This window comes from Micromonospora sp. NPDC050276 (genome assembly GCF_044459545.1).
In the GTDB taxonomy this organism is placed as follows: Bacteria; Actinomycetota; Actinomycetes; order Mycobacteriales; family Micromonosporaceae; genus Micromonospora.
Genome location: NZ_JBITJA010000008.1, coordinates 110312 through 167014, shown reverse-complemented (window position 1 = coordinate 167014; position 56703 = coordinate 110312). Strand labels below are relative to the sequence as shown.

The following is a 56703-nucleotide window of genomic DNA, read 5'->3' as shown; positions in this document are numbered from 1 at the left end:
GGTGCTGCTGCACGAGCTGGGCCACGCCCTCACCGCCCGCCGGTACGGCATCGGTGTGCGCGGGATCACGCTGGAGCTGCTCGGCGGCTACACGGAGATGGACCGGGACGCCCCGTCACCCCGCGTCGACCTGCTGGTCTCGCTGGCCGGCCCGGCGGTCTCCGCGGTGCTCGGCGTGCTCGCGGTCGCCGCCACGCTCGCCCTGCCCGAGCGGACCGTGGCCCACCAGCTCGCCTTCCAACTCGCGGTCAGCAACGTCATCGTGGCGGTGTTCAACAGCCTGCCCGGGCTGCCGCTCGACGGCGGCCGGGCGCTGCGCGCCGCGGTGTGGGGGTTGACCCGCGACCGGCACCTCGGCACCGAGGTCGCCGGCTGGGCCGGCCGCGTCGTCGCCGTCGGCACCGCCGCGCTGGTCCTACTGCTCACCCTCGGGCGGTACCTGGCGCCGCTGGCGCTGCCGCTGATGCTGCTGGTCGCCGTCACCCTCTGGCGGGGCGCCGGACAGTCGATCCGGGCCGCCCGGGTCAGCCGCCGGTTCCCGTTGATCGACCTCTCCCGGCTGGCCCGTCCGGCCTGGCCGGTGCCGACCGGTACGCCCCTGGCCGAAGCCCAGCGCCGCCGCGCCGAGGGCGGGCAGCCCGGCGCCGCGCTGCTGGTCACCGACTCCACCGGTCGACCGGTGGCACTGGTCGACCCGGCCGCCGCCGACGCGGTGCCGATCGAGCGCCGACCGTGGCTGGCGGTGGACGCCGTCGCCCGGTCGCTGGGCACACTTCCCACGTTGCCGGTCGGGTGGGACGGCGAGCGGGTGATGGAGGCCGTACAGACCCACCCGGGCGCGCAGTACGTGGTGACGTCAGGCGAAGATGTCGTCGGCATTCTGCACATCGGGGACCTGGCACAGCTCCTCGAACCCAACCGGAAGATGACACCGTGACCGCAACTCCCTCCACCGTCGCCGCCGACCCCGCCAACCCGGCGCTGACACCCGTGCACCGGGGGCCGTTCCGGCCCGGCGACCGGGTCCAGCTGACCGACCCCAAGGGGCGGATGCACACCGTGACGCTGGAGCCCGGCAAGGAGTTCCACACCCACCGCGGCATCCTGGCGCACGACGCGCTGATCGGGCTCCCCGACGGCAGCGTGGTGACCACCGCCGGTGGTGGCACTGCGTTCCTGGCCCTGCGGCCACTCCTGTCGGACTATGTGCTGTCCATGCCGCGCGGCGCCCAGGTGATCTACCCGAAGGACTCGGCGCAGATCGTCGCGATGGGCGACATCTTCCCCGGTGCGAAGGTGCTGGAGGCCGGCGCCGGCTCCGGCGCACTGAGCTGCTCCCTGCTGCGCGCGGTCGGCACCGAGGGCGAGCTGCACTCGTTCGAGCTGCGCGACGACTTCGCCCAGATCGCCAAGCGCAACGTCGAGGCGTTCTTCAACGGGCCGCACCCCTCGTGGAACCTGCACGTCGGTGACGTCGCCCAGTGCCAGGAGACCGGCTTCGACCGGATCATCCTGGACATGCTGACCCCCTGGGAGACCCTGGACATGGTCGAGCGGGCGCTGGTGCCCGGTGGCGTGTTCATCGGCTACGTCGCCACCACACCGCAGCTCTCCGAGCTGGTGGAGGCGCTGCGCGAGCGCGGCGGCTGGACCGAGCCGCGGGCCTGGGAGTCCCTGGTGCGCGACTGGCACGCCGAGGGCCTCGCCGTCCGTCCGGACCACCGGATGATCGCGCACACCGCGTTCCTGGTGTCCGCGCGCAAGCTGGCCCCGGGGGTCACCGCGCCGCCGCGCCGGCGCAAGCCCAGCAAGGGCACCGAGGCGTACGCGCAGCGCCGCCAGGACCTGCGCGAGGCGGAGGCGGCCCGGCAGGCCGCTGCCGCCCAGGCCGCAGGTGCGCAACCCGACGGTGCGGGGGAGATGGACAGGCCGTGACCATCGAGCTGGGCGTCGGCACCGCCGAGCAGGGGGAGGCGCTGGCATGAGCCGACCGGGCTACGGCGGAGACCTCCCTGCGGTCTTTCCCGACTGGTCGCCCTACCAGGACCTGGAGTCGGCGGCGCGGGCCTACCTGCGCGACCCGGACGTCGCCCTGGAGGCGCTCGGCGGCGTGTTGCGCGGCGCGTCGGTGCTCGGCTTCACCCTGGAACGCTTCGTCAACGAGGTCAACGGGGTGTGGCAGGAGGTGGTCGTCTGCGACGGCAGCCGGCTCATCCTCTGGCACGGCGAGGACGTACCGCCGGAGGAGGGCCCGCCCGGGTCGATGACCTCGTCGCTGCGGGTGGTGCCGGTCTCCACCGTGACCGAGGTGGGCTGCCGGCGACGGCTCAACCGTTCGGAGAGCGGCGAGATCCGGGTCGACAGCATCGACGTGTACCTGCTGCTCACCTCGTTGGACGAGGCCCCGCCGAGCGAGGAGATGGTCGGCACGCCCCGGCACGACGCGCTGCGGTTCGGCAAGACCCTCGACGACGGCGGAGCCGGGCAGATCGCCCGGTTGGAGGAGTTCGCCCGGCTGGTCGCCTCGGTGGTCGGCCGTCCGATGCTCTGAGGCGTACCCCCGCTGGGACCCGGCCGGGCCGCACGGCCCGGCCGGCCGGTCAGTCTTCCTCGGCCTCCGGGCCGGCGACCTCGACGCCGTCGCCGCGCACCACGTGGATGCACTCGCCCGGGCACTCCTTCGCGGAGTCGATCACCTCGAGGCGCAGGTGCGCGGGGACCTCGACCCGGCTGCCCGGCGCCATCAGCAGCTCACCGTCGACGCCCTTGACGTAGGCCAGGCCGTCGATGTCGAACTCGAACACCTCCGGCGCGTACTGCACGCAGAGCCCGTCGCCGGTGCAGAGATCCTGGTCCACCCAGACCTGCAACTCGTCGGTCGCGACCTCGGCCATCGGTGCACCCCCCATGTTCTCCCGTCCCACGCTCCGACGGTACCCGAACGCCAGTAACGGCCCATCAGGCCACCCTTGGCGATCAAGGTTCGGTGACGAGGGTGTTGCGTGGGACCGAATCGGCCTCATAGCGGCTAGTGTTAGGGCAGAACGTTCAAGCCCCCCGGGGAGGTGGGACGTGGCAGCACGTAGCGACGACGCGGACTCGCGCGCCGCACGGTGGGAGAAGGAAGCCCACGATCTCTCCACGCAGGTCGCGTTCCTGCAAGAGGAACTCGCCCTGGTGCGGCGCAAGTTGACCGAAAGCCCCCGACACGTCCGGCAGCTCGAAGAGCGGCTGGCGGCCACCCAGGCACAGTTGGCGCGGCTGACCGAGAACAACGACCGGCTGGTGAGCACCCTCAAGGAAGCTCGCACGCAGATCGTGACGCTCAAGGAGGAGATCGACCGCCTCGCGCAACCGCCGAGTGGGTACGGCGTCTTCCTCGCCAAGCACGACGATGGCACGGTGGACGTCTTCACCGGCGGCCGCAAACTGCGGGTCGCGGTCTCGCCCTCGCTCGACGTGGGTGACCTGCGGCGCGGCCAGGAGGTCCTGCTCAACGACGCGCTCAACATCGTCGACGCGTTCGGCTACGAGCGGGTCGGTGAGGTCGTGATGCTCAAGGAGATCCTGGAGGGGCCGAACGGCGGTCCGGGTGACCGGGCGCTGGTGGTCTCCCACTCCGACGAGGAACGCATCGTGCACCTCGCCGAGACGCTCATCGGCTCGGCGATCCGGGCCGGCGACTCGCTCATGATCGAGCCCCGCTCGGCGTACGCGTACGAGCGGATCCCGAAGAGCGAGGTCGAGGAGCTGGTCCTGGAGGAGGTGCCCGACGTCGACTACGGCGACATCGGTGGCCTCCAGTCGCAGATCGAGCAGATCCGCGACGCGGTGGAGTTGCCGTTCCTGCACGCGGACCTGTTCCGTGAGCACCAGCTCCGCCCGCCGAAGGGCATCCTGCTCTACGGTCCGCCCGGCTGCGGCAAGACGCTGATCGCCAAGGCGGTGGCCAACTCGCTGGCCAAGAAGATCGCCGAACGCCAGGGCAAGGAGAAGCACACCAGCTTCTTCCTCAACATCAAGGGCCCCGAGCTGCTCAACAAGTACGTCGGTGAGACCGAGCGGCACATCCGGCTGATCTTCCAGCGCGCCCGGGAGAAGGCCGGCGAGGGCACGCCGGTGATCGTGTTCTTCGACGAGATGGACTCGATCTTCCGGACCCGCGGCTCCGGTGTCTCCTCCGACGTGGAAAACACCATCGTCCCGCAGCTGCTCAGCGAGATCGACGGCGTGGAGGGGCTGGAGAACGTCATCGTCATCGGCGCCTCCAACCGGGAAGACATGATCGACCCGGCGATCCTGCGCCCCGGTCGCCTCGACGTGAAGATCAAGATCGAGCGACCGGACGCCGAGGCGGCCAAGGACATCTTCTCGAAGTACATCCTCTCCGGGCTGCCCCTGCACCCGGACGACCTGGCCGAGCACAGCAGCGACCCCCAGGCCACCGTCGCGGCGATGATCGATGCCGTGGTGCTGCGGATGTACTCGGAAACCGAGGAGAACCGGTTCCTCGAGGTCACCTACGCCAACGGTGACAAGGAAGTCCTCTACTTCAAGGACTTCAACTCCGGCGCGATGATCCAGAACATCGTCGACCGGAGCAAGAAGATGGCCATCAAGGAGTTCCTCACCTCGGGCCGCAAGGGGCTGCGCCTGCAGCACCTGCTCGACGCCTGCGTCGACGAGTTCCGGGAGAACGAAGACCTCCCCAACACCACCAACCCCGACGACTGGGCGCGCATCTCGGGCAAGAAGGGCGAGCGGATCGTCTACATCCGCACGCTCGTCTCCGGTGGCAAGGGCGCCGAGGCCGGCCGGTCCATCGAGACCGCCAGCAACACCGGCCAGTACCTCTGACCGTCCAGCGGCGGCACCGGATCTCCTCCGGTGCCGCCGCTGTGCGTGCCCCCGCACCCGGCCGCCGCACCGGCGGCACCTGACCTCCGGCCGTTCCGGCTAGACTGCGGCGACTTCGCTGATCTACCGAACGAGGACTCCCGTGCGTGCCGACGCCACCGTGCAAACGCCAGCAGTGCCAGGCAGCACCGAAGCTCACGATCCGGTAGCCGCCCCGACCGTGGCCCGGCGCCCCCCGATCGGCTTGCTGCTGGGCGTCCTGCTGGCCTGCTGGCTCGTGCCCCTCGCCGCGAACGCCGTACACGCCGCGTGGCTGCTGCCCCCGGTGGTCCTGCTCGGCACCGCCAGCCTGCTGCGCTCCGGCCGGAGCCTGCTCGACCGGCTGGTGCTCGCCCTGGCCCTGCTCGCCGGCCTCACCTGCGCCGTCGGGCTCCTCTTCACCATCTGGCCCTGGGGCCTGCACCCGGTGCCGGTCAGCGGCCTGGCGCTCACCGTCCTGACCGTGGCCGCCGCACTGTCCCGGCGCGCGCCCCGGCTGCCCCGCCCCGCCTGGTCCGACCTGGTCTCCCTCGCCGCCGCGGCCCTCGCCGCCAGCTACCTCGCCACCCCCTACCTGCGGGCCAGCAGCTTCGGCCAACGGCTCGGCCTCGTCATGGTCGGCGAGGACAACGGCCGCCACCCGGCCCTGGTCGACGTGATCGGCCGCCTCGGCGGATACCTCTTCCTCGACCCCGACACCGCCCGCGAGAACATCTTCTCCGGCCTCGTCCACTACCCGCAGGGCTGGCACCTCACCACCGCCCTGCTCGACGGTTTCCTGCGCAGCGCCGGCGACCCACCCACCGGGGCGCGGCTCATGGACCACTACGTGCTCTGGTGCCTGGCCACCTTCGGGCTGCTGCTGCTCGCGCTGATCTGGGCCGCCCAACACGTCGCCGGTCCCCTGCACCCACTGCGCCGTCTCGTCCTCACCATTGGCGTCACCGCGCTCGTCCTCGGCACCGAGCTACCCCGGCTGCTCGTCGCCGGCTACCCCAGCGAGACGTTCGGGCTCTGCCTCGCCGCGATCCTCATCGCCCTCATCGCCCGCCCCCTGCACCGGCTCCGCGAACAACTCATCCTCGTCGGGGCACTGCTGATCGGCATCGGCTTCAGCTACTACCTCTTCCTCTTCCCGACCGGCGCGATGGTGCTCTGCTGGCTCATCGCCGACCGGCGCCGGCTGCGCACCCGCCCCGGCACCGTCGCCATCGTCGCGGTCCTCACCGCCGTACTGGCCCCGCTGACCGCACTGCTGGGCATCCTCGTCGCCGGCCAGAGCGAAGCGCTCGCGGCACCCGGCGGCACACCACCGGTCGAGACCTACAACACCCTCCTCGGGCTCGGCGCAGTCGTCGTGGCCGCCGTCCTGGTCCGGACCAACCTCAGCGAAACCACCTGGCGGCGTTACCTCGTCGTCCTCGCCGCCGCCGCGCTCTTCTCCGCCAGCATGGCCGCCGTGAACCTCGCCAACGGCACCCAACCCGCCTACTACTTCGGCAAGACCGCCCACCTGGTCATCATCGTGCTCATGATCGGCACCGCCGCGCTCGCCCGACTGCTCCCCGTGCCGCCCGCCCCGAGCACCGAGACCGACCCGCGCCGCCGCCCCATCACCGGCGCGCTCCCCGCCGTCGCCACCGCCGCCCTCGTGACGCTCGCGATCCTCGCCGGCACCGGCCTGGTCGGGTGGACCGGCGGCTTCTTCCACCGCAACGGCGGCAACGGCACCTGGGCGAAGGACTGGGCCGACCGCGACGTACGAACCATCTCCCGGCCCGCGTCCGTCACCAACACCGCCTACCGCAACTACCCGGCGATCCCCGGCACCGTCACCCTGGTCGTCGACAAGCAGGGCCTGCACGGCTACCGGGAGTCGATCTTCCTGTCCGCGATGCAGGGCACCAGCGGCCAGACCGAACGCGGCATCTACTTCCAGATCTACGACGAGCCCGCCCGCACCGCCGAGATCCTGCGTCGGGTTCCCCGCCCGCTGCGCCTCATCGTGGCCGACCCGGCCGCCCAGCAGGCCATCGACGGGGCGCTCGCCGCGAACCCGGCCCTGCGCGACGGCCTGACCGTGGTGCCGCTCAAACCCACCACGCCCCGCTAGCCACGCCGCGCCGACCGGCAGGGTGGCGCGGTGCGCCATCGCGCAGACTAGTCTCGATGGTGTGAGCGGCGGGCACGCCGGCTCCGTGGGCGAGCGAAGCGAGTGGTCGCATGACGGTACGTCGGATCATGGGCACCGAGGTCGAGTACGGCATCTCCGTGCCCGGGCAGGCCGGAGCCAACCCGATGGTCACCTCATCGCAGGTGGTCAACGCCTACGGGGCCCGCCCGGAGCTCAACCGGGGCGGCCGGGCCCGTTGGGACTACGAGGAAGAGTCGCCGCTGCGCGACGCCCGCGGCTTCACCTACTCCGGCGCCGCGTACGACCCCGCCGAGGCCCTCGCCGACGAAGACCTCGGCCTGGCCAACGTGATACTCACCAACGGCGCACGGCTCTACGTCGACCACGCCCACCCCGAATACTCCACCCCGGAGGTCACCACCCCCCGCGACGTGGTCCGCTGGGACAAGGCCGGCGAGCGGGTGATGGCCGAGGCGTCCCGCCGCGCCGCCACCATCCCGGGCAGCCAGCCGATCCACCTCTACAAGAACAACACCGACAACAAGGGCGCCAGCTACGGCGCGCACGAAAACTATCTGATGCGCCGGCAGACGCCGTTCGCCGACATCGTGGCGTACCTGACGCCGTTCTTCGTCACCCGGCAGATCGTCTGCGGCGCCGGCCGCGTCGGCATCGGCCAGGACGGCGGACAGAGCGGCTTCCAGATCTCCCAGCGCGCCGACTTCTTCGAGGTCGAGGTGGGCCTGGAGACCACGCTCAAACGACCGATCATCAACACCCGCGACGAGCCGCACGCCGACGCCGACAAGTACCGCCGGCTGCACGTGATCATCGGTGACGCCAACCTCTCCGAGATCTCCACCTACCTCAAGGTCGGCACCACCGCCCTGATCCTCACCATGATCGAGGAGAAGGCGCTGGGCAGCGACCTCGGCATCGCCGACCCGGTCAGCGAGCTGCGCGCCGTCAGCCACGACCCCACCCTGACGCACCGCATGCGACTGCGCGACGGTCGCCGGCTCACCGCACTGGATCTGCAATGGGCCTACCTGGAGCGGGTCCGGTCCTTTGTCGACGACCGGTACGGCACCGACGCCGACGAGCAGACGCTCGACGTGCTCGACCGCTGGGAGAGCGTCCTGGACCGGCTGGGCCGGGACCCGATGCTCTGCGTCGACGAGTTGGACTGGGTGGCCAAGCTGCGGCTGCTGGAGGGCTATCGGGAGCGCGAGAAGCTCGGTTGGGGCTCGCACAAGCTCCAGCTGGTCGACCTCCAGTACTCCGACGTCCGGCCGGAGAAGGGCCTCTACCACCGTCTGGTCAGCCGTGGGGCGATGAAGACGCTGCTCACCGACGACGAGACCCGTACCGCGATGACCGAGCCCCCGGAGGACACCCGGGCCTACTTCCGCGGTCGCTGCCTGGCCCAGTACGCCTCCGAGGTGGTTGCCGCGAGCTGGGACTCGGTGATCTTCGACGTGGGTCGGGAGTCGCTGGTCCGGGTGCCGATGATGGAACCGGAGCGGGGCACTCGCGCACATGTCGGGGCCCTCTTCGACCGTTGCGCCAGCGCCAAGGACCTGCTGGAGACCCTGACCGGGGGCTGATCCCGGATTCGTCCGCCCGTCGTGCGCCGCGAGCCGGCGCGCGGCGGGCTTTTCGTCGCCCGCGCGAGGTAAGTTCATCGCAGACGATCGTGGAGGAGGCAGCAGTGGCCACTCATGACAGCGGCGGCCAGTCGCAGTCCGGCAAGTCCCGTCAGGGCGAGGAAATCGAGGACGTCACCACCGAGGCCAACCCCGAGGTGGCCGAGCGGCACGCCGAGATCACCGAGGACGTCGACGACCTCCTCGACGAGATCGACTCCGTCCTGGAAGAAAACGCAGAGGAATTTGTGAGGGGGTACGTCCAGAAAGGGGGGGAATGAGGTAAATGTCCGACTTGACGGACCGTCCGGACAAGGTGTGCCCGCAGTTCAAGCGAGTGCTGGCTAGGACGGAGTTCCACCGTGACCGCCGACGGGCGGACGGTCTCGCTTTCTACTGCAAAGCCTGTGCCGCTGTCCGGTCGGAGGCGAGCCGTAAGCGGGGCATCGTTCCGCAGCGGAAGCCGCCCGCGCCCGTCGGCGAAGGTCTCAAGTGGTGTCCGGACTGCGAGCAGATCAAGCCCCTGGATGACTTTCCCACCACCACGACAAAAGCCAGTGGCCGACACAGCTACTGCAAACCCTGCCATAATGCCCGCGGCAAAGAGACAGCGCAGCGGCTCTACGGCGGAACCCGCGAGTACCACCTGCGGCGGCGTTACGGCATCGGGGAGAAGGAGTTCCAAGAGCTCCTGGCCGAGCAGGGCGGGGTCTGCGCGATCTGTGGCGGTGCCGACCCGCAACATCTGGACCACGATCATCGCACCGGATGGGTGCGCGGGATACTCTGCTTCAACTGCAACGGTGGTCTTGGCCAGTTCCGTGACAGTCCCATGAGGCTGGCCAGGGCGATCACGTACCTGAGAGGAACCACGTGGCAGCGGGCTTTGATCCATCCGGGCGTCTACCAGATGTCTTCACCAACGCGGGGACGTCCTCCTTCACGACGTTTCTGAGTCGGGTGGCCCCCGAGATGCTGCCCGGTCGGCGGCCGCTGCCGCCGGGCATGGCCGCCGACCTGGCGCCGCACGCGACCACCATCGTGGCCATCGCGGCCGCCGAGGGTGTGGTGATGGCGGGCGACCGACGGGCCACCATGGGCAACCTGATCGCCCAGCGCGACATCGAGAAGGTGCACCCGGCCGACGCGCACTCGCTGGTGGGCATCGCGGGCACGGCCGGCATCGGGATCGAGCTGATGCGACTGTTCCAGGTCGAGCTGGAGCACTACGAGAAGATCGAGGGCGCGATGCTCTCGCTGGACGGCAAGGCCAACCGGTTGGCCTCGATGATCCGGGGCAACCTGGGGGCGGCCATGCAGGGGCTGGCCGTGGTACCGCTCTTCGCCGGGTTCGACCTGGCCGCCGCCGACCCGGCGCGGGCCGGTCGGATCTTCAGCTTCGACGTGACCGGTGGCCCGTACGAGGAGACCGGCTACGACGCGATCGGGTCCGGGTCGCTGTTCGCCAAGTCCGCGTTGAAGAAGCGGTTCCGTGCCGGGCTGTCGGTCGCCGACGCGACCCGGCTCGCGGTCGAGGCGCTGTACGACGCGGCCGACGACGACACCGCGACCGGTGGGCCCGACCTGACCCGGCGGATCTACCCGGTGGTGATGACCGCGACCGCCGAGGGCACCTACCGGCTCACCGACGCCGAGACGGCGACGATCGCCGAGGGCGTGGTCGCCGGCCGGATGGAGAACCCGGGCGGTTAGCTCCCGCGTCCACCCCCACCAGCCAGCAGTCGTCAGCACAGCGCCGTTAGGAGAACCGCCGCCGTGGCCATGCAGTTCTACGCCTCGCCCGAACAGATCATGCGCGACCGCTCCGAGTTGGCCCGTAAGGGCATCGCTCGGGGGCGCAGCGCGGTGGTCCTGAGCTACTCCGGCGGGGTGCTCTTCGTCGCGGAGAACCTCTCCAGCGCCCTGCACAAGGTCAGTGAAATCTACGACCGGATCGGTTTCGCCGCGGTCGGCCGGTACAACGAGTTCGAGAATCTCCGTCGGGCCGGCGTGCGGATGGCCGACCTGAACGGGCTCAGCTACGACCGCCGGGATGTCACCGGGCGGGCGCTGGCCAACGCGTTCGCGCAGACCCTTGGCGCGATCTTCACCGAGCAGTCGAAGCCGTTCGAGGTGGAGATCTGCGTGGCGGAGGTCGGGGCCACGGCCGCCGACGACGAGTTGTACCGGCTCACCTATGACGGCTCGGTCAACGACGAGCCGGGGCGGATGGCGATGGGTGGTCAGGCCGAGGCCATCACCGGTGTGCTGAAGTCCAACCATCGGCCGGACATGTCGCTCGGGGAGGCGGTCAAGGTCGCGGTGCAGGCGCTGAGCAGCGTCGGCGGGGAGGGCGGTGCGGCCCGGACGATCGCCGCGAACCAGCTTGAGGTGGCGGTGCTGGACCGTCAGCGGGTTGGCCGGACGTTCCGGCGGATCACCGGGGCCGCGTTGACCGCGTTGTTGGATGGGAAGGCGGCGCCGCCGGCGAGCGATGTGCCGGACACCCCGAGCGTGCCGACCGGGGAGGCGGGCAAGCCGACCAGCTCGGCGGGTTCGGCGGATCTGGAGGATCGGCCGGGGCAGGCCGACAACTGATCGGGTGACGAAAGCGTCGGGGACCGCGGCTGCGGTCCCCGACGCTTTTTCGTGTCGGTTGGGGTCAGCGGCGCGAAAGCAGCGGCCGGGCGAGCGCCCAGTAGCCGGCGGCGACCGCGTTGAACACGCCCATGCCGGGTGGCGAGTCGACGTTCGAGGGGGCGACCCGGGCGGTCATCAACTCGGCGATCACCCCGTCGGGCACGGTGCGTTCGGCCTGGAGTTGACGGCGGCGGGCGCCGACCCAGGACCGGTTGCGCCACAGCCAGCCCCAGCCGCGGGTCTTCTGCTTGGTCCAGCCGCCGGCGATCGCGGCGGCGAGCATGGCCACCTCGGTGAGCAGCAGCATCGGTGCGAGCACCACCAGCGTCCGGGTCTGGTACGCGGTGAGCAGCGTGACCAGCCGGTTGCGTTCGACCAGGTAGAGCTTCAGGTCGTTGCGGGAGAACTCGTAATGGTGGCGCACGACGGCGTCCGGGACGTACTCCAGGCGTAGGCCGCGTTGCCAGAGCCGCAGGCTGAGTTCGGTGTCCTCGTGGTAGGCGAAGTATTCGGCGGCGAAGCCGTCGAGTTCCTGCCACCGTTCGCGGCTGATCACGAAGCAGCAGCCGCTGAGCGACGGGACGCTGGTGCGGACGGCGTGTGCGGCGGCGGGTTCGCCGTTGCCGCCGGCCCAGGACAGTCCGGTGAAGTGCAGCGGGTTGCCGGAGGTGTTGATCAGCTCGGGGGTGTCGGCGAGCCGGATCGAGGCCATCGCGGCGCCGATGCCCGGTTCGGCCGCGACCGCCACGGTCTTGGCGAGGGCGTCGGGGGCGACGATGGCGTCGGAGTTGACGAAGGCGAGCCAGTCTCCGGTGGCTTCGGCGGCACCGACCCGGCAGCCGCCGGAGTAGCCGGTGTTCTGCTCGGGGCGGACGACCCGCACCTGGGGCAAGCCCTTGACGATGTCGATGCCGTCGCCGGTGCAGCCGTTGTCGACGACGACCAGGTCGATGTCGACGTCGGTGCTGGCCAGGATGGCCTGGGCGGCGTCGACCAGGTACGGCTCGGCGCCGTAGGCGAGCATTACCGCGGTCACCTGTGGGCGGGTCATCGGATGCCTCCGGATACGGCGGGGGTGACGGCGTCGGTGAGGGGCCGGGTGGGGGTGATGGGTCGGCGGAGGCCGCCGCGCAGCAGCACCGCCATGGTGGCGGCCACGATGACGGAGCCGACGGCGTACGCCAATTCGACCCGCAGGGTGACCGGGGCGGGGATCAGGGTCACGGCGACCAGCGCGGCGACGCCGACGGTCCAGGCGAGGGCTTGGGCGCGGTGTCGGTCGAGGGCGAGCAGGGCCTGGCCGAGCACCATCGCCCACAGGTAGGCGAGCGTGGCGGCGGCCAGCCAGGCGAAGTCGCCGTGGTCGAGGACGCCGGGGGCGTCGAAGAGTGTGCGGACCAGCCACGGGCCGACCAGCACGGCGCCGAGGGCCCCGGTGAGGCCGAGCGCGGTGACGATGCCGAGCGCGCGGCGCAGCAGGCTGTGGAAGCCGGCCTGGTCGCCGGTGGTGGCGGTGGTGGCCAGGCCGGGTAGCAGTGATGCCTGTAGTGAGCCGAAGACGAACAGGGGGATGCGGACCAGCACGAGGGCGGAGAGCAGGGCGCCGGCGGCCGCGGTGTCGGACGGGGCGAGCAGCTTGACGTTGATCACGCCGATGTTCACCACGACCTGGGAGAGCAGGCTGGAGGCGGTGAGGAGGCCGAGGCCGCGCAGGAGGGTGGCCCAGGCCACCGGTGGTCCGGCGCCGATGGCGCGCAGCACCGGCGGGAGGGTGAGCAGGACGCTGACCAGCGGGGCGGCGACGAACACGACGCCGTACCAGACGGGGGAGGTCACCCCGGTCAGCCCGAGCAGGGCGACCATGGCGATGCGTAGCCCGCCGTCGATGCCGAGTTGCGTGCCGTACCAGGGGAACAGTTGCAGGCCGGAGAGCACGCCACGGGTGGCGTAGGCGACGGCCATCGCGGCGAGCGCGCCGACGAGCACGGTGACCATGGTGCCGTCGCCGTCGAAGAGTTTGTCGGCGATCAGGTGCCGGCCGGCGGTGATCGCCAGCACCAGGACGGTCAGCACGGCGGCGGCGACCGCGACCCCGCGGGCCAGGACGGGCCCGGGTGGTAGGCCCTGGCTGTGCCGGGCGGCGACGACCCGGGCGACCTCCTGCTCGATCGGCATGAACACGCCGATGCCCAGGGTGAACACGATCGACCAGAGCACCGACAGGGAGTTGTAGTCGGCCTCGGTGAGGCTGTGGCCGGCGACGGCGAGGTGGACGTAGGAGGCGAGGCCGAGAAGACCCAGCCCGGCACCAACAGCGATGGTGCCGGGCGGGATCAGGCGCAGGAGGCGATGGATCACCGGCGAATGAGCGCCAGCGTCAGGACGGCGAACGCGCGACCGAGGTAGATCATCGCCCGGGCGGGGGAGTGGCTGGGCGTGCCGGCCATCCGCTTGCGCATGGCGACGGGCACTTGCCGGATGCGGTACCCGCGTCGGGCGGTGTGCACCAGGGTCTCCACCGTGTCGCCGAGGTACTCGGCCGGGTACCAGCCGGCGAACATCTCGATGACCCGCCGGTTGGCGGCCCGGAAGCCGGAGGTGGTGTCGGTGAGTTTGGTGCGGGCGACGCGGGACAGCACGGCGGAGAGCATCACCATCGCCCAGCGGCGGGGGCCGCGGACGTTGTAGTCACCCTCGCCGGCGAACCGGGCGCCGATCACCAGGTCGTTGTCGTCGAGCAGGTCGACGAGCTTCGGCACGTACCGGGGGTCGTGCTGCCCGTCGGCGTCGATCTGGATGGCGACGTCGTAGTCGTTGTCGCGGGCGTAGCGGTAGCCGAGACGCATGGCGCCGCCGACGCCGAGGTTGTACGGCAGTTTGGCGACGCGGGCGCCGGCGGCCGCGGCGACGGCCGCGGTGCGGTCGGTGGAGCCGTCGTCGACGACGAGGACGTCGACGCCGGGCAGCTCGCCGCGGACCTCTCCGACGACGTCGGCGATGGAGCCCGACTCGTTGAGGGCCGGGATGATGATCAAGGTGCGCTTGCCGTTAACCATCGTGGGACACCAGTTCGTCTCGGGCTGCCCGGTCCGCGTCGATCTGGGCACGCAGCAGGGCGAAGTCTTCGGCCAGGGTGCGGGTCTCTTCCTCCAGGGCGCTGACCTCCCAGCTCAGGTGCACGCACACGAGCAGCAGGAAGACGATGCCGAGGAAGAGCACCAGGCTGACACCGGAGGCGACGCCGAGGAGCCCAGCGACGTTGTCGAGCAGCCGGGGGAACAGGGACAGCGGGATCACGACGACCAGGACGGCGAGCCAGAGCATGCCGTACTTCTCGCGCAGCTGACGGCGGCGGAGCAGCTCGACGATGGTGCCGAGGAGCAGCAGGCCGGTCAGGCCGGTGACGAGGGTGAGCTTCATGCGACCTTCCACGGGGCGGGTGGAGTGGGGGAGTGGAACGCGTCAACCAGGGCGCTGTGCCAGTCCGGCAGCGGCGGCAGACCCACGGCTGCCCAGCGGCGGTGCCCTAGCACACTGTACGCAGGCCGGGGGGCGGGACGCGGATACCGGTCGCTGGTGGTGGGTCGGATTCGGTCGGGATCCAGTCCGGCCAGCGTGAACGCGGCGCGGGCCAGCCCGTACCAGGTTGTCTGACCGGCGCAGGTGCCGTGGTAGACGCCCGGCGGCGCGTTTCCGGTGAGCGCCGCGTCGGTCAGCGCGACCAGCCGCTCGGCGAGGGCGTATGACCAGGTGGGCTGGCCGTGTTGGTCGTCGACCACGTCGAGGTGTTCGCGCTCGGTGGCGAGCCGGAGCATGGTGGCCACGAAGTTCGGGCCGTGCGCGCCGTACAGCCAGGCGGTGCGGACGACGTACCCGGTGTCGGGCAGCAGCCGCGCGACGGCCTGTTCGCCGACCAGTTTGCCGCGGCCGTACGCGTTGACCGGCGCGGTGGGCGCGTCCTCCGGGTAGGGGCTGTGCGCGTTGCCGGCGAGGACGTAGTCGGTGGAGACCTGGATGAGCCGGGTGCCGTCGGTGGCGCACGCCGCGGCCAGGTTGGCCACCCCGTCGCCGTTGACGGCGGTCGCCGCGGCCTCGTCGGTCTCGGCGGCGTCGACGTTGGTCCACGCGGCGGCGTTGATCACCACGTCGTGCCCGGCGACGGCGGCCCGCACCGCCGTGCGGTCGGTGATGTCCAGGTCGGCGCGGGTGGCGGCGGTCACCTTGAGGTCGGGCCGGGTGCCCAGCACGGTGATCAGGTCCCGGCCGAGCATCCCGCCCGCGCCGGTGACGAGCAGCCGGGTCATGCCGTCGGCGCGGACTTGAGCGGTTCCCACCAGCTGCGGTTGTCCCGGTACCAGCGGACGGTGTCGGCGAGCCCACGGTCCAGGGTGATGCTGGGCTGGTAGCCGAGCTCTTCGCTGATCTTGGTGATGTCGAGCGAGTACCGGCGGTCGTGGCCCTTGCGGTCGGTGACCGGGACGACCCGGTCCCACCCGGCGTCGCAGGCGTCCAGGAGCAGGCCGGTGAGTTCCTTGTTGGTCAGCTCGGTGCCGCCGCCGATGTTGTAGACCTCGCCGGCGCGGCCCTTCTGCGCAACGAGCGCGATGCCACGGCAGTGGTCGTGCACGTGCAGCCAGTCACGGATGTTGCCGCCGTCGCCGTAGAGGGGGACGGTGCCGCCGTCGAGCAGGTTCGTGACGAACAGCGGGATGACCTTCTCGGGGAACTGGTACGGGCCGTAGTTGTTGGAGCAGCGGGTGACCACCACGTCCATGCCGTGGGTGCGGTGGTACGACAGGGCGAGCAGGTCGGAGCCGGCCTTCGACGCCGAGTACGGCGAGTTCGGGGCGAGGGGCCAGGTCTCGGTCCAGGAGCCCTCGTCGATCGAGCCGTAGACCTCGTCGGTGGAGACGTGCACGAACCGGTCGGTGCCGTGGCGCAGCGCCGCGTCGAGCAGTGTCTGGGTGCCCAGCACGTTGGTGGTGACGAACGGCGCGGCGCCGGCGATCGAGCGGTCGACGTGCGACTCGGCGGCGAAGTGCACGATCACGTCGTGCTCGGCGACGACCGTGTCGACCACGGCCGGGTCGCAGATGTCGCCCTGCACGAACCGCAGTCGCGGGTCGTCGCGGACGGGCTCGAGGTTGGCCAGGTTGCCCGAGTAGGTCAGCTTGTCGAGCACGGTCACGACGGCCGGCTCGAGCGGTGGCACGCCGTCGGCGCTGCCGAGGGGCTTGCCCAGCAGCAGGCGAACGTACTCCGACCCGATGAATCCGGCTCCGCCGGTGACGAGGATCCTCACGGGTCCGGAAGTATACGCGACATACGGCATAGCACCTCGGACGCGACCCCGCGCACGTTTCGTCTCGGTGCGGCTAGGCTTCCCCGGTGCGTGGAATCCTACTTGCCGGCGGCACCGGGTCGCGGCTCTGGCCGATCACCCGGGCGGTCTCGAAGCAGCTGATGCCGGTCTTCGACAAGCCGATGATCTACTATCCGCTCTCCACCCTGGTGATGGCCGGGGTTCGGGAGATCCTGGTGATCACGACTCCGGACGACCAGGACCAGTTCCGTCGACTGCTCGGCGACGGCAGCCAGTTCGGGCTTCGGCTGGAGTACGTCAGCCAGGAGCGCCCGGAGGGCATCGCGCAGGCGTTCATCCTCGGCGCGGACTTCATCGGCGACCAGGCGGTGGCGCTGGTCCTCGGCGACAACATCTTCCACGGCGTGGGTCTGGGCCGGCAGCTCGCCGACCACGGTGACCCGGTCGGTGGGCGGGTCTTCGCCTATCCGGTGGCCAACCCGCAGGAGTACGGCGTCGTCGACTTCGACGCCGACGGGCGGGTGCTCTCGATCGAGGAGAAGCCGGCCCGGCCGAAGTCCCGCTACGCGGTGCCCGGCCTCTACTTCTACGACAACCGGGTGGTGGACATCGCCCGCAAGCTGACCCCGAGCGCCCGCGGCGAGCTGGAGATCACGGCCGTCAACGAGGTCTACCGGGAGACCGGCGAGCTGTCGGTGACGGTGCTGGATCGGGGCACCGCCTGGCTGGACACCGGCACGTTCACCTCGATGATGCAGGCCGCCGAGTTCGTCCGGGTGGTCGAGGAGCGGCAGGGCCTCAAGATCGGCTGTGTCGAGGAGGTGGCCTGGCGGGCCGGCCTGATCGACGACGCGCAGCTGCGCGCGCTCGCCGAGCCGTTGACCAAGAGCGGTTACGGCGACTACCTGCTCGGGCTGCTGGCCGAGAAGGCCGACGGCGGCGGGAGCGCCTGGTGAAGATCCGGGAGCTGAGCATCGAGGGCGCCTGGGAGATCACCCCCCAGCAGCACGGTGACCCGCGCGGCATGTTCATGGAGTGGTACCGCTTCGACAAGCTCGCCGAGGCCGTGGGGCATCCGCTGCGGCTGGCCCAGGCCAACCTGTCGGTCTCCGCACGTGGCGTGGTGCGCGGCGTCCACTTCGCCGACGTCCCGCCCGGGCAGGCCAAGTACGTCACCTGTGTGCGCGGCGCCGTCCTCGACGTGATCGTGGACCTGCGGGTGGGTTCGCCCACCTTCGGTCGTTGGGAGGGCGTCCGACTGGACGACACCGACCGTCGGGCGGTCTACCTCAGCGAGGGGCTGGGCCACGGGTTCTGCGCGTTGACCGACGACGCGACGTTGAGCTATCTCTGCTCGACCACCTACAACCCGACCGGCGAGCACGCGGTGCACCCGCTGGACGAGGAGTTGGGCATCGAGTGGCCCGCCGAGGTGCCGCAGCTGTCCGCGCGCGACGACGCGGCTCCGACCCTCGCCCAGGCTCGCGAGCGGGGTCTGCTCCCGGCGTACGACAGCTGCCGGCGGTTCGTGGCGAGCCTCGGCCCGGACGGAATGTCGCACTCAACCGGTATGTGACCGCGCTCGGGGCACGACCTGTGGTCTGACAGTGACGAACCGGGCCTCCGGGCGGCTAATGTCACACCATGGAGCGGCGAATCTTCGGCCTCGAGACCGAGTACGGCGTCACCTGCACCTATCGTGGGCAGCGGCGGCTGTCCCCGGACGAGGTCGCGCGGTATCTGTTCCGTCGCGTGGTGTCCTGGGGCCGGTCGAGCAATGTCTTCCTGCGCAATGGGGCCCGGCTCTACCTGGACGTCGGGTCGCATCCGGAGTACGCGACACCGGAGTGCGACTCGGTGACCGATCTGGTCGCCCACGACCGGGCCGGCGAGCGGATTCTGGAGGGCCTGCTCGTCGACGCCGAGAAGCGGCTGCACGACGAGGGCATCGCGGGTGAGATCTACCTGTTCAAGAACAACACCGACTCGGCCGGCAACTCGTACGGGTGCCACGAGAACTACCTGGTCTCCCGACACGGCGAGTTCGGTCGGCTCGCCGACGTACTCATCCCGTTCCTGGTCACCCGGCAGTTGATCTGCGGGGCCGGCAAGGTCCTGCAAACCCCACGCGGCGCGGTCTACTGCCTCTCGCAGCGGGCCGAGCACATCTGGGAGGGCGTCTCGTCGGCGACCACCCGCAGCCGCCCGATCATCAACACCCGCGACGAGCCGCACGCCGACGCCGAGCGTTACCGGCGGCTGCACGTCATCGTCGGCGACTCCAACATGAACGAGGTCACCACGCTGCTCAAGGTCGGCACCGCCGACATCGTGCTACGGATGATCGAGGCCGGGGTGGTGATGCGTGACCTGTCCCTGGAGAACCCGATCCGGGCCATCCGGGAGGTGTCGCACGACATCACCGGTCGGCGCAAGGTGCGGCTGGCCAACGGTAAGGAGGTCAGCGCCCTCGACATCCAGCAGGAATACCTGGCCAAGGCCACCGAGTTCGTCGAGCGGCGCGGCGGCGACCAGGCCGCCAAGCGGGTCGTCGAGCTGTGGGGTCGGGTGCTCAACGCGGTGGAGACCGGGGACCTGGAGCCGGTCTCCCGGGAGATCGACTGGGTCAGCAAGCTACGGTTGATCGAGCGCTACCAGCGCAAGCACGACCTGCCGCTGTCGCACCCCCGGGTGGCGCAGATGGACCTGGCCTACCACGACGTACGCCGGGGTCGGGGCCTCTACGGGCTGCTGGAGCGCCGCGGCGACGTCGACCGGGTGGCCACCGACCCGGAGATCTTCGAGGCCAAGGAGACCCCGCCGCAGACCACTCGGGCCCGGCTGCGGGGCGAGTTCATCCGGCACGCCCAGGAGAAGCGCCGGGACTTCACCGTCGACTGGGTGCACCTGAAGCTCAACGACCAGGCGCAGCGCACCGTGCTCTGCAAGGACCCGTTCCGGGCGTACGACGAGCGGGTGGAGCGGCTGATCGCCAGCATGTGACCGGTGTGCCGACCCCGGCGGTGCTGTCCGCCGGCGGGGTCGGCCAGCCCGGCGCGCCGAGCGGCTAAGCTGGGCGCGCCATGACGACTTCTGGACCTTCCGACCGCTCCGAGCGCGGCACCGAGCGGCAGAACTGGGTCGAACGCCGGCGGGAGAAGATCCGCGCCGAGATCGACCGTAACCGGCGCGGTGAATACGCGGTGCCGACGTGGGTGCTGGCCCTGGCGCTGGTCCTCATCGTGGGCGGCTGGCTAGCCCTGATCTTCCTGGCCTAACCCCCACCCCGCCCCCACCCCCACCCCCACCCCCGCGTCGATCATGGAGTTGTGGTGGGGGAGGAAGGCCGCATATCGCCAGAAGCCGGGCACCACAACTCCATGATCCACGGGGCTGGGCTGATCCACGGGGCTGGGCTGATCCTCGGGGCCGGGTTAGGGGAGGAGGGTTACGGCGTGGCGGCCGGCGGCGGCTGCTGCTAGGAAGTAGGCGTGGTCGGCGTCCAGGCCACGGCCCATGGTGGACAGCGGCACGGTGCTGGCCCGCAGCGCGGCGTCGAGACCGTCGGTGAGCACCCGGACGATCCGGTGCCGGGCCGCCAGCGGCGCCAGCGCCGCGTGCACCTCGGCCGCGAGCGACGGCTCCAGGTCCTCGGGCACCACCAGGTCCGCCGGGGTGAGCGCCACCCGGCCGTACGCGGTGAGGCTGTGGTGTGACACGCCCCGGTGTCGGGGACGGGGGTCGGCGTCGGAGATGCGCAACGAGCCCACCGGCCGCCCGCCCAGCGTGGCGATCGCGTTGACCGCCTCACCGACGGCGACGCCGGAGAAGCCCCAACGGGTGCCGGTGCCCAGGTTGCCGGGACCCTGAGCCACGATGGCCAGGTCCGCGCCGAGCACGTACCGGGCCGCGAGCAGACCACCGTGCAGGGTGGTGGCCTCCAGGTCGCCGCCGAAGGACTGCCCGACGGTGATCGTGCCGGCCAGTTGGCCCCGCAGCCCGGCGAGGGTGCGGGAGAACCAGGCGGGCAGCGCGCCACCGTCGGTGAGCAGGTACGCCACCCGGGCCCGTGGGGCGTCGGCCCGGATGCCGGCCAGGATCGCCGGGAGCGCCGAGTGCAGGTCGGCGGTGACCACCGGCAGTCCGCCGAGGTCGTCCGCGTCGGCCAGCACGTCGCGGTGCGGGGACGCCTCCTCGTCGACGCCCAGCAGGATCGGCTGCAACGGCGTGTAACGGGCCTTGACCAGGTGCCCGGCGTCACGGGTGTCGGCGACCTCCGGCGGGTCCGGCGGCAGCCGGTCCGGCAGGGCGACCACCAGGGCGTACCCGCCGGTGCCCAGCCCCATCAGCAGCGCGCCGGCGTTGAGCAGCACCCGGTCGCCGGGCTCGGGCGTACCGACCAGCTCCGGGTACGCGAGAGCCCGCATCCGTGTGCCGTCGGGCAGGTCGACGTCCAGCTCCACCGCCCCGGTCCACTGCCGTCGCAGCGTCGCCACCGTCCCCGTACGCCATCGCACCATGACGGGCACGCTAGCCGCGCCGGCCCGGCGACCCGCGCCCGGGTGTGGTTCAGGTCGGCTTGGGACCGCCGGCGTCCGGGCTCGGCCCGGCCTGGGTGTGCCGGGCGTCGCCAATGGCGCCGGGCAGTGAGCGGGTGGGGTCGAGGAAGACGAAGCGGATCTCCGGGTACCGGCTGGTGAGCCGCCGCTCCGCCTCGTCGGCGGTGGCCTCGATCTGCGCGCCGGTGGCCTCGTCGCGGAAGTCGACCTTCGCGGCGACCAGGATGTCCTCCGGGCCGAGCTGCATGGTCAACAGGGTGTCGATGCGCTCCACCTCGGGCAGCCCGGCCAGCTCCTGCTCGATCTCGCGGCGCAGTCGTTCCGGAACGGCCCGGCCAACCAGCAGCGACAGGTTGTTGGCGGCGAGGATCCCGGCGACCGTCAGCAGCAGGAGCCCGATCAGGATCGACGCGACGCCGTCCCACACCTCGTCGCCGGTGGCGTGCGACAGGCCGACACCGAGCCCGGCCAGCACCAGACCGATCAGGGCCGCGCTGTCCTCCAGGAAGACCGCCTTGACGGTGGTGTCGGCGGTCAGCCGGAGGAACCGCCGGGGCGTGGTCCGCCAGTGGCGTGACTCGCGGCGCACCTGCCGCACGGCCCGGGCCAGGGAGATCGACTCGAGGACGAACGACACCCCGAGCACGACGTACGAGATGAGGTAGTCACCGCTGTGCTCGTGCACCAGGATCGTGGTGACGCCGTGGGTGACCGCGAAGCCCGCGCCGGCCACGAAGGTGAACATGGCCGCGAAGAACGCCCAGACGTAGCTCTCCTTGCCGTACCCGAAGGGGTGCCGCTGGTCGGCCGGCCGAGCACCGCGGCGCAGCGCCTGGAAGAGCAACACCTCGGTGGTGGTGTCGGCGACCGAGTGCGCTGCCTCGGAGAGCATCGCCGCCGAGCCGGAGATCAGCCCGGCGATCAGCTTGGCCACCGCGATGGCGAGGTTGGCGGCGCCCGCGACGACCACGGTGCCGACGCTCTCGCTCTCGGGCCCGGCCTCCGCTTGCGACATGAGGCTCACCCTATGACCGGAGACGGCGCCGCGCCGGGGGAGACCCGATCCGAACAAGTGTGCGGCACGCCCGCGTGGGTGCACGGTCTGGGCGGGTCGGCTGCTAGCGTCTACCGCGTGTCGCGGACCCGCACCGAACGCCTGGTCAACCTGGTGATCTGCCTGCTGTCCACGCGACGGTTCCTGACCGCCGCGCAGATCGCCGCGACCGTGCCCGGTTACGAGCACGATCCCGACGACGCGCGCGACCACGAGGCGTTCCAGCGCAAGTTCGAGCGGGACAAGGCCGAGCTGCGCGAGTTGGGTGTGCCACTGGAGACCGGCACCGCGAGCGCGTTCGACGCCGAGCCCGGCTACCGGATCGCGCACCGCGAGTACGCACTGCCCGACATCCTTCTCGAACCGGACGAGGCCGCCGCGGTCGGCATCGCCGCACGACTGTGGCAGCACGCCGGGCTGGCCGCCGCCGCGTCGTCCGGGCTGGCCAAGTTGCGTGCCGCAGGGGTCGACGTGGACCCGCAGGCGACCCTCGGCCTGGAGCCGATGGTCACCGTCGATCCGGCGTTCGCGCCGCTGACCGCCGCCGCCCGGGACCGCCGCGAGGTGGGTTTCGACTACCGGGTGCCCGACCGCGACGCGCCCAGCCGGCGGCGGCTGCAACCGTGGGGCGTGGTCTGCTGGCGTGGCCGGTGGTATGTGGTCGGCCACGACCAGGACCGGGAGGCGACCCGCTGCTTCCGGCTGTCCCGGGTCGTCGGCGCGGTCCGGGTGACCGGCGCCCCCGGCGCGTACGAGCCGCCGGCCAACGTCGACCTGATCAGCCACGTGGCCCGCTGGTCGGGGCCGGTGGAACGCACCGGCCGGGCCACGGTGCTGGCCGCGCCGGGCCGGGCGGCCGGGCTGCGCCGCTGGGCGGTGGACGTGACCGCCGGGCCGGACGGCGACCGGCTGGTCCTGCCGTACGCGGACCCGGACGGGCTGGCCGGCCATCTCGTCGGCTACGGCTCGGACGTGCGGGTGCTCGACCCACCGGAGGTCCGCGAGGCGGTCATCCAACGACTCAAGGAGATCGCCGTCCGACACGACGAGCTGGCCGTCAGCGGGGGTGCCCGGTGACCCGCCCGGCCGCCCGCGGTTCCGCCGACCGGCTGGCCCGACTGCTCAACCTGGTGCCCTACCTGCTGGCCCGGCCGGGCATCGAGATCGCCGAGGCGGCCGGTGACCTGGGTGTCACCGAGCGGCAGCTCCGGGAGGACCTGGAGCTGCTGTGGGTGTGCGGGCTCCCCGGGTACGGCCCCGGTGACCTGATCGACATGGCGTTCGACGGTGATCGGGTGACCATCACCTACGACGCCGGCATCGACCGGCCGTTGCGGCTCACCCCCGACGAGGCCCTCGCGCTGGTGGTGGCGCTGCGGATGCTCGCCGAGACGCCCGGGGTGGCCAACCGGGACGCCGTCGAACGGGCCCTTGCCAAGATCGAGGCCGCGGGTGACCTGGTGGGCGCCCCGGTGGCGGTCCGGTTGCCCGGGGACACCCGGCGGGTCGAGGCGCTGCGCGCCGCCGTGGCGGGCGGCAAGGCCCTGCGGATCACCTACTACACGGCCGCCCGGGACGAGACCACCGAGCGCGTCATCGACCCGCTGCGGATGCTGATGGTCAGTGGCCGGGCGTACGTGGAGGCGTGGTGCCGACGCGCGGAGGCCGTCCGGCTGTTCCGGGCCGACCGGATCGACGCGGTCACCGAGTTGGACGAGCCGGCCTCGGTGCCGCCGCAGGCCGTGCCGCACGACCTCACCGAGGGCGTGTTCCGCCCCTCGGCCGACCTGCCGCTGATCACCCTGCGCATCGGCCGGGGCGAGCGGTGGATCACCGAGTACTACCCGTGTGAGCGGGTGGAGGCCGGCGACGGCGACCAGTGGCTGGTCTCCCTGCGGGTGACCGACCTGGGGTGGGCCCGCCGGTTCGTGCTGGGCCTCGGCCCGGAGGTGACCGTGGTCGCCCCGGTCGAGCTGGCCGAGCAGGTCCGGGCGACGGCGGCCGCCGCGCTGGACGCGTACGCCGTGCCCGCGCCCACAGTCGTGCCCGCGTCCACCGGCCTGTCGCCGCGGCCCGGCGACGACCCGGAGCACGCTCCGTCGGGTGACCCGGCGGTGGCCGGCCGCACCCAGTAGGCTGACCGCCGTGCTGATCTGGATCGTGCTCGCGGTGGTGCTGCTCCCGCTCGTGGCGCTCGCGCTGGCCGTGCGCCCGGTGCTGGCCCGGCTGCCCCAGCTGCGCCGCGCCGCGGTGGCGTTGCAGCGGCGGGCCGCCGAGGCCGAGGCGTTGCGCGAGACCGCGGAGGCGTTGCAACAGCGTGCCGAGGGCGTCCAACGTCAACTCGACACCACGTCTCAGCGGCTCGCGGTGATCAAGGCCAAGCGCGGCTGATCGTGCTCGCACTGTGCGGTGGTTGACGGATCATCGCGGGTTGGTCAAGACTTCACCCTCCCGGCCAAACCACCACCACCCAGCGGGTGGCGGGCAGCCGATCCGCACGTACGATGGGCTGCGTACCACCCCTCGGACACAGACCGACTGGAGCTTCTCATGGGTGCCCTCAAGCCGTGGCACATCGCTGTTCTCGTGGTTGTGCTGATCCTGCTCTTCGGTGCGAAGCGGCTCCCCGACGCGGCCCGTTCGCTGGGTCGGTCGCTGCGGATCATCAAGGCCGAGACCAAGAGCCTGCAGGACGACGACCGCGACCTCGCCGAGAAGGCCGACGCGCAGGCCGGCTACCAGCCGCTGCCGCCGCACGCCGGGCAGCAGGCGCCGTACGCTGGCCAGCCGCAGCAGGCCCCGTACCAGCAGGCCCCGCCGCAGCAGCCGGTCGTCGACCCGGTGCACCGCGTCCGCGACAACTGACCGAAGGGCCCCACTCCCGTGGCCTTCGCACTGCGTAAACGCGGCCCGAGCACGTTCGAGCGGGCCGCCGACGGCTCGATGACCCTCATCGAGCACGTCCGTGAGCTGCGCAACCGGCTGTTCCGCGCGTCGCTGGGCATTGTGGTCGGCTTCGGTCTCGGCATCTGGCTGGCCGGGCCGGTGCTGCACCTGCTTCAGCAGCCGTACTGTGATCTGCCCAAGGCCCGGTTGGCCAACGGCATGTGCAACTTCGTTCAGCTCGGCCCTGCCGACCTGTTCCTGCTGCAGCTGAAGGTCGCGCTCTGGGTCGGGTTGATCGTGGCCGCGCCGATCTGGCTCTATCAGCTCTGGGCATTCATCGCGCCCGGTCTGCACCGGCACGAGCGGCGCTACGCCTACGTCTTCACCGCTCTGGCCGCGCCACTCTTCGCAGCCGGTGCCGTGCTGGCATACTTCGTCACCTCGAAGGGCTTGGAGTTCCTGCTCAACGTCTCCGGTGGCGGGGACATCACCACCACGCTGGACATCACCCGGTACATCTCGTTCATCACCAACCTGATTCTGCTGTTCGGTGTGGCGTTCGAGTTCCCGCTGTTGGTGCTCATGCTCAACTTCGTGGGTATCGCCAGCGCGAAGCGGTTGCTCAGCTGGTGGCGGGTGGCGATCTTCGTGTTCTTCGCGTTCTCCGCCGTGGTCACCCCCACCCCGGACCCGTTCGGGATGACCGCGCTGGCGCTCTGCCTGTCGGCGCTCTACTTCGCCGCGGTCGGGGTGGCGTTCATCAACGACCGGCGGCGTGGGCGGGGCAAGGAGGTCTACGCCGGCATCGGCGACGACGAGGTGTCGCCGCTGGAGTTCGACGCGGACCCGGTCGTGGCCGGGCAGCGGGTCGACTCGGCCGCGCCGATCGGCGAACCTGAGCCGATCGCCGCACCGGCTCCGATCGAGCGCCGCTACGACGACATGACCTGACGGCCCCGCCGACCGGTCCACCGACGCCGTCCCCGGATCATCGGGGGCGGCGTCGTGGCGTTACGTCGCGCGCCGGTGGCGGGACTGATGGTGACGGCGGCTGCCCCTGGTGAACGGCGGGTATCCGACCGGTACGGTGCTGCCCGTGACCGCAGACGATCACCTGCCCGGCCCGGTCGCCGTGCTCGCCAACCCGACCGCCGGTCGGGGACGGCACCGTGCGCTGCTGCCCCGCCTGCTGGACGGTTTGGCCGCCGCCGGCCGGCCGGTCCGCCTGCTGCCGGCGTCCAGCCCCGCCGAGGCGGAGGCGGCGTGCCGGGCCGCGGTGGCCGAGGGCGCCGGGGCGCTGGTGGCGGTCGGTGGCGACGGCACCGTGCACCGGGCGTTGCAGGCTGTCGCCGGCACCGACGTGCCGTTCGGCCCGATCCCCGCCGGCACCGGCAACGACTTCGCCCTGGACACCGGCTTCCCAGCGGACCCGTTGAGCGCGGCGGACGTGATCGCGTCCGCGGTGCGCGAGGGCCGCCGCCAGCCGGTCGATCTGGCCCGGATGGTGGGGGTCGACGGCGCCGAGCGTTGGTACGGTGCGGTCCTCGCGGCCGGGTTCGACGCGATCGTCAACGAGCGGGCCAACCGGATGCGCTGGCCCCGCGGCCCACGCCGGTACGACCTGGCGATCCTGGTCGAGCTGGCCCGACTGCGCCCGCGCCGCTACACGATGCGCCTCGACGGGGTGCCGCACGAGCTGGACGCGGTGCTCGTGGCGGTGGGCAACTGCCCCACGTACGGCGGTGGAATGCGGATCTGCCCCAACGCCGACCCGACCGACGGGCTGCTCGACGTGGTGGTGGCGGGACGGGTGAACCGGCGCACCCTGGTGCGGGTGAAGCCGCGCATCTACCAGGGCACCCACGTCAGCCATCCGCTGGTGACCAGTTACCGGGCCCGGACGGTGGAGTTGACCGCCGACGGCATCACCTCGTACGCCGACGGGGAACGTTCCCTGGCCCTGCCGGTGACGATCAGCGCCGTTCCGGGTGCCCTGCGGCTGCTGCGTTGACCCGTACCGCGCCGATGCTGGCCGTGATGACCAGCACGATGGCGGCGCACTCCAGCAGGGTCAGCGCCTGCCGCAGCACCAACCACCCGGCGAGTGTGGCGACGGCCGGGCCGAGGCTCATCAGCACCGCGAAGGTGGCGGTGGGCATCCGCCGCAGCGCCAGCAGCTCCAGGGTGTAGGGCAGCCCGGAGGCGAGCACCGCGAGGGCCGCGCCGAGCGCCAGCACCGGCGGGTCGAGCAGCACCGCGCCGCCGTCGAGGACGCCCAGCGGCAGGGTGACCAGCGCGGCGACGGCCAGCGCCAGGGCCAGCCCGTCCGCGCCGGGGAAACGGCCGCCGACCCGAGCGCTGAGCACGATGTACGCGGCCCACATGGCGCCGGCGCCGAACGCGAAGGCCACCCCGACCGGGTTCAGCCGGTCGAAGCCGCCCTGCCCGAGCAGCGTCACCCCGGCCAGCGCGAGCCCCGCCCAGCCCCAGCTGGCCAGCCGTCGGGCGCTGAACACCGACAGCGCCAACGGGCCGAGCACCTCCAGCGTCACCGCCGGGCCCAGCGGGATGCGTTCGATGGCCTGGTAGAACAGCGAGTTCATGCCGGCCAGCGCCAGCCCGAACGCGCCGGCCGCGAGCCAGGCCGACCGGTCGTACCCCCGCAGTCGGGGCCGGCACACGACGAGCAGCAGCACCGCCGAGATGGTCAGCCGCAGGGTCACCGCGCCGGCCACCCCGGTACGCGGGAAGAGCAACGCGGCCACGGCGGAACCGAACTGCACCGACAGGGCCCCGCCGAGCACCAGCCCCACCGCGGCGACGCCAGCACGCCGGGCCGGTCGCGTGTCGGCCGGTGGCGGCGTGGGCAGCAGGATCTCGGTCACGGGCACGACGGTAGGCCGTCCGCTTCGGCCAGCTTGCGGCGGTATCCACCTCTCGACACGGCCGTAGGTGTTCGCCAACGCGGTGCTACCGGCGTACGGTCCCTGGTATGACTAGCGCGATGCGGAAGCTATCGATCTCCGTGCCACCCGACGTGGCTGAGCGCCTGGAGCGCGAGTCCAACGCCAGCGCCTACATCACCCAGGCCGTCCGTGACCGAATGCGGCTGGACGCCCTGGACGCGGAGCTGGCTCACCAGGGCATTCCGATCACCGAGCAGGGCGTGGCCGAGGCGCGCGCCCGCCGGGCCGCCGTGGAGGCCGACTGGTCGCCGGAGCGCCGCAGCGCCCTTCGCGAGCGGGCCCGCCAGCACGCGCTGGACTCCGCCGCCGGCACGCTCGAACAACCGGCGGCATGAGCCCCGAAGACGACCGCCCGGTCCGGCTCGTGCTGGACCGGTCGGCACTGCTGGCGTACCTGGCGGGGTCGGTGCATGTCGGGGAGCCGCTGCACGAGGTCATCCAGGACCGCAACAGGTTCGGCGTGACCGCCGTGACCGCGGCGGAGACCCTGGCGATCGTCAGCGACCCGAAGGAACGGGCGACCCTGCACCGGCTGTTGAACCTGGACGCGTGCGAGATGCTCTCGACCGAGGGGCACTCCTGGCAGGAGCTCAGCTTCTGGCGCACGGTGACGGGCCGTGCCGATCTGGCCAGCACAGCCCTCGCCGTCCTCGAACACGACGCCTCGATCCTCACCGCAGAGGACCGCTACGGCGACGGCGAGCTACCGGTGATCCACATTCCCGACTGACGGCACGGATCGGGCCGCTCAGCCCGGCAGGGCGAGGTCGAGCACCGCGCCGAGCCCGTTCTCCCGACCCGGCTCGGCCGCCGGGAGCACCAGCACCGAGCAGCCGGCGGCCACCGCGCCCGCGTCCGCCGGAGTGTCGCCGACCATCAGCGTCTGCTCCGGGTCGACGCCCAGCATCCCGCAGGCCCGCCAGAAGATCGCCGGGTCGGGTTTGCAGCGCCCCACCTCGTAGGAGAGCACGAACGCGCCGACCAGGTCGGTCAGACCCCAGGCGTCGAAGTGTGGCCGCAGGTCGAAGCCGATGTTGCTGACCACGGCCACCGGCACCCCGGCGTCGCGCAGCGCGGTCAGGGTGGGGGCGGTGTCGGCGTACGGGAGCCAGCCCTCGGCGATCAGCAACCGCTCGTAGAGCGCCTCGGCGAAGCCGTCGATGCCGGCGTCGACGGTCTCGGCCAATCCGGTGTACGCGCCCCGGTGGGCGTGCTGGTAGAGGTCCCGGTCGGCCCAGAGTTCGGCCAGTCGGGGCGGCACCCGCGCCGGCAGCGGCCCGCCGGCGCGCCCGGCGGTCAGCAGTCGGTCGGCCAGCGAGGTGGCGCGGACCGGGTCCAGGGTGACGCCGCACGCCGCGGCGGCCTTCAGCACCCACAGCCGGGGGTCCTCCACCTGGGCCAGGGTGCCGTGGAAGTCGAAGAGCACCGCCTTGACGGGGCGTCGGGACGCCCGGCGCTCGGCGCTGCCCGGCGGACTGGTCTGGGGCGGTTCGGCATGGTCCGGCACGCCGTGCACCCTACCGACCGCCCCGGACGGCGCCTCCGGACGGCCTTGTGGGGTGACGTGTCCCGGCACGCACTAATCTTGGAGCCATGTCGAGCCCCGCCGAGCGGTACGCAGCGGCGCGCCGCCAGGCCGCACAAGCCGCACAGTTTCCGGCGTTGGACGAGTTCGCCCTCGAACTGGGGTTCGACCTCGACGACTTCCAGCGTGAGGCGTGTCAGTCGCTGGAGCGGGGCAGCGGTGTGCTGGTCTGCGCTCCCACCGGCGCCGGTAAGACGGTGGTCGGGGAGTTCGCCGTACACCTGGCGTTGCGCGGGCGCCCCGGCGACCCGGCGGCCGCCGGCGACCCGGCGACGCCACCGACCCGGCGCAAGTGCTTCTACACCACGCCGATCAAGGCGTTGTCGAACCAGAAGTACCACGACCTGGTCGCCCGGTACGGCGCCGAGCAGGTCGGCCTGCTGACCGGCGACAACGCGATCAACGGCGACGCGCCGGTGGTGGTGATGACCACCGAGGTGCTGCGCAACATGCTCTACGCGGGCTCCAGCACCCTGCAGGGCCTCGCGTACGTGGTGATGGACGAGGTGCACTACCTGGCCGACCGGTTCCGGGGTGGGGTGTGGGAAGAGGTGATCATCCACCTGCCCGCCTCGGTGACCCTGATCTCGTTGTCGGCGACCGTCTCCAACGCCGAGGAGTTCGCCGACTGGCTGGTCACCGTGCGCGGCGAGACCGCCGTGGTGGTCAGCGAGCACCGGCCGGTGCCGTTGTGGCAGCACATGCTGGTCGGCAAGCGGATGTTCGACCTGTTCCACGACGCCGACGCCGCCCGTAAGCACGACGTGCACCCGGAGCTGCTGCGCTACACCCGGGAGACCGCGCGGCGGTTGGAGTTGGGTGAGGGGCGCAGCGCGGGGCCGGGCGCCGGACGGCGTGGCCCGCGCTGGCGTGGCCCGCTGCGCCCGGACATCGTCGACCGGCTGGACCGGGAGGGTCTGCTGCCGGCGATCCTGTTCATTTTCAGTCGGGCCGGTTGCGCCGCCGCGGTGCAGCAGTGTCTGGCCGCCGGGTTGCGGCTCACCTCGCCCGACGAGCGGGCCGAGATCCGCCGGGTGGTCGAGTCCCGGGTCACCGCCATCCCCGGTGAGGATCTGTCGGTCCTGGGCTACTGGGAGTGGCTCGACGGCCTGGAGCGCGGCCTGGCGGCCCACCACGCCGGCATGCTGCCGGTGTTCAAGGAAGTCGTCGAGGAGTTGTTCGTCCGGGGCCTGGTCAAGGCGGTCTTCGCCACCGAGACCCTGGCGCTGGGCATCAACATGCCGGCTCGCTGCGTCGTCCTGGAACGGCTGGTCAAGTACAACGGCGAGGCGCACGTCGACCTGACCCCGGGGGAGTACACGCAGCTCACCGGGCGCGCCGGCCGCCGGGGCATCGACGTGGAGGGGCACGCCGTCGTGGTGTGGTCCCCGGAGACCGACCCACGGCACGTGGCCGGGCTCGCGTCCACCCGCACCTACCCGCTGCGCTCCAGTTTCCGGCCGTCGTACAACATGGCGGTGAACCTGGTCGGCACGGTCGGCGCGGAGCCGGCCCGGGCTCTGCTGGAGTCGTCGTTCGCCCAGTTCCAGGCGGACCGCTCGGTGGTCGGCCTGGCCCGGCAGGTGCAGCGCAACACCGAGACCATCGAGGCGTACGGCGCGGAGGCCGCCTGCCACCACGGCGACTTCGACGAGTACTTCGCGCTGCGGGTGGCGATCGCCGACCGGGAGAAGGCGATCGCCCGGCAGGGGCAGACCCAGCGCAAGGCCGCCGCGGTGGCCTCGTTGGAGCGGCTGCGCGTCGGCGACGTGATCCGGGTGCCGTCGGGCCGGCGGGCCGGGCTGGCCGTCGTGCTGGATCCGGCGACCGGCGGGTTCGGTGAGCCTCGGCCGCTGGTGCTCACCCAGGACCGTTGGGCCGGGCGGGTCAGCCCCGGCGACTTCACCACCCCGGCCGAGGTGCTGGCGCGGATCCGGGTGCCCAAGCACTTCAACCACCGGTCGCCGGCCGCCCGACGGGATCTCGCCGCCGAGGTCAGCGGCACCGGCCTGGACCGGCACGGCGGCCGGCGCGGGGGGCGTTCCCGGCAGGTGACCGGCGAGGACCACCGGATCACCCAGCTCCGCACCGAGCTGCGCAACCACCCCTGCCACGCCTGCCCCGAACGGGAGGACCATGCCCGCTGGGCGGAGCGGCGTCGGCGGCTGGAGCGCGACACCGAGGAGCTGCGCGAGCGGGTCAGTGGGCGCACCGGGTCGCTCGCCCGCACGTTCGACCGGATCGTCGCCCTGCTGACCGACCGCGGCTACCTCGGTCGGGATGGCGCGGTGACCGATGCCGGTCGGATGCTCGGCCGGATCTGGACCGAGGCGGACCTGCTGGTCGCCGAGTGCCTGCGCCGGGGGGTGTGGAACGGGCTGTCCCCGGCCGAGTTGGCCGCCGCGGTGTCCGTGGTGGTGTTCGAGGCGCGCCGCGACGTCGACGAGCGGGCGTCGCTGCCGCGCGGGCCGGTGGCCGACGCGGTGGACGAGACGCTGAAACTGTGGGGGGAGATCGAGGCCGACGAGGCGGCGCGGGGGTTGACCGCGACCCGGGAGCCGGATCTCGGCTTTGCCTGGCCCGTCTACCGGTGGGCCCGGGGCGAGGCGCTGGCCAAGGTGCTCGGCAGCGGTCACGAGATCGACGGTGAGATGCCCGCCGGTGACTTCGTCCGGTGGGCCCGACAGGTCGTCGACCTGCTCGGTCAGATTGCCGACTCCGGCGGCGCCGCACCGGAGCTGCGCTCCACCGCCCGACAGGCGATCGCGGCGGTCAATCGGGGCGTCCTCGCGTACCACACGTCGGCCTGATAGTCACGTTCGGTAGTTATTGTCGTCGAATCGACGCAGCGCACGGTCACCGCAACCGCACCCCCCGGATGGCCCGGGGGGCACTGTTGCGCCTGATCAAAGCACCCCTGATCATTGCCGAGGCGTCTTGTTGACGCGCCGGTGACGAATGGGGAGAAGGCCGCCGTGGCGGAGATCAATCACTTTGAGTACGGGTGGATCACGCCCGCGCTGAGCTACGCGTTGTCGGTGCTCGGTTCGATCCTCGGTCTGGTCTGCGCCGAGCGCATTCGTACGGCGAAGACGAGCGGCCAGCGGGCCTGGTGGGGGCTGCTGTCAGCCTGGGCGCTGGGCGGCACCGCCATCTGGGCGATGCACTTCATGGCCATGCTCGGCTTCGCCGTCGAGAACACCCGGATCCGCTACGACGTACCGCTGACCGCGGCCAGCACGGCCATCGCCGTGGTGGCGGTCGGCATCGGCCTGGCCATCGTGGGCACCGGCCGGCTGAATCCGGTACGACTGATCGCCGGCGGCGTCTTCACCGGCGCTGGTGTGGCCGCCATGCACTACACCGGGATGGCCGCCATGCGGCTCAACGGCAGCCTCGACTACGACACCGCCCGGGTCGTGCTCTCGGTGGTCATCGCCGTGGTGGCGTCCACCGTCGCGCTGTGGCTCGCGATGACCGTCCGGCGGGGGTTGGCGATCTTCGCCTCCGCGCTGGTCATGGGTGTCGCCGTCAACGGGATGCACTTCACCGGCATGAGCGCCCTGTCGGTGCACCGCCACGACCGCAGCGGTGAGATCACCGGCGCCGGGGTGAGCACGCTGCTGGTGCCGATCGTGCTGGCAGTGGTCTTCGGGGTGGTCGGTCTGCTCTACGCCCTGCTCGCCGCCCCGACCGACGACGACCGGGCCGCCACCGCGTACCTGGACGGTCGACGGGAATCCGAACCGGCAGCCGCGCCGCCCACCGCTGCTCCCGACCCGGTCGGGTTGCGCGCCCGGTCCACCCTCGGCCAGCCGGGCACCCCGTTCCCGTCGCGCCGGGACACGCCGCCGCGCTGACGCCGTGCGACCGGCCCGGCTCGTCCGTACGCGGCGCGGATGCGGGTCAGGTCGGCGGCCGGCCGGCTCGTCCCCGGTCGACGACGAGGGTGGTCAGCAGGCCGGCGTGGTCGGTCACCCCCTGCATGGGCACCAGCCGCCGGCAGCAGAGCGTGATGTCGGCGGTCGCCACGATGTGTTGGAGTCGGCCGTCGCTGACCCGTTGATGGCCCGGCGGCGTACAGGAGCGCACGTCGGGGTCGTGGCCGGCGAGCAGGTTGAGGTCGCCACCGAGCACGACGGGCTGGTCGCCCGCGGCGCGGCTGATCGTCGGCAGGATCGTGTCGAGCAGGTGGTCGCACTGGGTGAGCGCGACGCGGTCGCCGGTGGCGGACAGGTGTGTGGTGCAGGCGAGCAGCGCGCCGTGGACGTCGACGCAGAGCCAGGCTCGTTCCTCGGGGTCGGCGAGGTCCTGGGTCGGGTGGATGCCGCGGTACACGGTGTGCGGGGCGTTCGGCGTCCGCATGTGGGTCAGCACCCCGACGCCGAAGCGCTGGCCGTTGCGGCACCGGGTGTCGTTGCCGCTCGGGCGGTCGCCGGCGGCCTGGAACGCGGCCACGACGGTCCGGCCAGGGTGGACGGTCTCGAAGACGCCGCGCAGGACGGGAAGGTCGTCCGCGCAGATCTCGTTGAGGGTGACCAGGTCGGGTGCCTCGACGGTGATCACCTCGGCGGCCTTGGCCATCGCCCGGCCGGTGTAGCAGCCGGCCCGGCCACTGTTGCAGAGGTTCATCTGGAGCATCCGCAGAACGGTGGGGTCCGCGCCTTCGGTGGGGACGGCCACCGTCGGCGTCGCTGGCAGCGCACCGGCGGCGACCAGGCAGCAGACGGCCAGAGTCCGGCGCAGGAATCGAAGCGAACGGGCGGCCACACGGACTCCGGGTGCACGAGGCGAACGTCATCGCCGAGGTGCCTGTGATCCTACCGGCGGCCGACGACCCCTCGGCCCGCAGCGGCGGTTCGAGGGGGCACCCGGGTAGCGGGTACCCCCTCGGAGCGGTCAGTGGGCGCGGACCGCGACGGCCGTGTACGCCGTGGTGGGGGTCGGTGGCGTGGTGAAGCGGGCATTGGGCAGATAGAGCCGGCCCAACGCCTTCGCGACGGTGGTGGGAACGTCGAAGTTCGCGTCGGTGAGGGTGGTGGTGAGCGTGCCGGCGGTGCCGGCGTGGTTCAGCCGGACCACCGCGATCTGGTTGAGGCGGTTCTGCACGACGTAGAGGGTGCGGCCGAGCAGCAGCAACCCGTCGCCGTTGGCGAAGGTGTGGCCGGGCACGTCCACGACGGTGCTCGCGCCGGTCGCCGGGTCGACCCGGTACAACGTGCCGGTGTTGGACTGGACGACGATCAGCGCCCGGCCGTCCGGTGTGGTGGCGATGCCGTTGAGGTTCACGCCGGTGCCGACCTGCTGGTACGCGCCGGTCAGTGTGATCGTGGTGAAGGCGTCGGCGGGCGGCAGTGCCCCACCGCGACCCAGCGGCAGCCGGTAGAGCACCGGCCGGTTCGAGTCGGTGAAGTACGCGGCGTCGCGGGTCAGGACGACGTCGTTGACGAAGGTCGGGGCGGTGGCGAACTGGTAGCGGGCCAGCACCTCGCCGGTGCGGGTGTCGAGCACCCGAGCGTCGCCAGCCGTGCCGCCGGAGACGAAGAGCCGGCCGCGTGGGTCGACCTTGAGACCGAGCGACGGGGTGCCGGTGGCCGCGCCGATCGTGGTGCCCCGGCCGGTGATCAGGTCGACGCGCTGGATGGCGCCGGTCGCGCGGGAGCCGAAGTAGGCGTACCGGCCGGCGGTGGCGATGCCCTCGGGCTGGAATCCGTCGGGGAGGGCGAGGACGGTCGGCGGTCGCCCACCGGGGTGCGCCTGCGCGGGCGCGACGGCGACGGAGGTCAGCAGGGCGGTGGTCAACGCGCCGACGAGCGCGGTGCGGAGGGGGCGGTTCACTGTGCTCCTTCCGGGCGGAAGCGGCACGAGCCGGCGCGTCCGCCACGTTCACTGGGGCCAGGACCCTCCCCACTGTACGACCGCTGCCGTGCGTCCGCTCGGCGTCACCGGCGCGGCCTTCGGGTGGCCGCGCCGGTGAGCCCGTCGGTCGGGGCGGAGGTCAGGCGTTGCGGACCAGCCGCCACCGGTTGTCCGCGCTGCCGTTGTCCGAATCCTGTACGGCCTGCGCGCCCCAGGCGGTCGACCCGTTCAGAATCCCGAGCAGCTTGTTGCTGTTGACGTTGCGGATCTTGTAGGTCCCGTCGCCGTTGTCCACCAGGATCCACCGGTGGTCGGCCGTGCCGTTGTCGGCCCATTGCAGGACCCGGGCGTTGTCCGCAGTGGACATGTTCTCCACCCCGAGGACCTTGCCGCTGTTGACGTTACGGAACCGCACCGCGTTGCCGTCGGTCACCAGCACCCAGTTGTGGTCCGCGGTGCCGCTGTCGCCCCACTGCACGGCCAGCCCACCATCGGCGGTGGACATGTTCTGGATGCCGAGGACCAGGCCGGTGCCGACGTTGACCAGGCGGTAGCTGCCGCCGGTGTTGCCGCCCCCGCTGGTGCTCCAGTAGACGGTGTAGTTGAAGCCGTGCGCGTCCTGGAAGGGGGTGAGGTTCACCGTGGACCCGTTGGCGCTGGCGGTGAACGCGAGTGAGCTGGTGCTGGTCCGCGTGATCGAGGAGACGGTGAGGGCCGGCAGGGCGCTCAGCGTGGTGTTGCCGTAGTTGCCGGCCAGCACTGTCGGGCCGTACGTGACGGCGGCCACCGAGCTGTTGTCGTTGGCGGCCCGCATGACGACCTGCATCGGCAGCCGCACGGTGATGGTGTCCCCGGCGGCCCAGGTGCGGGTGACCGTGGCGTAGCTGCCCGGTGTGGTGGCGACGTTCTGCACCGTGCCGTTGACGGCGATCGTCGCGCCGCTGGTCCAGGCCGGGATCCGTACCCGGATGCTCCACGAGCCACTCATCGACCCGGACAGGGTCAGGGTGCTGGTGTCGCTGACCGGGTAGCTGGTGCTCTGGGTGACCGTGATGCCGCGCTGCGACCAGGTCAGCACCGACGGCGTGAACAGGTTCACGGTCAACGTGGTCCCGTTGTAGAAGTAGATGGACTCCATCAACCTCGTGTTGATCTCCAGGCCGGTGCCCTGGCAGCACCAGAACGAGTTGTAGTCGGTGCTCCAGGTGCCGCCGCCCCAGGCCGGGCCCACACCCCGACGCCCGCCCGGGCGCAGCGGGGTGAAGTAGGTGATGTGACCGTGGCTGTCGGCCGGATTCTGCCCACCGATCAGGTGGTTGATGAGCGCCCGCTCGTAGAAGTCGAAGTAGTCGGTCCGGTTCGGGTCGAGCAGCCACAACTCCCGGGTCAGTTTGAGCATGTTGTACGTGTTGCACTGCTCGCAGGTGTCGTTGCTGAGGTACCCGGCGATCGCGTTGGGGGCCCGGAAGTGCTCCGCTTGGCTGTTGCCGCCGATGACGTAGGTGTGCGCGTTGACGGTCATGTTCCACGCGTTGCTGGCGATGTCCCGGTAGCGGGTGGTGCCGGTGGCCTTGAACTCCCGGGCCGCGCCGATCCACTTGGGCACCTGCGTGTTGGCGTGCAGCCCGGAGAGCTGGTCCTGGTTGTTCGCCAGGGGGTTGAAGACGGCGGCGTGGTCGAACCGCTGGGCGGTGGTGAGCCACCGGCTGTCGCCGGTCTGCTGGTAGATGTCGGTGAGCACGTCGTTCATGCCACCGAACTCGGTGCCCAGCATCGACTGCATCTGGCTGGAGGTCAGTCTGCTCGTCCGGGTGTCGACCCAGCCGGCGAGGGCCAGCAGGACCGTACGGGCCTGGGTGTTTCCGGTGTAGCGCCAGACGTCGAGCAGCCCGGCGAGGGTCTTGTGGATGCAGTAGTAGGGCACGTTGCCGTTGGACAGCGTCCGTGCTTCGAGGGCGGTGAAGTCGGACTCCGGGAAGCCGGAGAGGTATCCCGCGCCGAACCCGGCCGCGGAGTTGTTGGCCTGGCACTTGGCCAACTCGGCCACCATGTAGTTCGCCTTGTCCCGGCACGTGGTGTCGCCCAGCACCGCGTACGCGTACGCCCAGGCGGTCAGGAAGTGTCCCTGCATGTGCGTCCGGAACGGGAAGTTCGGCGCGTCCCAACCGCCGTTGGTGGCGGCGCCGTTGGTGGACAGCCGGTGGTTGGCGCGGAAGTTGTAGAGCATCCGGTCGACGTCGACGAACCGCAGGTAGTTGAGCGTTCGGGTCTGGTTGTCCATCCATCGGCCGGCGGTCAGCCGTACCTGACCGGGGTCGAATGGGTACGCCGAGACGCCGATGTCCGGCCGGGCCGGAGGCACGACGGCTGCGGACGCGCTCCCCGGGGTGACGGCGGCGCCGGTCGCGGAGAGCACCACGGTGGCTCCGGCTGCCTGAAGCAGGTGACGGCGGCTGAGGGGCGGGGGTGGCATGGGAAACCTCCAGGTGGCCGGGTACGTCGGGGCCGCCATCGATGGCGGCGGGGTCGTCAGCCGAAAAGGGCCGACGACATGCGGTGTGGGTGGTGGGACGCGGTCGCCGGGTGCCCATCCCTGGCGCTTATCGCGGCGCATCGATGTGATCGCTAACATAGTTGGTCGTTAACACGCCCGCAACCCCCGAGGCATCTCGCTGATCCATCCCGCGACACCCCGGCCCGGAGGCTCGTCGGCTCGGGGGCGGCTACGGTCCAAAACGGACACCCGCCGGGCTCACGATCACTCGACCGTGACCGTGCGTGACGGTCGCCGACGATTTTTCCTCCATTGACGCCCATGCGGTCGCTCAGTACGGTGCATCGTAAATCTTCGATGTCAACGTCAATACGTCAATGCTGCGATGTGGTTACGACCGTCATCCCGCGCCTCGCCAAAATCCGAGTCAAATGGGAGAAAGGGGCATTGAGAAACAGCTGTTAGCGCTAACAGGGCAGCGGTGCCTCGCCGAGTCAGGCATCGCGCACCGCACACTCTCTGTGGGAGTAATCGTGAAGGTGAAAGATCCAACCACAACCCGGGCCGTCCGCCGGGCCCGACGCGCCATCGCCTGGCTGGCGAGCGTGGCCTGCGTCCTGGCACTTATTCCGGGCACGGCCAAGGCCGACAACCCCATCGTGCAGAACATCTACACCGCGGACCCGGCGCCAATGGTGCACAACGGACGGGTGTACCTCTACACCGGACATGACGAGGACGGGTCCACCTATTTCACCATGCGTGAATGGCGGGTGTTCTCGTCTGCGGACATGGTGAACTGGACCGACCACGGCTCGCCGATGAACCTGGCGACCTTCGCGTGGGCGGACGCCAACGCGTGGGCCGGGCAGGTCGTGGCGCGTAACGGCAAATTCTACTGGTACGTGCCGGTGCGCCAGCGCTCCAACGGGCAGATGGTCATCGGTGTCGGGGTGGCGGACAGCCCGACCGGGCCGTTCCGCGACGCGCTCGGTCGGCCTCTGGTCGGCAACAACGAGATCGACCCGCACGCGTTCATCGATGATGACGGGCAGGCGTATCTGTACTGGGGTAACCCGGGTCTGTGGTACGTGAAGTTGAACCCGGACATGATTTCGTTCTCCGGCAGCGCGACGCGCATCCCGCTCACGACGGCGGGCTTCGGTACCCGTAGTGGTAACGCGAGTCGGCCGACGCTGTATGAGGAGGGGCCGTGGGTGTTCAAGCGCAACGGGTTGTACTACAACGTGTTCGCGGCGGAGTGCTGCTCGGAGTTCATCGCCTATTCCACGGCGACCGGGCCGACCGGGCCGTGGACGTATCGGGGCACGATCATGCCGCGACAGGGCAGTAGTTTCACCAATCACGCGGGTGTCATCGATTTCCAGGGCGGTTCGTATTTCTTCTATCACAACGGGGCGTTGCCCGGTGGTGGTGGTTACACCCGTTCGGTAGCGGTGGAGAAGTTCACCTACAACTCCAACGGCACGTTCCCGACGATCAACATGACCACCACGGGAGCCCCGCAGGTGGGCACGCTGAACCCGTACGTGCGGCAGGAGGCCGAGACGATCGCCTGGGGCTCGGGGATCGAGACCGAGGCGTCCAGCGAGGGCGGGATGAACGTCGGTTGGATCGAGAACGGCGACTACATCAAGGTCAAGGGTGTCGCGTTCGGGGCGGGTGCGACCTCGTTCAGCGCCCGGGTCGCGTCGGCCACCAGCGGCGGCCGGATCGAGGTACGCCTCGACAGCGCCAGCGGCCCGATCGTGGGCACCTGCACGGTGGGTGGCACCGGCGGTTGGCAGACCTGGAGCACCAGCACCTGCGCGGTGAGCGGGGCGACCGGCACTCACGATCTGTACCTGCGCTTCGCCGGCGGTAGCGGCAACCTGTTCAACATCAACTGGTGGCAGTTCAGTGGCGCCGCCGGCAGTGCCAACCTGCTCACCAACGGCGACGTGGAGAACGGCACGACGGGCTGGGGTGTGCACGGCAGCGGAACGCTCACCCGGAACACCACCGTCGCGCACGGCGGCAGCGGGTCGCTGTCGATCACCGGCCGGACCGGCGCGTGGAACGGCCCCGGTCAGGACGTGACCGCCAAGCTCACCAACGGCAAGAGCTACACCACAAACGTCTGGGTACGCGCACAGAGCGGCACCCCGTCGGCGAAGGCGACGCTGTCGCTGACCGCGGGCGGCACGACGAGCTACCTCCAGCTGACCCCGGCGGTGGGGGTGAACGTCAACGGCTGGACCCTGCTCACTGGCACGACGACCGTGTCGTGGAGCGGCACGCTGTCCAGTGCCACCTTCTATGTGGAGACGGCGCAGGGCACCGACAGTTTCCTCGTCGACGACGTCTCGTTCCAGTGACGGGCGCTGCCGGAGCCGTCCTCGGCCGGCTCCGGCAGCACGCCGACGCCCCGTCGGAGCGACCCGGGCTCGGCCCGATTGGTTACGACTTGACGAACGGCATGTTATCGCTCACAGTCGATGGTTGAGGGCGGCCGCACCTGTGGTTCACCGGGCGAACCTGCTGTGGCCCCTCGGAACGCGACGTCCGCCCAGGGCATGCCGGACGTCGGTTCGGGACTCCCCGCACTGCTGCCGCGACGGCGACCGCTGCTGCCGTCTTCCCTGTCGCAACAGCAGATCCGGGCGCTGCGCCTCCATCGCTGCACGACCACAGAGAAGGAATCCGCATGAATCACAAGAGAGCCTTGCGAGCGGCGGTGACCATCGCAGTCACCGGCGTTCTCGCCGCCGGTATGACGGTGGCGCTGACCTCCACGGCCAGCGCCGGCACGACCCTCGGGGCTTCGGCGGCCGAGAAGGGCCGTTACTTCGGCGCGGCTGTCGCGACGGGCAAGTTGTCCACCAGTGCGTACACGACGATTTTGAACCGTGAGTTCAACAGTGTTGTGGCCGAGAACGAGATGAAGTGGGATGCCACCGAGCCGCAGCAGGGTCGGTTCAGCTATACCGGTGGTGATCGTTTGGTCAGTCACGCGCAGGCCAATGGGATGAGTGTGCGGGGTCACGCGTTGTTGTGGCACGCGCAGCAGCCGGGTTGGGCGCAGGGCATGTCGGGTAGCGCGTTGCGTAACGCGGCGATCAATCACGTTACGCAGGTGGCGACGCATTTTCGGGGGAAGATTCATTCGTGGGATGTGGTGAACGAGGCGTTCGCCGATGGTGGTTCCGGTGGGCGGCGTGATTCGAACCTGCAGCGTACCGGCAATGATTGGATCGAGGCGGCGTTCCGGGCGGCGCGGGCGGCGGATCCGGGTGCGAAGTTGTGTTATAACGACTACAACACCGATGGGATCAACGCGAAGTCGACCGGTATCTACAACATGGTGCGGGACTTCAGGTCCCGTGGGGTGCCGATTGACTGTGTGGGGTTCCAGTCGCACCTGGGTACCTCGTTGGCGGGTGACTACCAGGCGAACCTGCAGCGTTTCGCTGATCTTGGTGTGGATGTGCAGATTACCGAGCTGGACGTGATGACCGGCGGCAACCAGGCCACCATCTTCGGTGCCGTCACCCGCGCCTGCCTGGCCGTGTCGCGCTGCACGGGCATCACCACCTGGGGTGTGCGGGACTGCGACTCGTGGCGGGGTTCCGACAACGCTCTGCTGTTCGACTGCAACGGCAACAAGAAGGCCGCGTACACCAGTGTCCTGAACGCCCTCAACGCCGGCACGGGTATCCCGACCACCCCGCCGCCGACGACGCCCCCGCCCACCACCCTGCCGCCCACCACCCCGCCGCCGGGGACTGCCGGTTGCTCGGCATCGGTGTCACTGAACTCGTGGACCGGTGGGTTCGTGGCCACCGTGAAGGTGACCGCCGGCTCCGCCGGTACCAGCGGCTGGAACGTCAGCCTCACCCTTCCGAGCGGTGCGAGTGTCACCAACACCTGGAGCGCGACGGCCAGTGGCTCCACCGGCACGGTGCGGTTCGCCAACGTGGACTACAACGGTCGACTCGGCGCCGGCCAGGTCACCGAGTTCGGCTTCCAGGGCAACGGCAGTGGGGCCGGCATGACGCCTACCTGCACCGCGTCCTGACCGTGACCGGCTGATCGCACACGTCGGCCGGTGCGCGGGACCGTTCCTGGTCCCTGCCCACCGGCCGACAGCGCGACGAACGGAATGATCAGGAGTACGGAAGCCGCAGCACCGACTGGTTGCCGATGCCCACCGTGCTCGGGTTGTTGCCGATCGCCGACCAGACCTCCACCCGGACCGTGCCGTTGCTCAGCGCGCCCAACGTGCCGGTGGCCGAGGACAGGCCGGCGTTCTGCGTGTAGTGCTCGTAGCCGGGGACCGGATCGGTGGCGAAGTAGCGCAGTGTCTCCACCCGATCCCAGCTGCCGTTGCCGGTGAGGTCGTAGGAGATCCGCACCTGCACGCCGTTGCCGACCGCCGACCCGGCGTCCACGAACAGGTCGAACGCGGTCTGCCCGCCGGAGTAGGCGAGGTTGAGGCCGGTCGCCGTGAAGACCTGGGCGTTGGTGGGCGTACCGTCGTGGTTTCCGTTGGCCGCCGCGACCGTCGTCGTGGCCGCGCTACCGGCGGGGCCCAACCCGCCACCGGGCAGCAAATACCGCGTCGGCCCGCCCGGGGTCGGCGGCGGGGTGGTCGTGGGTGGGGGGTCCGTCGGCGTCGTCGGGGGTACGCCGCCGGCCGCGTTGCCCCCGCTCCAGGTGTACGCCCCGGTGGTGGCCGTCTTGCCGGCGCCCACGGAGAGGGTGGTGCCGTTGGAGAACGTCACCGTGATGGGCGTGGCCGTCGGGTTCGACGCCACGTAGGTGCGGGCCCCGTTGCGGGAGAAGACCGCCGACAGCGGGTGGTTGCCGGTCACCGTGGTGTCGACGGTGCCGAGGGCGGCGAGGTTGCGGATCCAGTGGAACGTGTGGGCCCGGCTCTCTCCCTCCTCCGGGGTGTAGCCGGGGTTGGCGCGCAGGTTCGCCAGCGCCGCGTCGGCGTCCCCGAGGGCCTGGAACTGCCAGAGGATGTCCTGCCACACCGTCGGCGGTCCACCGTTGTTGCGGACGAGTTCGGCGTAGTTGGTCCGCACGTAGGCGGGGTTGTTGCCCAGGTAGAGGTGTCCGCCGGTGACCGGGAGCAGGTTGATGCCCTGGATCATCTCCGGCTCGCCGCTGAACCAGGTGGCGTACGCGCCCCCGTCGCCCCAGACCATGCCGACCGTCGAGTGCCCGAAGGCGGTGGGGAAGTTCTGGTCGCTGGCGTCGAACCAGTACTCCTGGATGGCCGCGGCCTGTGTGGTGTAGAGGAAGACGCCCGCGTCGCGGACGGCGGTGTCGCCGGTGGCCTGCCCCCACTGGATCAGGGCGCTCGCGAAGTTCATTCCCTCCGACGAGGACTCCTGGTTGTTGCCGGAGCCGAAGGAGCCGTGCCCGGACGCCCAGTCGTGGCCGGCGTAGATGTCGAAGTCCCGCAGGTACGGGAAGCGGGTGTCGTCGCGGCGGTAGTTGTTGGCGTCGCGAATCAGCAGGTCGACCATCCCGCCATAGCGGCTGGTGGCCGCCCAGGTCGGGTCGAACTTCGCCAGCGTCGCGGCGGCGGCGATGTAGTAGCCGTAGTGGAAGTGGTGGTCGTTGAGTTCCTGGTCGGACCCGTACGAGGCCGGGTAGCCGATCAGGGTGCCCCAGTTGTTGTCGTAGTAGAAGACCCGGCTGGTCTTCCCACTGGAGGCGGTGAACCAGTCGGTGAGGGTGCTGCGGATCGCGTTCAGCGCGCTGTCGCGCGTGGTGGTGTCGTTCACCTGGTCGGCGATCTCGGCGATCCGCGCGGCCCGGCCGAGCCCCTTGCCGGTCCAGTAGGTGTCGTTGCCGCGTTGGTCCATCGGGTTGGCGCGGGTGGCGGCCAGGTGCCCGGTGAGCGTCGCCAGGTCACCACCGCTGCCGTCACCGACGGCCGGCAACTCCGGCAGGATGCCCTGGAACTTCATCGCGGTGCGGAACTGGTTGACGCCGGTGAGCACCTTCATCCGGCCGCGCGCCGACGGGTAGGTCGGGGTGATCGCGGTGGATCCGCTCAACGACTTCCACTGGTGCGGGTAGAGGCTGACCACGGTCTGCGTGGCGGTGCCCTCCCGGGCGGTCGTGGTGAACGCGTACGTGGTGGTCAGGCCACTGGTCGCCGGGTTGTAGGCGTACGACACCTGGGTGCCGGTCACGTGGGCGTGCGCGTACTGGCCGTAGGTCGCGGCCAGGCTGGCGCGCTCGGTGGTGCTCGACGTCGGCGGCAGGAGGGCGACCGAGAAGTAGCCGCGACCGGCCAGGGTGGACGAGATCCGGCCGGATGCCACGCTCCAGCTGGCGCCGCTGGGCGCGAACCCGACGTAGTCGTGGCCGTTGACCCGGAAGCCGATGGTGGCCCCGCTGTTGGACCAGACGTCCGGGGTGCCGGCGGTGCTGATCTGCGCGTTCCCGCCGGTGGTCTGGAAGTACGCGAAGGGCAGGCCGTGACCGATGGTCGCGCGCATGGTGCGGGTGCCGTCGCTCCAGTGCGGGCTGACCGTCCAGTCGGTCCAACCGTCGACCCTGACCTGGGGTGCGCCGAGCCCGGCCACGCCGACCCGGATGTCCTGCACGTACGGGTAGTGGTATTCGCCGACGCCGGTAGCGGTGCCGCTGATGGCGGGCGTGGAGTTGGCGGAGAAGCCGAGCCCGTCGGTGAAGGTGTCGTACGAGATCGGGTGGGCGTGCAGGGGCTCGCTGAAGGAGCAGTCGGTGCGCTTCCACAGCAGCGAGGACCACCAGTCGTTGGTGGGGATCGGCCCGGCGGGCGCGTTGGCGGTGGCGAACTGCCGGGGGTTGCTGGACATCGAGCCGCAGCCGCTGGGGAGCGGGCCGACCGGGGTGGTGGTGTAGCTGCCGGCGCCGACGGGTGCGGCTTCGGCCGCGCGGGAGACGGGGATGGTGAGGCCGCCGACGACCAGGGCCAGGGCGGTGGCGGCGGCCAGGGCCCATCGGCGGTGGGGGACGGGAGGTTTCATGGTGCCTCCATCGCGCGCGCCGGGTGCGGCCTTGCCGGGTCCGACGCGATGCGTCTGAATTGGGGGGAACGTCAGGTGAGAGAGCGCTCTCTCGGCCACGGTAGTGGAGTACCGAGATCCCCGTCAATGTGTCCAACCGGTTGCGTGCTGATGTCGCTATTTGCCGGCGCCCGCCCGGTCGCCCAGCAACGCGTCCGGCACGCGCATCCGCCACGCGTCGGTCACCAGCTCGGTCAGCCGATCGAGGTCGACCGCCGCCAGGCGCAGCAGCACCAGGGGCAGGCCGTCGTAGCTGGGCGTGGTGAAGAAGACCTCGGGCTCGCCGAGCAGGAGAGCCTGCTTCTCGGCCTCGTCGCCGACGTACAGCACCGCGATGTCGAGCCGGATCACCCGTGGCTTGCCCGGTATCCGCTCGGGATAGGACCAGACGAACCCCTTGTCGGCGACCCGGAAGTCGAAGCCGTCACTGGGGATCTCCACGGTGTGTGGCAGGGCCGTCGCCACCCGGCGTACGTCGTCCGCGTCAGCCACCGAGCCCCCTCGCACCACGCGCCATCCGCATGGGTCGAGATTACGCGGTGGACAGCCCGACGGCGGTGGCGCCGACGATGGCGCGGTTGCCGTCCTCCTGGACATAGCCGACCACGCTGGCGCTGTACGGGTCGAGATCGGGTGGCGTGGCCAGCTCCACCTGCCCCGGCTCGGCCTGCATTGCCACCGACCTGAAGGCGCGCACCACGTTGTCCTGCCGGAGCGTCCGCCCGGCGTTCTCCCCTCGGGCGATCTCGCTGTCCAGGCCCCGTTCCACGATCGCCACGTTCAGCACCGCTCGCTCCGGCGGCCGCTCGGTCCGGTAGTCCAGCATCACCCGGCTCGCGCCGAGGTTGGCAACGGAGAGCGCGAGTGGGGTGGTGGCCCTCGATGCCATGGCGGACATGATCGCGCCGGCCGCCCGTCGGCGATCGGAGCCGACGAACTCGACGGTGCCGTTGACGACCATCTGCGGGGTGTACAGGCCTCCGGTGCCGAACGCGCGCGCGTAGGCCTCCTGCCGCGTGGTGTACGCCGCGTCCGCGAACTGGTCGGGCCAGCCCAGATCGTCCCAGTAGTCGACGTGGAACCCGAGGGCGAAGACGTTCTGCCTCCGCTCCCGGGCGTCGCGTTCGATCTCGCTCAGCAGCTCCTCCGCCGGAGGGCAACTGTTGCAGCCCTGGGACGTGAACATCTCCACGACGGCGAAGCCGCCGTCCGTCGATGGATTCGTCATGGTGGCGCGTCCCCTCCCGCGGTGTGCCCGGCGGCGTTGCGTTTCCCGTTTCGGCCGGGACAATGCGCGTACGGTCGCGCCCCGGCCGGCCTCGCGCTGAGCGTCGCCGGCTCGGGTGGTTGGATGGTCGGGTGCAGTTCACCGTGACAGACGCGCCGGAGCGGGAGCGTTTCGAGGCGCGCGACGAGGCGGGTGCGGTCGCCGGGTTCGTCACCTACCAGCTGACCGGCTCGATCATCGCCTACACCCACACCGAGGTCGACCCGGCGTACGAGGGCAGGGGCGTCGGGTCGACGCTGGCGCGGGCCGTGCTGGACGACGCGCGGAGCAAGGGCCGGACCGTCGTGCCGATCTGCCCGTTCCTCGCCGACTGGCTGGTCAAGCACCCGGAGTACGAGAGCATCGTGGTCCGGTCCACCCGCAAGATCAAATAAGCCGGGGCCGCGCCGCTCCGGGCGGTCAGGCGCCGGGGCGGGCGGCGAGGGCGTCCACCAGGCGGCGGGCGGAGCCGGCCAGGTTCCATCGTTGGGCGAGCTCGAGCAGCCGGTCCGGGTCGGCCGGCGCGGTCGGCAGCGCGGTGGGCAGCTCCGGCAGTGGCACGTCCAGGGCGACCCGGACCACCGTCGGCGCGACGGCCAGGTAGTCGCGCGCCGCGGCCAGCTTGGTGCGTAGCCCCGGTGCGAAGGACGAGTCGGAGTCGTCGAGCGCGGCCAGGATGCCGGCGATGCTGCCGTACCGCTCGATCAGTCGGGCGGCGGTCTTCTCGCCGACGCCCGCCACCCCGGGCAGCCCGTCACTGGGGTCGCCGCGCAGCGCGGCGAAGTCCGCGTACCGGTCGGCCGGCACGCCGTAGCGGGCCCGGACCGCGGCGTCGTCGCAGTCGTCGAGTTTCGCGACACCGCGCCCGACGTAGAGCAGCCGGACCGGTCGGGCGTCGTCGACGAGTTGGAACAGGTCCCGGTCGCCGGAGACCACCTCGACCGGGCCGGGCTGGGTCACCGAGAGGGTGCCGAGCACGTCGTCCGCCTCGTAGCCGGTCGCGCCGATCGCGGTGATGCCCACTGCGGCGAGGACCTCCAGGATCATCGGCACCTGCGGGGAGAGGGTGTCCGGCACGACCTCGCCACCCTGCGGGGCCACCCGGTGCGCCTTGTACGACGGCAGCAGGTCGACCCGCCAGGACGGGCGCCAGTCGTAGTCCAGTGCGCAGACCATCCGGTCGGCGCCGCGGCCACGGATCAGGGTGGCGAGCATGTCGAGGAAGCCGCGCACCGCGTTGACCGGGGTGCCGTCCTCGGCCCGGGCGGCGGACTCCGGAATGCCGAAGTAGGCCCGGAAGTAGAGGCTGGGTGCGTCGATCAGCAGGATCGGGGGTCGGTGTGCCACGCCGGACAGCCTGGCACAACCGTCCGACGATCAGGCGTACGCCCGGCCGGCGGCGGGGATCAGCGTCGCTCGTCGTGGCGGTAGACGGTCTCCCGTCGGGCCAGGTGCTGCACGACGTAGCTGGTCACCAACAGCAGGATCGCGACCACCACCTCGATCCAGGCCGCGATGCCGTCGGCGACGGTGAGACCGATGATCAGCAGGACCAGGCCGACGAGGGCGAGGACCCCGGCCCACAGTTGGCGGCGACGGCGTGTCGCCGCCCGGCTCGCCTCGTTCGTTGCCACGTCGGTCCTCCCGGTCGGGGAGTCCGGGTGGGCTCCCCGGTTCCAGGCTATGACTCCCGGTGGCGTTCGATGAGGGAAACCGGCGGGCGACGGGCGGACCACGCGTCCGCGCCGAACCGCAGCGTTCCAATCCGGAACGGACTATAGTCGGGGCGGGACCGATGGAGGTAGCGGGTGCGGCGTGAGGATCTTGCCGATGCGGACTGCGGCATCGCGCAGGCGCTCGGGGTGCTGGGGGACTGGTGGACCTTCCTCATCGTTCGCGACGTCGCCGGCGGGACGACCCGCTTCGACGCGCTCCAGCGCGAGCTGGGGGTCAGCCGACGGGCGCTGACCGAACGCCTCGCCGCCCTGGTCGAGCACGGCGTGCTGGAGCGCCGACCGTATTCGCGACATCCCCCGCGCTACGACTACGTGCTCACCGCCCGAGGCGAGGGGTTGCTGCCGGTGCTGATCGCACTTCAGGAGTGGGGAACGAGGCATCTCATGGGTGACGGAGCGCTGACCGCGACGGCCGACGCCGGCTCTGCCGAGGCGCGTCGTGTGCACGATTTGGTCGGTCGGCGGGTCCCCGAGGTCGTCCTGCCCGCCGCCGACGGGCAGCCGGTCGCGCTGGCCGCCACGGGCACGTGGACCGTGCTCTACCTGTTCCCCGGGGCGTACGCGCCGGGCACGCACGGCTATCCGCCCGGCTGGGCTGAAATCCCCGGCGCCCGGGGCTGCACCCTGGAGTCGACCACCTACGCCAAACGTCATCCGGACTTCCTGGCCGCCGGGGTGCGGGTGTACGGCGTCAGCACCCAGCGGCCCGATCAGCTCGCCGACTTCGCCGCGTACGCCGAACTGCCGTTTCCGCTGTTGTCCGACGAGGACGGCCGGCTGGGCGCCGGGTTGCTGCTGCCGGTGTTCCGGGCGGGTGGGGTGACCCGGTTCAAGCGGCTGACGCTGCTGGTCGACCCGAGGGCGGTGGTGCGCGCCGTGCAGTTCCCGGTCACCGACCCGGCCGGCTCGGTGCAGGAGATGCTCGCCCTGGTCGGGGAACACGCGGGGATCCCCGGCTGACGCCGTAGCGTCGACCGGGGATCCGGTGGGCCGTCTCCGCGCGGGTCAGGCCGGGAGCGTCCAGCGCTGGTTGGCGCCGGCGAAGCAGTCCCAGATCTGCAACCGGGTGCCGTCGGCGGAGCTGTTGTCAGTGGCGTCCAGGCACTTGTTCGACTGCGGGTTGCGCAGCGTGCCGTTGGACTGCGCCTGCCAGACCTGCGCGCCGCTGCCGTTGCAGTCCCAGAGCTGGACCTTCGCGCCGTTGGCGGTGGAGCCGCTGGTGATGTCGGCGCACTTGCCGAGGGCGCGCAGCGTGCCGTCGCTGGCCACGGTCCAGGTCTGGGCGTTGGTGCCGTTGCAGCTCCAGAGCTGGATGGCGGCGCCGTTGGCGGTGCTCGCCGAGGCCACGTCGACGCACTTGCCACCGATCCCGGTGATCCGGCCGGTCCGACCGGTCGGCGGCGGGGTGGTGCCGCCCATGATGGTGTCGTACATGGCGTTGACCAGGGAGGTCGATCCGGTGGTGTCCTGCGACAGCTCCCAGTTCATGACGCCGCCGGCGTTTGCGAGGGCCCACTGCGTCTTGCGCTTGACCGTCGGGATGCCGTTGTAGCACTGCTGCGCGCCACCGGCGGTGGTGCAGTCCCGGTTGGCGTTGGCCGGGTCCAGGGCGACCAGCGCCGAGTACGTGTAGTAGCCGGGTCGGCTGTAGAACGGGATGCCGAGCACGGCCTTGCTGGCCGGCAGTCCACGGGCTTTCCACAGGTTGACGCTGTTGATCGACCAGTCGTAGTTGGCGTGCGGGCTGCCCCCGTCGTACGCCATGATGTTGAGCCAGTCGACCTGGTTGAACACGGCCGGCTGCACGCCGTCGACGGAGTAGCCCTCGGAGACCACCGCGGCCGTGAGCAGCTTGCCGCGACTGTGCATCGCGCTGCCAAGCTGCGTCATGAGCTGGGTGTAGTTGTTGGCGGAGGCGCCCGGGTCGGGGTATTCCCAGTCCATGTCGACGCCGTCGAGGTTGTACTGGTTGACGAAGTTGACCAGGTTGTTGACGAAGTTCGTGCGGCTGCCGGAGTTGGCGGCGAGGGCTTCGAAGGCCGAGTCGTTGCCGTCGTTCCAACCGCCGACGGCGATCGACACCTTGACGTTGTTGGCGTGTGCCTGGGAGACCAGCGAGGAGAGCTTGCTCGGGTTCTCCACCGCGCGCAGGCTGCCGTCGTTGTTGGGCAGCACGAACGCGTAGTTGATGTGGGTGAGCTTGTTGTACTGGATGGTGTTGACGTTGCCGGCCCAGGAGGGCATGTAGCCGACGCTCTTGAAGTTGTTCGGGAGCACCACGGCCTGCGCGGCGGTGGAGGTGACGGTCAGGGTGGCGCCGGCCGTGGCCAGCGCGAGCAGGCCGGCGGCGAGGGCGCGGCGCAGTGGTGAGGACATCGGGGGCCTTCCCGTGGGCGGGGGACGACTCCCGCCCACGCAGGTTGTCGCGGGCGGGGGGGTGCGGGACGCAGGGACGGGTGGGCCTCGAGGCAGCCAAATCTTAAAGAGTGTTAACTGTCCGAGTCAATCAACATCTATGGATTTCCGGCCCGCCGATGTCGATATGGGGTTTGCCCAAACGACCGTTAAGCTGACGGGGTGGGAATCGACGAGCTGTTTCCGCCGGATCGGCTGACCGCCGCGCAGCGCGCCACGGCCGCCGCCGGCCTGGACGCCCTGCTGCTCACCCCGGGCTCCGACCTGCGCTACCTGACCGGGTACGACGCCCACGCGGGGGAGCGGCTGACCTGCCTGGTGCTGCCCGCCGAGGGCGAACCCACCCTCGTCGTGCCGAAGCTGGAGCGTCCGGCGGCGGAGGCGTCCCCAGCGCCGGCGACCGGGGTCCGCATCGTCGACCACATCGACGGCACCGACCCGTACCCCCTGGTCGTCGCCGCCCTCGACGGCCCGGTCGCGGCGGTCGGGCTCGCCGACCGGATGTGGGCCGAGCAGGTCCTCGCCCTGCGCGCGGCGCTGCCCGGCGCCGCGCAACGGCTCGCCGGGGAGGTGCTGCGCGAGCTGCGGATCCGCAAGTCCTCGGCGGAGGTCGCGGCGCTCGCCGAGGCCGGCGCGGCGATCGACGAGGTACACCTGCGGATGGGTGAGTGGCTGCACCCCGGCCGCACCGAGGCCGAGGTGGCCACCGACATCGCCGCGGCGATCCGCGCCGCCGGGCACGTCACCGTCGACTTCGTCATCGTGGCGGCCGGGCCGAACGGCGCCAGCCCGCACCACGGCACCTCCGACCGGCCGATCGGCGCCGGCGAGCCGGTGGTGGTCGACATCGGCGGCACGATGGCGTCGGGCTACCGCTCGGACTGCACCCGCACCTACGTGGCGGGCGGGCCGGCGCCGGCCGAGTTCCTGGACTACTACGCGGTGCTGCGTGATGCCCAGCGCGCCGCCGTCGCGGCGGTACGGCCCGGGGTCACCGGCGCGGCGGCCGACGCCGCGGCCCGGGAGCCGATCGCCGCCGCCGGCTACGGTCCCGCGTTCCTGCACCGCACCGGCCACGGCATCGGTCTCGACGGTCACGAGGAGCCGTACCTGGTGGACGGCAACGACCGGCCCCTGGAGGCCGGGATGGCGTTCTCCATCGAACCGGGGATCTACCTGGCGGGCCGGCACGGCGCCCGCATCGAGGACATCGTCGTCTGCACCACGGACGGCGTGCAACGGCTCAACACCACCCCCACGGAGCTCATCGCGCTATGACTGTCGACCGGATCCTCCCCACCGACGAGGCCCACGACCTGCTGGGCCTCGCCACCGAGCTCGCCGATCGCGAGCTCGCGCCGAAGGCCGCGGCCTTCGAGGAACGCGCCGAGTTCCCCCGCGAGGTGCTGCGGACGCTGGGCCGGGCCGGGCTGCTCGGCCTGCCCTACCCCGAGGAGTACGGCGGCGCGGCGCAGCCGTACGAGGTGTATCTGCAGGTGTTGGAGATCCTGGCCAGCCGGTGGCTCGCGGTCGCCGAGGCGGTCAGCGTGCACACCCTGTCCTGCTACCCGGTGGCGGCGTTCGGCAGCGACGAGCAGCGCAAGCTGCTGCCGGACATGCTCGGTGGCGAACTGCTGGGCGCGTACTGCCTCTCCGAGCCGCAGGGTGGCTCGGACGCGGCGGCGCTGAGCACCCGGGCGGTGCGCGACGGTGACGCGTACCTGGTCTCCGGCACCAAGGCGTGGATCACCCACGCCCGGACGGCGGACTTCTACAACGTCTTCTGCCGCACCGGAGGGGCCGGTCCGAAGGGCATCTCCTGCCTGCTCGCCGACGCGGGCACCGCCGGGATCACCCCGCAGGCGGCCGAGCGGACGATGGGTCTGCGCGCCTCACCGGTGGCGCAGATTGCTTTCGACGAGGCGCGGGTGCCGGCCGACCGGCTGATCGGCGGCGAGGGGGCGGGCTTCACCATCGCGATGTCCGCGTTGGACTCGGGCCGGTTGGGCATCGCGGCCTGCGCCGTCGGGCTGGCCCAGGCGGCTCTGGACTACGCGGTCTCCTACGCCCGGGAACGACAGCAGTTCGGGCGCTCCATCATCGACTTCCAGGGCCTCGGCTTCCTCCTCGCCGACGCGGCCACCCAGATCTCCGCCGCCCGCGCGCTGACCCTGGCGGCGGCCCGGCTGCGCGACGCCGGCCGCCCGTACGCCATCGAGGCGGCCAAGGCGAAGCTCTTCGCCACCGACATGGCGATGCGGGTGACCACCGACGCGGTGCAGGTGCTCGGCGGCGCGGGTTACGTGGCCGACCATCCGGTGGAGCGGTACATGCGCGAGGCGAAGGTGTTGCAGATCGTGGAGGGTACGAATCAGATCCAGCGGATGGTGATTTCCCGGTCGTTGGCCAAGGGCTGACGGTGCGTCGTGGTGCGGCTGCGGTGGGTGTGTCACTGCCCGCCGCGGCCCGCCACCCGGGTACCTCGTCGCCGTGCGGCGGTTTTCCCGGTAGGTTGCACGCCGTGGAGGAGATCGACCGCGCTATCGTCGCCGCGCTGACCGCCGACGGCCGTCTGTCGTACACCGACCTGGCCGAGCGGGTGGGGTTGTCGGTGTCCGCCGTGCACCAGCGGGTCCGCCGGCTGGAGCAGCGCGGGGTGATCAAGGGGTACGCCGCCCGGGTGTCGTTCGAGGCGCTGGAGCTGCCGCTGACGGCGTTCGTGGCGATCCGCCCGTTCGACCCGTCGCAGCCGGACGACGCGCCGGAGCGGCTGGCCCACCTGCCGGAGATCGACTCCTGCTACTCGGTGGCGGGGGAGGACTTCTACCTGTTGCTGGTGCGGGTGGCGAGCCCGACCGACCTGGAGCGGGTGCTGCAGGAGATCCGCACCTCGGCGAACGTCACGACCCGGACGACGGTGGTGTTGTCCACGCCGTACGAGAACCGGCCGCCGAAGATCAATGCTGCGGCACCGAGTCGGTCGCGGTCCCGGGCGCCGGAGGAGCCGGCTGGTTCCACCGCAGGATGACCTGCCGGCTGTGTTCGTGACCGAGCGCGCTGACCGTGGCGGTGTCCAGGCGTAGCCGTCCGCCGGCGGACGGGGGCAGGCCGATCCAGCGGGCGCCGAGCACACGCAGGCTGTGCGCGTGCCCGACCAGTGCGACGGAGCCACGGTCGAGCAGTGGGGTGACCCGGGCCAGCACCCGGTCGAGGCGTTCGCCCACCTGCGCGGGGGACTCGCCGCCGGGGCAGCCGTCGGTCCAGATGTTCCAGTGCGGATCGTCGTCGTGGATGTCGACGGTGGTGCGGCCCTCGTACTCGCCGTAGTTCCACTCGCTGAGGTCCTCGTCGACGGCGTCGACGGTGAGACCGGCCAGCTGAGCGGTGCGCAGCGCCCGGGAGCGGGGGCTGGCCAGCACGGTGACGAAGCGTCGGCCGGCCAGGAACGCGGCCAGGGTGCGGGCCTGTCGCTCACCGTCGGGGGTCAGCTCCAGATCGGTGTACGAGGTGTGCCGCAGGCTGGCGCTCCAGGTGGTCTCGCCGTGCCGGATCAGCAGGAGCTCTCCCATGCGGTCAGTTAACCATCGTGGGAGGGGCCGACAGGCGACCCACCCACAACCTATCTTCCTAGGATGCCCTACCGGGTGTGCCGACCAGCACCACCGGTTTCGGCACCGGAAGACCGGGCAAGCGAGCCGGGACAACCGCCAGGCCGAGGAGGCGCGATGAGCTTCACCGAGAAGGCAAAGAACAAGGTTGAGCAGATGGCCGGCGCCGCGAGGGAGCGCGTCGGCGACATGACCGACAACGAGCGGATGCGTGGCGAGGGCGCCAGCCAGCAGAGCGACGCGCGCGCCAAGCAGGCCGGGCAGAGCATGAAGGATGCCGGCAGCAAGATTAAGGACGCCTTCAACAAGTGACCTGAGCGGTCATCGGGTCCCCAGGCAGGTGCTGCCCGGGGACCCGACATGTGTGCGCCGCTAGGGTCTGCGGCGTGACCGTGCTGCGCTCCCTGGTGTTGTTCGCGCTGGCCGCGCTGGCCGAGATCGGCGGCGCCTGGCTGGTCTGGCAGGGGTGGCGGGAGCAGCGCGGGCTGTGGTGGATCGCGGCCGGGGTGGTGGCGCTGGGCTGCTACGGCTTCGTTGCGACGTTCCAGCCGGACCCGAACTTCGGCCGGATCCTGGCCGCGTACGGCGGGGTGTTCGTGGCCGGGTCGTTGGGCTGGGCGATGATGGTGGACGGCTTCCGCCCGGACCGGTGGGACCTGACCGGCGCGGCGCTTTGCCTGCTCGGTGTCGCGGTCATCATGTACGCCCCGCGCGGCGGCTCCGCCTGATCCACTGTCCCCGCCGCGCCGGTGGTGGGCAACCCGCCGATCTTGCACTTACTGTCCCGGCACAAGGGGCATTTACGCTTGTACCGACAACCGAAACTGCAAGATCGACGCGGTGGACTCGCGGGGCAGTGAGGCATCCCCGCGTCTGCGATGATCTGCGGCGTGATCCGACCCCGGCTTCGTCCGTTGTGGTGTGGCGTACTGGTTACGGCGACCGTTGTTGGCGGCGTCGCGTGCACGGCGTCCCGGGTGCCGCCGCCGGACCAGCCGGTCTTCGTCGGCTCGTCCGCCTCTCCGGCCGTGCCGTCGACCAGCGCCACGGCACCGGGGGCGGTTCCGACGGCCTCCGGCATGCCGCAGGGCAACCCGACGCCGACCGTTCCGACGCCGACCGTTCCGACGCCGACGGTTGCGGCTGTCCCGGGGGCGACACGGGTGGGGACCAGGGCGCCGGTGGTGGATCACGGGCCGCGGACCGGCAACAAGGTCGCGTTGACGTTCGACGCGGACATGACCGACGCGATGTTGGCCAGCCTGCGTGCCGGTCGGGTGAAGTCGTACGCGAACCTGCGCATCCTCGACCTGCTGGAGCGGGAGCAGGTGCCGGCGACGTTCTTCCTGACCGGCAAGTGGGTGCAGCGGTACCCGGACGTGACCCGGCGGATCGCCGGCAATCCACGCTTCGAGTTGGCCAACCACACCTATGGGCATGCGGCGTTCACCGCCAACTGCTACGACCTGCCGCGGCTGCCGGTTGACGAGTTGGCCGGCGACGTGGCGAAGACGTTCGCGGTGATCGAGCCGTACGGGGGTCGGCAGACCCGGTACTTCCGTTTTCCGGGGTTGTGTCACGACGCGGCGGCGCTGGACGCGTTGGCGCCGCTGGGTGTGACGGTCGTCGACGGGGACGTGGTCAGCGGTGATCCGTTCGCGACGGCGTGGAAGCCGTTGGTGCGGGCGGTGTTGGACCACGTCCGCCCGGGGTCGGTGGTGATCATGCACGTGACCGAGGCGAACGCGGCGATGACCGACGAGGCGTTGCCGCACATCCTGGCCGGGTTGCGGGAGCGGGGTTTGGTGCCGGCGCCGTTGTCGGAGGTGTTGGCCGGCTCGCCCGTCTCCTGACCGGGCGCCGGACGTGACACACCCCGGACGGTCGGCCGTCCGGGGTGTGTCACGTCGTGGGTGGGATCAGTCGTCGCGGTGGTCGGCCCACCACTGCTGGCCGTCGGCGGGCAGGGTGTCGATCGGGTCGTAGTAGGCGTAGCGCTTGTTGAGCGCCTCCAGGTCGGCGGATTCGATGGAGGTGCGGTAGTTCTTCGTCCAGTAGGAGATGCCGCGCTCACGGTCGTAGTCGGTGAGCATGTGCACCCAGCGCTTGCCGACGAAGGGGACGTCGCAGACGATCCGGGGGGTGGCGTAGCCGGGTAGGTAGCCCATGATGTCGTGCTGGAGCTGCTGTGCGTGCCAGACCGGGACTCGCCAGTGTTCGGCGTTGGGGATCATGTCGCACATGTAGAAGTAGTACGGCAGGATCCCGGCTTCGCCCTGGAGCGCGAAGCAGAGGTCGAGCAGTTCCGGGGTGGTGGCGTTGACGCCGCGCATGAGTACGCCCTGGTTGCGGACGTCGCGGACGCCGACGTCGAGGGCGGTCTGGGCGGCCTTGGCGACCAGTGGGGTGAGCGACTGGGCGTGGTTGACGTGGGTGTGGATGGCGAGGTTGACGCCGCGGCGGGCGGCGGTGCGGGCGACGCGTTCCAGGCCTTCGACGACGTCGGGTTGCAGCCAGTGTTGGGGGAGGCCCATGAGGGCCTTGGTGGCGAGCCGGATGTCG

56 protein-coding genes (2 of these 56 only partly in view) are annotated in these 56703 nt (G+C 71.1%); 34 read left to right on the top strand and 22 right to left on the bottom strand.

Annotated elements, in window-relative coordinates:
* The 3 genes in view from ACIBF8_RS19410 to ACIBF8_RS19400 are tightly spaced (at most 46 nt apart) and all read left to right on the top strand, a layout consistent with a single transcriptional unit that may run on beyond the window.
* On the top strand, nt 1-937 hold the 3' portion of the coding sequence (locus ACIBF8_RS19410; RefSeq protein ID WP_396784892.1) for a site-2 protease family protein. 155 nt of this gene lie to the left of the window's left edge; 937 of the gene's 1092 nt are visible here — the last part of the coding sequence; the start codon falls outside the window, past its left edge; its stop codon occupies nt 935-937.
* A complete protein-coding gene (locus tag ACIBF8_RS19405) occupies nt 934-1935 on the top strand; it encodes a tRNA (adenine-N1)-methyltransferase (protein WP_396784559.1) in 1002 nt (333 codons plus the stop codon). Before ACIBF8_RS19410 ends, ACIBF8_RS19405 begins: the two co-directional genes overlap by 4 nt.
* A gap of 46 nt (nt 1936-1981) precedes the next feature.
* Nucleotides 1982-2551, top strand: coding sequence for a hypothetical protein (locus tag ACIBF8_RS19400; protein WP_396784558.1), 570 nt, complete (start codon nt 1982-1984; stop codon nt 2549-2551).
* A 49-nt stretch (nt 2552-2600) separates the two neighbouring features.
* Here ACIBF8_RS19400 and ACIBF8_RS19395 read toward each other — a convergent pair whose 3' ends face one another.
* On the bottom strand, nt 2601-2894 hold the full coding sequence (locus ACIBF8_RS19395; RefSeq protein ID WP_396784557.1) for a ferredoxin: 294 nt from the start codon (nt 2892-2894) through the stop codon (nt 2601-2603).
* Between the two features lie 178 nt (nt 2895-3072).
* Between ACIBF8_RS19395 and arc the strand changes: the two genes are divergently transcribed.
* From arc to prcA, 7 genes are all read left to right on the top strand, one after another.
* Nucleotides 3073-4857, top strand: a complete 1785-nt coding sequence (arc, locus tag ACIBF8_RS19390) for a proteasome ATPase (protein ID WP_396784555.1) — start codon at nt 3073-3075, stop codon at nt 4855-4857.
* Between the two features lie 220 nt (nt 4858-5077).
* Nucleotides 5078-7009 (top strand): hypothetical protein, encoded by a 1932-nt coding sequence (locus ACIBF8_RS19385; RefSeq protein WP_396784554.1) that lies wholly within the window; start codon nt 5078-5080, stop codon nt 7007-7009.
* Between the two features lie 110 nt (nt 7010-7119).
* Nucleotides 7120-8637: a depupylase/deamidase Dop gene (gene dop / locus ACIBF8_RS19380; RefSeq protein ID WP_396784553.1), complete on the top strand. Its 1518-nt coding sequence runs from the start codon at nt 7120-7122 to the stop codon at nt 8635-8637.
* Nucleotides 8638-8741: 104 nt separating this feature from the next.
* On the top strand, nt 8742-8957 hold the full coding sequence (locus ACIBF8_RS19375) for a ubiquitin-like protein Pup (protein ID WP_088948111.1): 216 nt from the start codon (nt 8742-8744) through the stop codon (nt 8955-8957).
* A 5-nt stretch (nt 8958-8962) separates the two neighbouring features.
* The gene (locus tag ACIBF8_RS19370) at nt 8963-9631 is read left to right on the top strand and encodes an endonuclease VII domain-containing protein (protein WP_396784551.1); all 669 of its coding nucleotides are present in this window, start codon (nt 8963-8965) and stop codon (nt 9629-9631) included.
* The gene (gene prcB, locus ACIBF8_RS19365) at nt 9550-10389 is read left to right on the top strand and encodes a proteasome subunit beta (protein ID WP_272618998.1); all 840 of its coding nucleotides are present in this window, start codon (nt 9550-9552) and stop codon (nt 10387-10389) included. Before ACIBF8_RS19370 ends, prcB begins: the two co-directional genes overlap by 82 nt.
* A gap of 63 nt (nt 10390-10452) precedes the next feature.
* On the top strand, nt 10453-11274 hold the full coding sequence (gene prcA / locus ACIBF8_RS19360; RefSeq protein ID WP_396784550.1) for a proteasome subunit alpha: 822 nt from the start codon (nt 10453-10455) through the stop codon (nt 11272-11274).
* A gap of 64 nt (nt 11275-11338) precedes the next feature.
* Here prcA and ACIBF8_RS19355 read toward each other — a convergent pair whose 3' ends face one another.
* The 6 genes from ACIBF8_RS19355 to rfbB are packed head-to-tail and all read right to left on the bottom strand — an operon-like array spanning nt 11339 to nt 16618.
* Nucleotides 11339-12367 (bottom strand): glycosyltransferase family 2 protein, encoded by a 1029-nt coding sequence (locus ACIBF8_RS19355; RefSeq protein ID WP_396784548.1) that lies wholly within the window; start codon nt 12365-12367, stop codon nt 11339-11341.
* Nucleotides 12364-13674 (bottom strand): lipopolysaccharide biosynthesis protein, encoded by a 1311-nt coding sequence (locus tag ACIBF8_RS19350; protein WP_396784546.1) that lies wholly within the window; start codon nt 13672-13674, stop codon nt 12364-12366. The genes ACIBF8_RS19355 and ACIBF8_RS19350 overlap by 4 nt, the downstream gene beginning before the upstream one ends.
* The gene (locus ACIBF8_RS19345) at nt 13671-14372 is read right to left on the bottom strand and encodes a glycosyltransferase family 2 protein (RefSeq protein WP_363618257.1); all 702 of its coding nucleotides are present in this window, start codon (nt 14370-14372) and stop codon (nt 13671-13673) included. Before ACIBF8_RS19345 ends, ACIBF8_RS19350 begins: the two co-directional genes overlap by 4 nt.
* Entirely contained in the window at nt 14365-14736 is a 372-nt protein-coding gene (locus ACIBF8_RS19340) for a DUF2304 domain-containing protein (RefSeq protein ID WP_363618259.1), read from the bottom strand. Before ACIBF8_RS19340 ends, ACIBF8_RS19345 begins: the two co-directional genes overlap by 8 nt.
* On the bottom strand, nt 14733-15620 hold the full coding sequence (gene rfbD / locus ACIBF8_RS19335; protein WP_396784890.1) for a dTDP-4-dehydrorhamnose reductase: 888 nt from the start codon (nt 15618-15620) through the stop codon (nt 14733-14735). The genes ACIBF8_RS19340 and rfbD overlap by 4 nt, the downstream gene beginning before the upstream one ends.
* Complete coding sequence (rfbB, locus tag ACIBF8_RS19330; RefSeq protein ID WP_396784545.1) at nt 15617-16618, bottom strand: dTDP-glucose 4,6-dehydratase; 1002 nt, start codon at nt 16616-16618, stop codon at nt 15617-15619. The genes rfbD and rfbB overlap by 4 nt, the downstream gene beginning before the upstream one ends.
* An 86-nt stretch (nt 16619-16704) precedes the next feature.
* Between rfbB and rfbA the strand changes: the two genes are divergently transcribed.
* The 4 genes from rfbA (at nt 16705) to ACIBF8_RS19310 (ending at nt 19917) form a co-directional block, all read left to right on the top strand.
* Entirely contained in the window at nt 16705-17595 is an 891-nt protein-coding gene (gene rfbA, locus ACIBF8_RS19325) for a glucose-1-phosphate thymidylyltransferase RfbA (RefSeq protein ID WP_396784543.1), read from the top strand.
* Complete coding sequence (gene rfbC, locus ACIBF8_RS19320) at nt 17592-18215, top strand: dTDP-4-dehydrorhamnose 3,5-epimerase (RefSeq protein WP_396784541.1); 624 nt, start codon at nt 17592-17594, stop codon at nt 18213-18215. Before rfbA ends, rfbC begins: the two co-directional genes overlap by 4 nt.
* A 68-nt stretch (nt 18216-18283) precedes the next feature.
* Nucleotides 18284-19642, top strand: a complete 1359-nt coding sequence (gene pafA / locus ACIBF8_RS19315; RefSeq protein WP_030332925.1) for a Pup--protein ligase — start codon at nt 18284-18286, stop codon at nt 19640-19642.
* Between the two features lie 80 nt (nt 19643-19722).
* Nucleotides 19723-19917, top strand: coding sequence for a hypothetical protein (locus tag ACIBF8_RS19310; protein ID WP_396784539.1), 195 nt, complete (start codon nt 19723-19725; stop codon nt 19915-19917).
* A gap of 156 nt (nt 19918-20073) precedes the next feature.
* On the opposite strand, the gene ACIBF8_RS19305 is transcribed toward ACIBF8_RS19310, so the two are convergent.
* Together ACIBF8_RS19305 and ACIBF8_RS19300 are read right to left on the bottom strand one after the other, a co-directional pair.
* On the bottom strand, nt 20074-21159 hold the full coding sequence (locus tag ACIBF8_RS19305; protein WP_396784538.1) for a DUF3866 family protein: 1086 nt from the start codon (nt 21157-21159) through the stop codon (nt 20074-20076).
* A 49-nt stretch (nt 21160-21208) separates the two neighbouring features.
* Nucleotides 21209-22213, bottom strand: a complete 1005-nt coding sequence (locus tag ACIBF8_RS19300) for a cation diffusion facilitator family transporter (protein ID WP_396784536.1) — start codon at nt 22211-22213, stop codon at nt 21209-21211.
* A gap of 117 nt (nt 22214-22330) precedes the next feature.
* Here ACIBF8_RS19300 and ACIBF8_RS19295 point away from each other — a divergent pair, with 117 nt between their 5' ends.
* The 6 genes from ACIBF8_RS19295 to ACIBF8_RS19270 all read left to right on the top strand — a co-directional run bounded on the left by ACIBF8_RS19295 (nt 22331) and on the right by ACIBF8_RS19270 (nt 27149).
* A complete protein-coding gene (locus tag ACIBF8_RS19295; protein ID WP_396784534.1) occupies nt 22331-23329 on the top strand; it encodes a helix-turn-helix transcriptional regulator in 999 nt (332 codons plus the stop codon).
* Nucleotides 23326-24387 carry a helix-turn-helix transcriptional regulator gene (locus ACIBF8_RS19290; RefSeq protein WP_396784532.1) on the top strand — a complete coding sequence of 354 codons (1062 nt, stop codon included), beginning with the start codon at nt 23326-23328 and terminating at the stop codon, nt 24385-24387. Before ACIBF8_RS19295 ends, ACIBF8_RS19290 begins: the two co-directional genes overlap by 4 nt.
* A gap of 10 nt (nt 24388-24397) precedes the next feature.
* Nucleotides 24398-24643, top strand: coding sequence for a hypothetical protein (locus ACIBF8_RS19285; protein WP_396784530.1), 246 nt, complete (start codon nt 24398-24400; stop codon nt 24641-24643).
* A 159-nt stretch (nt 24644-24802) separates the two neighbouring features.
* Nucleotides 24803-25117, top strand: a complete 315-nt coding sequence (gene tatA, locus ACIBF8_RS19280) for a Sec-independent protein translocase subunit TatA (RefSeq protein ID WP_124855346.1) — start codon at nt 24803-24805, stop codon at nt 25115-25117.
* A gap of 18 nt (nt 25118-25135) precedes the next feature.
* Nucleotides 25136-26089 carry a twin-arginine translocase subunit TatC gene (gene tatC, locus ACIBF8_RS19275; RefSeq protein ID WP_396784529.1) on the top strand — a complete coding sequence of 318 codons (954 nt, stop codon included), beginning with the start codon at nt 25136-25138 and terminating at the stop codon, nt 26087-26089.
* Nucleotides 26090-26225: 136 nt separating this feature from the next.
* A complete protein-coding gene (locus tag ACIBF8_RS19270) occupies nt 26226-27149 on the top strand; it encodes a diacylglycerol kinase (protein ID WP_396784889.1) in 924 nt (307 codons plus the stop codon).
* On the opposite strand, the gene ACIBF8_RS19265 is transcribed toward ACIBF8_RS19270, so the two are convergent.
* Nucleotides 27112-28029, bottom strand: coding sequence for an EamA family transporter (locus tag ACIBF8_RS19265; protein WP_396784527.1), 918 nt, complete (start codon nt 28027-28029; stop codon nt 27112-27114). The genes ACIBF8_RS19270 and ACIBF8_RS19265 overlap by 38 nt on opposite strands.
* Nucleotides 28030-28142: 113 nt before the next feature.
* On the opposite strand from ACIBF8_RS19265, the gene ACIBF8_RS19260 reads away from it, so the two are divergent.
* Complete coding sequence (locus ACIBF8_RS19260) at nt 28143-28439, top strand: hypothetical protein (protein WP_396784526.1); 297 nt, start codon at nt 28143-28145, stop codon at nt 28437-28439.
* A complete protein-coding gene (locus tag ACIBF8_RS19255; RefSeq protein ID WP_396784525.1) occupies nt 28436-28834 on the top strand; it encodes a PIN domain-containing protein in 399 nt (132 codons plus the stop codon). The genes ACIBF8_RS19260 and ACIBF8_RS19255 overlap by 4 nt, the downstream gene beginning before the upstream one ends.
* An 18-nt stretch (nt 28835-28852) precedes the next feature.
* On the opposite strand, the gene ACIBF8_RS19250 is transcribed toward ACIBF8_RS19255, so the two are convergent.
* Nucleotides 28853-29611, bottom strand: a complete 759-nt coding sequence (locus ACIBF8_RS19250; RefSeq protein WP_396784524.1) for an HAD family hydrolase — start codon at nt 29609-29611, stop codon at nt 28853-28855.
* Nucleotides 29612-29697: 86 nt separating this feature from the next.
* On the opposite strand from ACIBF8_RS19250, the gene ACIBF8_RS19245 reads away from it, so the two are divergent.
* Nucleotides 29698-32499 carry a DEAD/DEAH box helicase gene (locus ACIBF8_RS19245; protein ID WP_396784523.1) on the top strand — a complete coding sequence of 934 codons (2802 nt, stop codon included), beginning with the start codon at nt 29698-29700 and terminating at the stop codon, nt 32497-32499.
* 165 nt (nt 32500-32664) lie between these two features.
* Nucleotides 32665-33549 carry an MHYT domain-containing protein gene (locus ACIBF8_RS19240; RefSeq protein WP_396784521.1) on the top strand — a complete coding sequence of 295 codons (885 nt, stop codon included), beginning with the start codon at nt 32665-32667 and terminating at the stop codon, nt 33547-33549.
* A 46-nt stretch (nt 33550-33595) separates the two neighbouring features.
* Here the strand turns inward: ACIBF8_RS19240 and ACIBF8_RS19235 are convergent, their stop codons facing one another.
* The 3 genes from ACIBF8_RS19235 to ACIBF8_RS19225 all read right to left on the bottom strand — a co-directional run bounded on the left by ACIBF8_RS19235 (nt 33596) and on the right by ACIBF8_RS19225 (nt 38021).
* A complete protein-coding gene (locus ACIBF8_RS19235) occupies nt 33596-34459 on the bottom strand; it encodes an endonuclease/exonuclease/phosphatase family protein (RefSeq protein WP_396784519.1) in 864 nt (287 codons plus the stop codon).
* Nucleotides 34460-34588: 129 nt separating this feature from the next.
* The gene (locus ACIBF8_RS19230) at nt 34589-35527 is read right to left on the bottom strand and encodes a superoxide dismutase (protein ID WP_396784518.1); all 939 of its coding nucleotides are present in this window, start codon (nt 35525-35527) and stop codon (nt 34589-34591) included.
* Nucleotides 35528-35687: 160 nt separating this feature from the next.
* Nucleotides 35688-38021 carry a beta-L-arabinofuranosidase domain-containing protein gene (locus ACIBF8_RS19225; protein ID WP_396784517.1) on the bottom strand — a complete coding sequence of 778 codons (2334 nt, stop codon included), beginning with the start codon at nt 38019-38021 and terminating at the stop codon, nt 35688-35690.
* Between the two features lie 554 nt (nt 38022-38575).
* Here ACIBF8_RS19225 and ACIBF8_RS19220 point away from each other — a divergent pair.
* Nucleotides 38576-40420: a family 43 glycosylhydrolase gene (locus tag ACIBF8_RS19220; protein WP_396784515.1), complete on the top strand. Its 1845-nt coding sequence runs from the start codon at nt 38576-38578 to the stop codon at nt 40418-40420.
* Between the two features lie 329 nt (nt 40421-40749).
* Nucleotides 40750-42120 carry an endo-1,4-beta-xylanase gene (locus tag ACIBF8_RS19215; protein WP_396784513.1) on the top strand — a complete coding sequence of 457 codons (1371 nt, stop codon included), beginning with the start codon at nt 40750-40752 and terminating at the stop codon, nt 42118-42120.
* Nucleotides 42121-42208: 88 nt separating this feature from the next.
* Here ACIBF8_RS19215 and ACIBF8_RS19210 read toward each other — a convergent pair whose 3' ends face one another.
* The 3 genes from ACIBF8_RS19210 to ACIBF8_RS19200 all read right to left on the bottom strand — a co-directional run bounded on the left by ACIBF8_RS19210 (nt 42209) and on the right by ACIBF8_RS19200 (nt 46343).
* Nucleotides 42209-45076, bottom strand: a complete 2868-nt coding sequence (locus ACIBF8_RS19210; RefSeq protein ID WP_396784512.1) for a glycosyl hydrolase — start codon at nt 45074-45076, stop codon at nt 42209-42211.
* A 156-nt stretch (nt 45077-45232) separates the two neighbouring features.
* Nucleotides 45233-45607, bottom strand: coding sequence for an MmcQ/YjbR family DNA-binding protein (locus tag ACIBF8_RS19205; RefSeq protein WP_396784511.1), 375 nt, complete (start codon nt 45605-45607; stop codon nt 45233-45235).
* A gap of 40 nt (nt 45608-45647) precedes the next feature.
* Nucleotides 45648-46343, bottom strand: a complete 696-nt coding sequence (locus tag ACIBF8_RS19200; RefSeq protein ID WP_396784510.1) for a DUF1223 domain-containing protein — start codon at nt 46341-46343, stop codon at nt 45648-45650.
* A gap of 131 nt (nt 46344-46474) precedes the next feature.
* Here ACIBF8_RS19200 and ACIBF8_RS19195 point away from each other — a divergent pair, with 131 nt between their 5' ends.
* Nucleotides 46475-46777 carry a GNAT family N-acetyltransferase gene (locus ACIBF8_RS19195; RefSeq protein ID WP_396784509.1) on the top strand — a complete coding sequence of 101 codons (303 nt, stop codon included), beginning with the start codon at nt 46475-46477 and terminating at the stop codon, nt 46775-46777.
* Nucleotides 46778-46802: 25 nt separating this feature from the next.
* Here ACIBF8_RS19195 and ACIBF8_RS19190 read toward each other — a convergent pair whose 3' ends face one another.
* Nucleotides 46803-47729, bottom strand: coding sequence for a 5'-3' exonuclease H3TH domain-containing protein (locus ACIBF8_RS19190; RefSeq protein ID WP_396784508.1), 927 nt, complete (start codon nt 47727-47729; stop codon nt 46803-46805).
* A 59-nt stretch (nt 47730-47788) separates the two neighbouring features.
* A complete protein-coding gene (locus tag ACIBF8_RS19185; RefSeq protein WP_396784507.1) occupies nt 47789-48016 on the bottom strand; it encodes a hypothetical protein in 228 nt (75 codons plus the stop codon).
* Nucleotides 48017-48190: 174 nt separating this feature from the next.
* On the opposite strand from ACIBF8_RS19185, the gene ACIBF8_RS19180 reads away from it, so the two are divergent.
* Nucleotides 48191-49078 (top strand): winged helix-turn-helix transcriptional regulator, encoded by an 888-nt coding sequence (locus ACIBF8_RS19180; protein ID WP_396784506.1) that lies wholly within the window; start codon nt 48191-48193, stop codon nt 49076-49078.
* A 45-nt stretch (nt 49079-49123) separates the two neighbouring features.
* Here ACIBF8_RS19180 and ACIBF8_RS19175 read toward each other — a convergent pair whose 3' ends face one another.
* Nucleotides 49124-50494, bottom strand: a complete 1371-nt coding sequence (locus ACIBF8_RS19175) for a glycosyl hydrolase family 18 protein (protein ID WP_396784505.1) — start codon at nt 50492-50494, stop codon at nt 49124-49126.
* A 201-nt stretch (nt 50495-50695) separates the two neighbouring features.
* On the opposite strand from ACIBF8_RS19175, the gene ACIBF8_RS19170 reads away from it, so the two are divergent.
* The 3 genes from ACIBF8_RS19170 to ACIBF8_RS19160 all read left to right on the top strand — a co-directional run bounded on the left by ACIBF8_RS19170 (nt 50696) and on the right by ACIBF8_RS19160 (nt 53561).
* Complete coding sequence (locus ACIBF8_RS19170) at nt 50696-51811, top strand: M24 family metallopeptidase (RefSeq protein WP_396784504.1); 1116 nt, start codon at nt 50696-50698, stop codon at nt 51809-51811.
* Nucleotides 51808-52950: an acyl-CoA dehydrogenase family protein gene (locus tag ACIBF8_RS19165; protein ID WP_396784502.1), complete on the top strand. Its 1143-nt coding sequence runs from the start codon at nt 51808-51810 to the stop codon at nt 52948-52950. Before ACIBF8_RS19170 ends, ACIBF8_RS19165 begins: the two co-directional genes overlap by 4 nt.
* A gap of 104 nt (nt 52951-53054) precedes the next feature.
* Complete coding sequence (locus ACIBF8_RS19160) at nt 53055-53561, top strand: Lrp/AsnC family transcriptional regulator (protein WP_396784500.1); 507 nt, start codon at nt 53055-53057, stop codon at nt 53559-53561.
* Here the strand turns inward: ACIBF8_RS19160 and ACIBF8_RS19155 are convergent.
* Nucleotides 53491-54102, bottom strand: coding sequence for a histidine phosphatase family protein (locus ACIBF8_RS19155; RefSeq protein WP_396784498.1), 612 nt, complete (start codon nt 54100-54102; stop codon nt 53491-53493). The genes ACIBF8_RS19160 and ACIBF8_RS19155 overlap by 71 nt on opposite strands.
* 156 nt (nt 54103-54258) lie before the next feature.
* On the opposite strand from ACIBF8_RS19155, the gene ACIBF8_RS19150 reads away from it, so the two are divergent.
* The 3 genes from ACIBF8_RS19150 to ACIBF8_RS19140 all read left to right on the top strand — a co-directional run bounded on the left by ACIBF8_RS19150 (nt 54259) and on the right by ACIBF8_RS19140 (nt 55994).
* Nucleotides 54259-54453, top strand: coding sequence for a CsbD family protein (locus tag ACIBF8_RS19150; protein ID WP_396784496.1), 195 nt, complete (start codon nt 54259-54261; stop codon nt 54451-54453).
* A 74-nt stretch (nt 54454-54527) separates the two neighbouring features.
* Complete coding sequence (locus ACIBF8_RS19145; protein ID WP_396784495.1) at nt 54528-54869, top strand: YnfA family protein; 342 nt, start codon at nt 54528-54530, stop codon at nt 54867-54869.
* Between the two features lie 162 nt (nt 54870-55031).
* Nucleotides 55032-55994 carry a polysaccharide deacetylase family protein gene (locus tag ACIBF8_RS19140; protein WP_396784493.1) on the top strand — a complete coding sequence of 321 codons (963 nt, stop codon included), beginning with the start codon at nt 55032-55034 and terminating at the stop codon, nt 55992-55994.
* 66 nt (nt 55995-56060) lie between these two features.
* On the opposite strand, the gene ACIBF8_RS19135 is transcribed toward ACIBF8_RS19140, so the two are convergent.
* On the bottom strand, nt 56061-56703 hold the 3' portion of the coding sequence (locus ACIBF8_RS19135; protein ID WP_396784492.1) for a KamA family radical SAM protein. 764 nt of this gene lie beyond the right edge of the window; 643 of the gene's 1407 nt are visible here — the last part of the coding sequence; its start codon lies beyond the right edge, outside the window; its stop codon occupies nt 56061-56063.

What these genes read in the sequence shown, in the direction of transcription:
- ACIBF8_RS19225 (WP_396784517.1), bottom strand. Translation starts at nt 38,021, where the DNA reads ATGCCACCCCCGCCCCTCAGCCGCCGTCACCTGCTTCAGGCAGCCGGA.
- ACIBF8_RS19395 (WP_396784557.1), bottom strand. Translation starts at nt 2,894, where the DNA reads ATGGCCGAGGTCGCGACCGACGAGTTGCAGGTCTGGGTGGACCAGGAT.
- ACIBF8_RS19150 (WP_396784496.1), top strand. Translation starts at nt 54,259, where the DNA reads ATGAGCTTCACCGAGAAGGCAAAGAACAAGGTTGAGCAGATGGCCGGC.
- ACIBF8_RS19200 (WP_396784510.1), bottom strand. Translation starts at nt 46,343, where the DNA reads ATGACGAATCCATCGACGGACGGCGGCTTCGCCGTCGTGGAGATGTTC.
- ACIBF8_RS19210 (WP_396784512.1), bottom strand. Translation starts at nt 45,076, where the DNA reads ATGAAACCTCCCGTCCCCCACCGCCGATGGGCCCTGGCCGCCGCCACC.
- ACIBF8_RS19215 (WP_396784513.1), top strand. Translation starts at nt 40,750, where the DNA reads ATGAATCACAAGAGAGCCTTGCGAGCGGCGGTGACCATCGCAGTCACC.
- ACIBF8_RS19300 (WP_396784536.1), bottom strand. Translation starts at nt 22,213, where the DNA reads ATGTCGCAAGCGGAGGCCGGGCCCGAGAGCGAGAGCGTCGGCACCGTG.
- ACIBF8_RS19310 (WP_396784539.1), top strand. Translation starts at nt 19,723, where the DNA reads ATGACGACTTCTGGACCTTCCGACCGCTCCGAGCGCGGCACCGAGCGG.
- pafA (WP_030332925.1), top strand. Translation starts at nt 18,284, where the DNA reads ATGGAGCGGCGAATCTTCGGCCTCGAGACCGAGTACGGCGTCACCTGC.
- rfbD (WP_396784890.1), bottom strand. Translation starts at nt 15,620, where the DNA reads ATGACCCGGCTGCTCGTCACCGGCGCGGGCGGGATGCTCGGCCGGGAC.
- ACIBF8_RS19245 (WP_396784523.1), top strand. Translation starts at nt 29,698, where the DNA reads ATGTCGAGCCCCGCCGAGCGGTACGCAGCGGCGCGCCGCCAGGCCGCA.
- tatA (WP_124855346.1), top strand. Translation starts at nt 24,803, where the DNA reads ATGGGTGCCCTCAAGCCGTGGCACATCGCTGTTCTCGTGGTTGTGCTG.
- ACIBF8_RS19155 (WP_396784498.1), bottom strand. Translation starts at nt 54,102, where the DNA reads ATGGGAGAGCTCCTGCTGATCCGGCACGGCGAGACCACCTGGAGCGCC.
- ACIBF8_RS19175 (WP_396784505.1), bottom strand. Translation starts at nt 50,494, where the DNA reads ATGTCCTCACCACTGCGCCGCGCCCTCGCCGCCGGCCTGCTCGCGCTG.
- ACIBF8_RS19345 (WP_363618257.1), bottom strand. Translation starts at nt 14,372, where the DNA reads ATGGTTAACGGCAAGCGCACCTTGATCATCATCCCGGCCCTCAACGAG.
- ACIBF8_RS19355 (WP_396784548.1), bottom strand. Translation starts at nt 12,367, where the DNA reads ATGACCCGCCCACAGGTGACCGCGGTAATGCTCGCCTACGGCGCCGAG.
- ACIBF8_RS19255 (WP_396784525.1), top strand. Translation starts at nt 28,436, where the DNA reads ATGAGCCCCGAAGACGACCGCCCGGTCCGGCTCGTGCTGGACCGGTCG.
- ACIBF8_RS19370 (WP_396784551.1), top strand. Translation starts at nt 8,963, where the DNA reads ATGTCCGACTTGACGGACCGTCCGGACAAGGTGTGCCCGCAGTTCAAG.
- ACIBF8_RS19400 (WP_396784558.1), top strand. Translation starts at nt 1,982, where the DNA reads ATGAGCCGACCGGGCTACGGCGGAGACCTCCCTGCGGTCTTTCCCGAC.
- ACIBF8_RS19260 (WP_396784526.1), top strand. Translation starts at nt 28,143, where the DNA reads ATGCGGAAGCTATCGATCTCCGTGCCACCCGACGTGGCTGAGCGCCTG.
- ACIBF8_RS19165 (WP_396784502.1), top strand. Translation starts at nt 51,808, where the DNA reads ATGACTGTCGACCGGATCCTCCCCACCGACGAGGCCCACGACCTGCTG.
- ACIBF8_RS19340 (WP_363618259.1), bottom strand. Translation starts at nt 14,736, where the DNA reads ATGAAGCTCACCCTCGTCACCGGCCTGACCGGCCTGCTGCTCCTCGGC.
- dop (WP_396784553.1), top strand. Translation starts at nt 7,120, where the DNA reads ATGACGGTACGTCGGATCATGGGCACCGAGGTCGAGTACGGCATCTCC.
- ACIBF8_RS19305 (WP_396784538.1), bottom strand. Translation starts at nt 21,159, where the DNA reads ATGGTGCGATGGCGTACGGGGACGGTGGCGACGCTGCGACGGCAGTGG.